Below are 57,671 nucleotides of genomic sequence, written 5' to 3'. Positions count from 1 at the left end.
TTTTTACGTCGTTTTCTCGAATCCGGACGAGCGGGTTTATACCACCGCTCCGTTCGGCCGGACAAGCCTCAAGCCGGTATTTTGACCGGCCGCACCTGCGATGCCGCCAACACCGCCCGCCTTCGCGCCTCTTCCACCGTATCCGCCGCCGCCAGCGCCACACCCATACGCCGCCGTGGATGGGCCTCCGGCTTGCCAAACAGGCGGACCTCGGATTCCGGCACGGCCAGCGCCCGCTCCAATCCCTCGAACGCGATGCCTTCCGCCGCCACCCCTCCGTAAATGACGGCGCTGGCGCCGGGACGCCGCAGGGAGGAATCGACCGGCAATCCCAGGATCGCACGCACATGCAGTTCGAACTCGTTCTGTGCCTGGCTGACCATGGTCACCATGCCCGTATCGTGCGGCCGGGGGCTCACTTCGCTGAACCACACCTCATCCCCCCGGACGAACAGCTCGACACCAAACAGCCCGCGCCCTCCCAGCGCATCAACCACGGTGCGGGCGATCGCCTCGGCCCGTTCCCTGGCCTTCGGATTCAGGGACTGCGGCTGCCAGCTTTCCACGTAATCCCCGGCTTGCTGCCGGTGCCCCACAGGCTCACAGAACGCGATCCCGGCGTCACCTCCGGAAACGGGGGTGCGCACCGTCAGCAGGGTAATCTCGAAATCGAAGTCGATCCGGCCTTCGACGATGACACGGCTTGCCCCGACCCGGCCACCCTCCCGCGCGTGATCCCAGGCTGCCTGGACATCCGACGGGCTCTCGAGCAGAGATTGGCCCTTGCCGGAGGACGACATGACGGGCTTGACGAAACACGGAAAGCCGATCTTCGCCGCGGCCTCGGCCAAGGCGGCACAGGAATCGGCAAAGGCATAGGGTGAGGTGGGCAGGCCCAGCTTTTCCGCCGCCAGCCGCCGGATGCCTTCGCGGTTCATGGTGAGTTGCACAGCGCGGGCATTGGGAACGACCTCCGCCAACCCCGCCCGCTCGATCTCGACCAAGGCATCGGTGGCGATCGCTTCGATCTCGGGCACGACGAAATGTGGGCGCTCGAACTCGACCAACCGATGGATCGCCCCCGGGTCGGTCATGTCGACGACGTGGGAGCGGTGGGCGACCTGCTGCGCCGGCGCGCCGGCATAGCGGTCGACGGCGATCACCTCGACGCCGTAACGCTGGAGGGAAATCGCCACCTCCTTGCCAAGTTCGCCGCCGCCCAGGAGTATCACCCGGACGGCGGAGGGGGAATTGGGGGTTCCGATACGCATAGGGACGATGGCCGAAGCAATGGGAGGAAGAACCGGCGACGAAAGGAGGCCGAAGGGCGGTGATTTTAATCCCCCCCGGCCCTCCGTTGCCAAGCCTCCGTCCTTCCCGACGGGATCAATCGTCGTCGGCGATGGCGACCGTGGCCTCCGTCGCCGGCAAGCGGGTGTACTCCCGCCTTCCGGCGATGGCCATGGTGACCGTTTCCCGCCCTTCGACCAGGCGGTCGTCGCGGAGCTTCACCGACACATCCACGCTGGCGACGCCTTTTGGCAGAGTGACCCGGAGCTTGGGCTTGATATAGTCCTTGCCCGGCCGGGCAGTGCCGCCCAGCGTCAGATTAACGGTCAAGGACCTGTCCATCGGCGTCTCGCGAGACACGGTGAAAACCAGCCGCTCTCCGCTTCCTTCGGCAATTTCGGTCCGGGCAGCCGACACCCAGACGCGCGGAAGCGAGCCCAGCAGCACCTCGCCGGCGATCTGGGACACGGTCGTCAGATCGGGTTTGAAGCGCAGGGTGCTGCGGAGCCTGCGGATCGCGGCAGGATTCGCCGCAGCGATCTCTTTGGCCGCGCCGATGGCCGCACTCACTTGGCCCGGCGCCGGCAGGGTGCCAGTGGCCGTGTTTTCGTTGTGCGTCAGTGTCCGCCTGAGCTCGCCCGCACCCGCAGCTTCCCTGGAATTCCCTATCGCCGTGGTCAACAGACTCTTGTCCTCCTCCCGGCTGGCCTGATAGGTCAACGTGAAGCGGGCATGATCGGCGGCGAACGCGGAATAACGTTCCTGGAAGGATTCGAGCATCCGGACGGCGGTACCGCGCATGGAGCCGGCCAGCCGCTGGAACTGCAGTTGCGTCGAGGGCTGGGTCCGGCTGCCTTCTTCGTTGCGCTGCAGGACGATCGTAGCGGCGTTCACCCCGTCATTGGCCACCGCGGGGATTTCCCAGGTGACGGTGCGGCGCAGGCCGGTCGCGGCCTCGCCGGTCGTGGCGTCGGTCTTGAGCACAGCGGCAGGAAAGTCTTCCGCCAGCCGGGACGACATGAAATCGGCGGCTTCGGCCGGCAGGGTCGCCAGATAACGCAGCGCGATCTGCGAATTCGTCAGCAGAGGCTGTATGGACATATCCTGATCCGCGAGCGCCAGATGCTTGTGCAAATCGGCCGCCCTGGCCATCCTGGCTTCCACCGTCGCCTCCAGCCGGGTCGGGACGCTCATGTCCTGCTCAACCAGGGACAGCACCTCGTTCGACAGGGCGGCGGCATACTGGGGCAGCAGATCGGCGTTTTTCTTCACGTCGAAGGCGTTTTTCGGCTCGAAGAACACCAGCGGCACGTCGTGCGTCAGATTGTTGATGTTCTTGTCCTGGGCACGGACGTCGATCGAAAACGATCCGATCTGAGGCAGCCCGCTGAGGCGTGCAGCCGTGTTTCCCTTGAACGACCCGGCATATCGCAACAGGGTCCGGGCCGCGGCCAAACGCTGCTTCGCCAGTCCAGCGTTCCTGGTTTCATCCAGCGGCGCAAACGGTTTGACGTAGAACGGCATCTCCCCCGCCACCGTCAGGCTATGGCAGCCGGCCTTTTCGCAGCTCTTGGCCGGGTTCGCTTCATTGATCATCAGGCCGTAATGGTCCACGGAGATGAAATCCTTGACGTGACACTGATCGCAGGTGGCGTCCTTGGCCGGATGATGTTCGGCCACGCCAGCCGTTTCACCATCGATGGCGTCCATGAGCTGGAGGACGGCCCGGAATTGGTCCTCCGTGTCCGTGACGGGCCGGTTGACGTTGAACTTTACGGTCAATACATGCCGAGCCCCCTCGAAAGGGTCCGGCGGCGCAGCATTCGCCGGATTAAGGCACAGCGGAATCAAAACACCCAGCCAATTCAAGGAGAATCGGGAAAGAAGAAGATGAAATCTCATGTCGGGCTCGCGTGGTTTCGTTATTCGGAAAAAGTACGGCTACCCAAACGGCGAATCGGAGTAGATACGAATTCAAATGATAACGATTCGTATTTAATATCTCAACTGTAATTCCACCAGCGCGAACCGAATCTCCAGAGGAATTCAGTGACGGAAACCGGGAGCTACCCCTCCCGTCCCTCAGGGACGCAGGAAAAGACGAGTGCCTCGCAAGTTCGGGCAGGACAGTCCTTGCCCTGCCCGAACTTCGTTCATTCGATGGAAAATTCGCGCATCATGCCCATGTCCTCGTGCTCCAGGTTGTGGCAGTGGTACATGAACAGGCCCTTGAAGTCCTGGAACGGCTTGATCAGACGGATACGTTCGCCGGGCATCGCCAGTACGGTGTCCTTCCAGCCGCTGTCGACGAAGCCATCGCGCACGCTGGCATAGTCGTCCATCGTCGCATTGCTCACGGTGCGGCTGACGATCTGGAAGGACTGGCCGTGCAGATGGATGGGATGCGCCATCGACATCATCATGCCCATGCCTCCGCCATGTCCTCCCATCATCCCCATGCCGCCGCGATGCCCCATCATGCCCATCCCCATTCCGCCGTGCATGCCCATGCCAGGCCCGCCTCCATGCGCCATGCCCTCCCCTCCGTCGCCATGCCCCGAACCCCCATGGCCGTGGAATATCTCCAGCAGTTGGACGCTGCCCAGCGGAATCCGCTCGAACGGCTGCAGGTCGTCGTGGGCATATGGCCGCCGGTTGATCAGCATGGACATCGGTCCTTCGGAAATCTCCAAGGGCACCGGTTTGTCCGGGTTGGCGGTATCGGCGAGAGTGTAGCGAGAAATCTTCGCGAGCCGCCTCGGCAGGCTGGGGCTTTCGCTCACCCCCCGGCTGACCCGGACCGTGAACAGCGGATAATCGCTGCCCGGCGGCAAGGCGCTGTGCATCATCTCACCCATCATCCGCCGCGCCATCACCGGCAGAGCCCCCGAAAACGGCAGGCTCCGCATCACCAGCTGCGAACCAACGGCGCGTCCGCTGAAATCCGCCCACACGTCCAGGCGCTCGCCCGGCGCGAGCATCACATAGGGCTTGACCTCCGGCGTCTCCAGCAGGCCGCCGTCGGTACCGAGGACCGTCAAGGGCGTGCCGTCGTCCCAGCCCAGCTTGTAGATACGTGCGTTCGAGCCGTTCATGATCCGCAGCCGGTACGCCCGGCTCGCCACTTCCAGTGTGAAGTCCGGGCGACCGTTGACCAGGATGCGGTCACCGTGGAACCCCATCATCTTTTCGTGCATGTGGCGGACATAGACGAGCTGGTTGTCGGCATCGAAGCGCCGGTCCTGCAGCACGATCGGAATTTCGTACTCCCCGACGGGCAGACCCAGAGCCGCCTCCTCGTCGTCGTTCACCAGGATGCCGCCTGCCAGACCGTAATAGACCTGCCGCCCCGTCAGCTCGTGCGGATGGGGATGGTATATATTGAGGCTCGCCCGGTTGAGCACCTCGAATTCGTAGACGAACGTTTCTCCCGGATCCATCGCGTACATCGGATGGCCATCCATCAGCGCCGGGACATGCATGCCGTGCCAGTGGGCGATGGTCGGCTCGGCCAGCTCGTTGCGGAAATGGATGCGCACCTTCTGCCCCTTTTGGAGACGGATCAGCGGGCCGAGGTAAGACCCCGGCAGGTTCGTCAGCGTACCTTCCGGGCCTTTCACCAGCCGCGCGGCATACTGCAGAACCCGGGTCGGCGGACCAGGCAGGATGGACACCGAGGACTGGCGAGCCGCCAGCTCGATTTCCACGTCCGGGGCGAACGCGGGCGATGCCTTGTTCGGGCTGAGCTTCGGACCACCCGCCATGGTCATGGCCCGCACCCAGGCCGGCACCCCGGCAAGAGCGAACATACCCAGACCGGTCTGGCGGAGAAAACGGCGGCGCGACAGATGAATGCTGGACGGCATAACCTCCTCCTTATCGACCTCGAGGTCGCTGTAGTTATGGCGAACCCCCTGCTGCGGGCGCCCCGGCGGGGAGTTTCATGCGGGAAGGCTTCCGGCCGCATGGCGAACGGATGCCCTGGAGGCATTGTATATAAGTTTCCGATGATATGGACATTCCCGACGCCCGGTGGAGCGAACGCCCTCGCCATGAATCGGGTCTGGCCTTCCCCGCATATGCAAGTTGCGAACCCCTTCTTCCCCAAACCGCGGGCCGGATGTGCCCCGAAGGCAATGAGTATGTGAAAATGAGTGACAGGCGTGCGGAACGTCGAGCCTTGCGCGGACTTTGCTTCCGCAGGAACCGCCGCCGGGCAAACCGATCCTCAGTAACCCCAATGCAGACATTGAACGGAAAAATGATCAAGAAGGCATCCTTCCTCGTTTTTATCGCGCTGCTGGGCGCGATCCCTCCGGCTGGGGCAGAAAGCGACAAAGAGATCCAGGAAAGAGCCCTCAAGGCACGCGAACTGGGTCAACATGGCGGCATGGACCATTCGGCGCATGCCGGCGACGAAACGACAGGCAGATTCCGCGGCGTCTTCTACGGTTACCTTCCGTGCCAGGAAGAAAACTGCGACGGACTGAAAATGACGCTGTCCTTGAACGACAAGGACCGCTACCTGCTGGTGATCCAACCCGCCAAGCCGCAAAATCGGGAGTCCTTCGAAAAAGGCAAATACCAGTGGGACGACAAGAACGGGATCGTCGTGCTGACACCCAACAAAGAAGCACCACCACGCCGGCTCGCCATCAAGGATGAAGGCACACTGATCTATCTGGCCAGCGACGGCAAGCCGCTACCCGGCGACCCGGACCGGTACCGGCTGGAGCGGAGCGACAAGGCCGGCAACCGGGAAATGCACATTCATTGACAAGGCCGCGAGCGCCGACCTGCAAAATCTGCTGACTTGCGCCGCCACATCCCGATAAAATGAAGAATTTTGTAACCGCCCGAAAACCTCCTCCATGCGCACCTCCCGGTTCCCCTTGAACACCCTGAAGGAAATTCCCTCCGACGCCGAGATCGTCAGTCATCAGCTGATGCTGCGCGCCGGACTGATCCGGAAACTGGCGGCGGGGCTCTACACCTGGCTGCCCCTGGGACTGAAGGTACTGCGCAGAGTCGAGCGGGTGGTGCGCGAGGAAATGGACCGGGCCGGAGCTTTGGAAGTCCTGATGCCGGTGGTCCAGCCGGCCGAACTGTGGCAGGAATCCGGCCGCTGGGAGCAGTACGGACCAGAGCTGGCGCGTTTGCACGACCGCCACGACCGGGCATTCTGTCTGGGGCCAACCCATGAGGAAATCATCACCGATCTGGCCCGCAACGAACTGAAGAGCTACCGGCAGCTCCCAGTCAACTTCTATCAGATCCAGACCAAGTTCCGCGACGAGATCCGGCCGCGTTTCGGCGTAATGCGGGCGCGCGAGTTCGTCATGAAAGACGCCTATTCCTTCCACCTCGATCAGGAATCGCTGGCCCAGACTTACGATGCCATGTACGTGGCTTACAGCAACATCTTCAGCCGACTGGGACTGAGGTTCCGCCCGGTGCTGGCGGATACCGGCGCCATCGGCGGCAGCCATTCGCACGAATTCCACGTGCTGGCCGATTCCGGCGAGGACGCCATCGCCTTCTCCACGGTCAGCGACTATGCCGCCAACGTCGAGCAGGCCGAGGCGCTCGCCCCGACGGCGCCGCGCCCGGCGCCCACCGCCGCACTGCTCAAAGTCGAAACGCCGGGCAAGAAATCCATCGCCGAGGTGAGCGAATTCCTCGGTGTTCCTCCCCACCAGATCCTCAAGACCGTCGCAGTCATGCAGACCATCGTCGACGACGACGGGCTGGACCGCGACATGTTCGTGACGGTCTTGCTGCGGGGCGACCACGAGCTGAACGAAGTCAAGCTGGGCAAGGTGCTGGGACGGTTCCGCTTTGCCAGCGAGGACGAGATCGAACGCCACATGGGCTGCCGTCCCGGCTACATCGGCCCGTTGAACCTGCCGGCCGGCACGGCTGTCGGCCCGGTCTACGCCGACCGCGCCGTGGCGGTGATGAGTGATTTCGTCTGCGGCGCCAACGAGGCCGGCTACCACTTCAGCGGCGTCAACTGGGAGCGCGATCTGCCGCTGCCGCAGGACGAGTATCTGTGTGATCTCCGCAACGTGGTCGAGGGCGACCCGAGTCCGGATGGCCTGGGCACCCTGCGGATCGCGCGCGGCATCGAGGTCGGCCACATCTTCCAGCTCGGCACGAAGTACAGCGCAGCGCTGAACGCCACCGTACTCAACGAGGAAGGCCGCAGCCAGGTCATGCTGATGGGCTGCTATGGCATCGGCGTTTCCCGGGTCGTCGCGGCGGCGATCGAACAGAACCACGACGAGCGCGGCATCGTCTGGCCCGAAGCCCTGGCGCCCTTCCAGGTGGCCCTCTGCCCGATCAACATGCAGACCTCGGAGCGGGTGCGGACTACCGCCGAGCGGCTCTATGCCGAGCTGTCGGCCGCCGGCTTCGAGGTGCTGTATGACGACCGCAAGGTACGCCCCGGCGTGATGTTCGCCGACATGGAGCTGATCGGCATTCCGCACCGCATCGTCATCAGCGAACGTGGGCTGGACTCCGGTGCCCTGGAATACAAGGGCCGCCGGGATGCCGACAACCAGTCGATCGGCATCGACGGGGTCATCGAATTCCTCCGCGACCGTTCGGAAAGCCGGTAAGTATCGGCTGCATTCGTATAGAATGCGCAAGCTTCAGCCACCACTTCAGGAATCCTGTGGAAAATTTTCACGGCACGACCATCGTTTCCGTCCGCCGGGGCGACCAGGTGGTGATCGGCGGCGACGGCCAGGTCACCCTCGGCAACACGGTCATGAAAGGCAATGCCAGGAAGGTGAGACGCCTCTACAACGGACGGGTATTGGCCGGTTTCGCCGGCGCCACGGCGGACGCCTTCACCCTGTTCGAACGCTTCGAGAGCCAGTTGGAAAAGCACCGCGGCAACCTCACCAAAGCCGCCGTGGAACTGGTCAAGGACTGGCGCACCGACCGCATGCTGCGCCGTCTGGAGGCCCTGCTGGCGATCGCTGACGACAAGGCTTCGCTGATCATTTCGGGCAACGGCGACGTGATCGAGCCGGAAAACGGACTGATCGCGATCGGTTCCGGCGGTCCCTTCGCCCAGTCGGCCGCACGCGCGCTGCTGGAAAACACCGAACTCGGCGCCCGCGACATCGTCGAGAAGTCCTTGATCATCGCCGCCGACATCTGTATCTACACCAACCGCAATCTGACCATCGAAGAACTCGAGACCGGCCGGAATTTCCCTAATCCAGCATGAGCCAGATGACTCCCCGCGAAATCGTCCACGAGCTGGACAAACACATCGTCGGCCAGGCGGAGGCCAAGCGCGCCGTCGCGATCGCGCTACGCAACCGTTGGCGCCGCGCCCAGGTCGGCGCGCCGCTGCGCGACGAAATCACCCCCAAGAACATCCTGATGATCGGCCCCACCGGCGTGGGTAAGACCGAAATCGCCCGCCGCTTGGCGCGGCTGGCCAATGCGCCGTTCATCAAGGTCGAGGCGACCAAGTTCACCGAAGTCGGTTATGTCGGACGCGACGTCGAATCCATCATCCGCGACCTGACCGATGCGGCGATCAAGATGATCCGCCAGACAGAAACGGCCAAGGTGCAGAGCCGGGCGGAAGCCGCCGCCGAAGAGCGCGTGCTCGACGCCCTGGTGCCTCACGCCAGCACCTGGAACGCCGGGGAAGAAGGAGACTCGCCGGCCCGGCAGAAGTTCCGTCAAAAGCTGCGTGCCGGGGAACTGAACGACAAAGAGATCGAAATCGACGTCTCCGCCGCGCCGATCGGCGTGGAGATCATGGCCCCGCCCGGCCTGGAGGAGATGAGCAGCCAGCTGCAAAACCTGTTCCAGAACTTCCAGGCCGGACGGACCCGGACCCGCAAACTGCGCGTCCGGGATGCCCTCAAGCTGCTCAAGGAAGAGGAGGCCGGCAAGATGATCAACGAGGAAGAGATCAAGCTGCGGGCCGTTCATGCGGTGGAACAGAACGGCATCGTCTTTCTCGACGAGCTGGACAAGATCTGCAAGCGCGCGGACTACGGTGGACCGGATGTTTCCCGGGAAGGGGTGCAGCGTGACTTGCTGCCCCTGGTCGAGGGCTGCACCGTCAGCACCAAATACGGCACCATCCGCACCGACCACATCCTGTTCATCGCCTCGGGGGCGTTCCATCTGGCCAAGCCATCCGATCTGATACCGGAACTGCAGGGGCGGTTCCCGATCCGGGTGGAGCTGAATCCGCTGTCGGCCGACGACTTCGTGCGGATCCTCACCGAGCCGGATGCGTCGCTGACGGCGCAGTACGCCGCACTGTTGGCAACCGAAGGCGTCAACCTGGAATTCGCCGACAGCGCCATCCGGCGCATCGCCCAGATCAGCTGGGAGGTGAACGAACGCACCGAGAACATCGGCGCCCGGCGGCTGCACACGGTGCTGGAACGGCTGCTGGAGGAAATCTCGTTCGACGCCGCCGACCGCTCCGGCACCAGCATTACCATCGACGCCGGTTACGTCGACGCCCACCTGGGCTCTCTGGCCCTGGACGAAGATCTCAGCCGCTACATCCTGTGATCATGAGCGATCCCACACCCATCGCCATCACCCTGCACCGGGAAAGCCGTGTGCTCGAGATCTCCTTCGACGACGGTAGCCGCTTCGAGCTGCCCTGCGAGTACCTGCGGGTGTATTCGCCCTCGGCGGAAGTCCGCGGTCACGGCCCCGGGCAAGAGACCTTGCCACTGAACAAGGAAGACGTGACCATCACGGCGGTCGATCCGGTCGGCCATTACGGCATCAAACCGACCTTCAGCGACGGTCATGACACCGGCATCTATACCTGGAAGCTGCTGTACGATCTCGGCCGCCATTACAACACCCTCTGGCAGGAATACCTCGGCAAAGTGGCGGCGGCGGACCGCAGTCGCAAAGCCTGACATTGCCCCCTTCGAGAACACATCCCCATGAGTGAAAACACCACCCACTTCGGCTTCCGTACCGTGCCCGAGCACGAAAAGGCGAACATGGTCCGCGCCGTGTTCGATTCCGTCGCCGGCAAGTATGATGTCATGAACGACCTGATGTCGATTGGCATCCACCGACTCTGGAAGCGAATCGCAGTGGACCTGGCACATGTCCGCTCTGGCGAGAAGGTGCTGGACCTGGCCGGCGGCACCGGCGACCTGACCGCCTTGTTCCGCAAGCGGGTCGGCGCCCGAGGTTTCGTGGTACTGTCCGACATCAATGCGGAAATGCTCAGGCGCGGCCGCGACCGGATCATCGACGATGGTCTTGCCGAATCGGTGGCCTACGCCCAGATCGACGCGGAAAAACTGCCCTTTCCCGACGACAGCTTCGACTGCATCAGCATCGGCTTCGGCCTGCGCAACGTCACCCACAAGGACAAGGCCTTGAACTCCATGTACCGAGCCCTCAAGCCGGGGGGACGACTCATCGTGCTGGAATTCTCGGAGGTCCACAACGAGCTGCTCAGGAAGGCCTATGACCTGTACTCGTTCAAGGTCCTGCCGTTCCTGGGCAAGCTCGTCGCCAACGACGCCGAAAGTTACCGTTATCTCGCCGAGTCGATCCGTATGCACCCGAACCAGGAGAAGCTCAAGGCCATGATGGAGAAGGCCGGCTTCGAGCGCTGCGAATACTTCGACCTGATGCAGGGCATCGTCGCCGTGCACCGGGGCTACAAGTTCTGAAGATGGCGGGAATGCCCAAACTCCTGCTGGCGGCCGCCCTGCGCGGTGCCATGGAGCAAGCGCTGTCGCGCTATGTCACGTCGAGCCCCTCCAGCCGAGCACGCCTGGAAGCCCTGGCCGGCAAGACCATCGCCCTGGTGCTGACGCCGCCCGGCATCGGCATCCTGTTGTGCCCCACTCCCGAGGGTATCCAGGTGTTGGGGGAAAGCACCGGCACGCCCGATGCCGTGATTGCGGGTTCTCCCCTCACGCTGGCGCGGGCGGCATTGAGCCGCGCCCGCATCGGTCCGGGCACGACCGGACCGCTGGTGCTGGAAGGTGACACGGAAACCGCGCGGAAATTTTCCGCATTACTGAAAGACCTGGACATCCCTTGGGAGGCGATGTTGGCACGCTATCTGGGACCAACGATGGCCCGGAACATCACCGGGGCCGGGCGGACGCTCCGTCACTGGAGCACCGACCTCGGCACCACCCTCCGGTTGAATACCCGCGAACTGCTGCAGGAGGAAACCCGGATCGTCCCCGCCGATCCTGAAGCCGAGGCGCTGTACACGGCAATCGACCATCTGCGCGATGGCATCGCAAGGCTGGAAGCCCGTCTCGTCCGCATCGAGAACAAGCAGCTCACCGCTCCCGGCCAGCCTCAAGCGAAAACGCCGTGATCCCGATCCGACTCGTCAGCCGCTTACTGCACATCCAGCGCGTGCTGGTCCTCCATGGACTCGACGAACTGGTCGAAGCCACGCATCTGTACCGGCCGTTGCGCCATGCCGTCCGCTTCTCCACCGCGCTGGGCGCCCGCGACGTCGAAGCGCCGCGTGCCGTGCGCCTCCGTCGGGCGCTGGAGGAACTCGGACCGATCTTCGTCAAGTTCGGCCAAACGCTTTCCACGCGCCGCGACCTGCTGCCCGACGACATCGGCGAAGAACTGGTGAAGCTGCAGGACCGCGTGCCCCCGTTTCCCGGCGTCGAGGCCCGCCGGACGGTCGAGTCCGCACTGGGCCAGCCGGTCGGCACGCTGTTCCGGTCTTTCGACGAAGAGCCGTTGGCTTCGGCTTCGGTCGCGCAGGTCCATGCCGCCCGCCTGCACAGCGGCGAAGAAGTCGTAGTCAAGGTATTACGGCCCGGCGTCCGGCAACGCATCGAGGCGGACATCGAACTACTCTACGCACTGGCCGGCATGGCGCAGCGGTTCTGGCCGGATGCCCGCAGACTGCGCCCGACCGAAGTCGTCGCCGAATTCGAAAAGACCATCCTGGACGAACTGGACCTGGTGCGGGAAGCGGCCAACGCCGCCGAGATCCGGCGCCGCTTCGAAACATCCGGGATTCTCTACGTCCCCAAGGTGTACTGGGACTATACGCGCCGGGACGTCATGGTGATGGAACGCATCGCCGGCATCCCCATCGGCGACGTTCCGCAGCTCCGGCGCGCGGGCGTCGACCTCAAGCTGCTGGCGGAGCGCGGGGTGGAAATCTTCTTCACCCAGGTATTCCGCGACAGTTTCTTCCACGCCGACATGCACCCCGGCAACATCTTCGCCACGACGGATGCACGCTACATCGCCGTCGATTTCGGCATCGTCGGCAGCATCTCCAAGGCCGACCAGTATTACGTGGCCGAAAATTTCCTGGCGTTCTTCAACCGGGATTACCGCCGGGTCGCCGAAATGCACGTGGAATCCGGCTGGGTACCCCCCACGACGCGGATCGAGGAATTCGAATCGGCCATCCGCAGCGTCAGCGAACCGATCTTCGAAAAGCCGCTGAAAGAAATCTCCTATGGACAGGTGTTGCTGCGGCTGTTCCAGGTCGCCCGGCGTTTCGACATGGAAGTGCAGCCGCAACTGGTCTTATTGCAGAAGACCCTGCTCAATATCGAAGGCTTGGGAAGGGAGCTCTACCCCGACCTCGATCTCTGGCAGACCGCCAAGCCTTTTCTCGAAAACTGGTTCCAGGATGAGCGCGGCCCGAAATCCGCGGTCCGGAGACTCGGGGCCAAACTGCCCGAATGGGCCCAGCAATGGCCGGAAATGCCCGGCCTCGGCTATCAGGCGCTCCATCGCGCGGTCAACGGCCGGCTCGAACTCAGCATCCGCTCGGACGAATTGCGTATCCTGACCCGGGAAATCCGCCTGGGACAACGCCGTGTCCTGGGGGGCATCGGCGGCGGATCGCTGATTCTGAGCGCCACCCTTCTGAGCACGGCGTTCGCTTCTCCGACGCTGATCTGGGCGGTGGCGGCGCTGGGTCTGGGCCTGTTCGCCTACGCCTGGACACTGCGCTAAAACGGTGCGAGCGCCTCGCTTGATGTCTGTTATGATGCGGCACTCCCCCGTTTGGAGCGTACAAGCATGGTAAGTACAGAAACCCCTGAGTGCGAATTCGGCCGGAAGGCCCCTGACTTCGCCCTGCCCGGCGTCGACGGCAAGATCTGGACGCTGGAACGATGCCGGGGTCCCAAAGGGCTCCTGGTCATGTTCATCTGCAATCACTGTCCTTATGTGAAGGCGGTGCAGGACCGCCTCGTGCGCGATGCCAAAGACATCCAGGCGTTGGACATCGGCGTGGTGGCCATCATGCCCAACGATCCGACCGATTATCCAGAGGATTCGTTCGAAAACATGCAGAAAGTCGCCGCGGTTCTATCCTACCCTTTCCCCTACCTGCTGGACGAAACCCAGGCGGTCGCCCGGGCCTACGGCGCCGTGTGCACGCCGGATTTCTTCGGTTACAACGCCGATCTGGAACTGCAATACCGCGGCCGGCTCGACGCCAGCCGGCGGGAGGCGTCCCCGCCCGGCTGCCGCCGCGAGCTGTACGAGGCCATGAAGCAGATTGCCGAGACCGGCAAGGGCCCGGCCGAGCAGATTCCCAGCATGGGTTGTTCAATCAAGTGGCGCAACGCCTGAGGGCACCATTTCAAGATTCCAAAGAACCAAGGAGCATCCCATGGCTTTCAAACGCATGACCGACATCGATCTCGCCGGCAAGCGCGTCCTGATCCGGGAAGACTTCAACGTCCCCGTCAAAGATGGCCGGGTCACCAGCGACGCCCGCATCCGCGCCGCCCTCCCGACCATCCGCCACGCGCTGGACGCCGGCGCCGCGGTGATGCTGATGTCGCATCTCGGCCGCCCCACCGAAGGGGAATATGCCGAGGAGTTTTCCATGAAACCCGTTGCCGACCGGCTGTCCGAACTATTGGGGCAGCCGGTGACACTGGTGAAGGACTACCTGGGTGGCGCCGACCCGGCGGTCGGGTCGGTCGTGCTATTCGAGAACGTGCGTTTCAACAAGGGCGAGAAGAAGGACGACGAGGCCTTGGCGCGCCAGCTCGCCGCGCTGTGCGACGTCTACGTGATGGATGCCTTCGGTACGGCGCACCGCGCCGAGGCTTCGACGCACGGCGTGGGCAAATACGCTCCCACCGCCTGTGCCGGCCTGCTGCTGGCGACGGAATTGGACGCACTGGGCAGAGCGCTCCACGACCCGGCGCGCCCCTTGGTCGCCATCGTCGGCGGCTCGAAAGTATCGACCAAACTGACGGTTCTGGATTCCCTTTCGCAGGTGGTCGATCAGCTCATCGTCGGTGGCGGTATCGCCAACACCTTCATCAAAGCCGCCGGCTTCAACGTCGGGAAATCACTGTACGAGGAGGACCTGGTGGCCGAAGCCAGGCGCCTGATGGAAGCCGCCAAGGCCAAGGGCGGGGAGATCCCCGTACCGGTCGACGTGGTGGTCGGCAAACGCTTCGATGCCGCGGAACCCGCCATGGTCAAGAGCGTCGCGGACATCGCCGAGGACGACATGATCCTCGACATCGGTCCGGAGACCAGCCGCCGCTACGCCGAGTTCATCGGCCGCGCCGGCACGGTGGTCTGGAATGGCCCCGTAGGTGTCTTCGAATTCGACCAGTTCGGGGAAGGCACCCGCCGATTGGGTCTGGCCATCGCCGAAAGCCATGCATTTTCCATCGCCGGAGGGGGAGACACACTGGCAGCCATCGACAAATATGGCATCGCCGACCGCATCTCCTACATCTCGACGGGGGGCGGCGCCTTCCTGGAATTTCTCGAAGGCAAGCAACTGCCGGCGGTTGCCATGCTGGAGAGCCGCGCGGACTGAATCCCCGGCGGACAAGACGACTGTATCCCGTCCGCGACAAATCGCCGCTTCCGCAGTCAAACGCACTGTACAGAGCGCGGAACTGCGATACATACTACCCATTTTCTCAAAGCCACCGATCGAGGACTTGAATGGCTCGCATCACCGTCGAAGATTGCCTGGACAAAGTCGAAAACCGTTTTCAGCTCGTGCTGCTCGCCAGCAAGCGGGCCCGTGTGCTGGCACGCCATCCCGAAGAAGCCAAGGTGACCTGGGACAACGACAAGCCGACCGTGGTAGCCTTGCGCGAAATCGCCGAAGGGCACATTACACCTGCCTACATGAAGGAGAAGGTGAAGACGGACCGTTATCCAATCGAACGCCCGATGCCGGCACCCCGCGACGATCTCGCCGACCTTGACGACGACATCTAGGTCGACCGGAAAACCTTCAACCGCCGCAATGAGCTCGTACGCCGTCGCCGATGCCCCGCCGCCGCAAGAGCCGGCGGAAACGCCTCAGGAAAAACTGGCGCGCCGGCTCGGCCATCTGACTTCGAGCTACCTCGAACCGGCCCAGGTCGCGGAAATCCAGAAGGCTTACGAAGTCGCCGCCAAGGCGCATGAGGGGCAGTTTCGCCTCAGCGGCGAGCCCTACGTCTGTCACCCCCTTTCGGTCGCCATCATCCTTGCCGAAATGCGGATGGATGCCAAGGGCATCATGGCGGCCCTCCTCCACGACGTCATCGAAGACACGCCCTTGACCAAGGAGGATCTGAGCGCCCGCTTCGGAGCCGAAGTGGCGGAACTGGTCGATGGCGTCAGCAAGCTCACCCAGCTCGACTGCAAATCGCGCGCCGAGGCTCAGGCGGAGAATGTGCGCAAAATGGTCCTGGCGATGGTCAAGGACCTGCGCGTGATCATGGTCAAGCTGGCGGACCGGCTCCACAACATGCGCACGCTGGACGTGATGAACCCGGGACGGCGCTGTCGCATCGCCCGGGAAACCCTGGACATTTATGCCCCCATCGCCCATCGGCTGGGAATGAACGAGGTCCGGCTGGAACTGGAGAATCTCGGCTTCTCCGCCATGTACCCGATGCGGCACCGGGTACTCGAGCAGTGCGTCAAGAAAGCTCGAGGCAACCGCAAGGAGGTCCTCGCCACCATCGAATCAACGCTCAAAGCGCGCCTCAAGGATTGCGGCATGCCGGACGCCCGGATCATCGGCCGGGAGAAGCATCTCTACAGTCTCTACCAGAAGATGCGCAGCAAGCATCTACCCTTCGCCCAGGTCTACGACGTCTATGCGTTCCGCATCGTGGTCGACTCGCCCGACGAGTGTTACCGGGCGCTGGGCGCCGTCCACAACCTGTACAAACCGATTCCGGGCCGCTTCAAAGACTACATCGCCCTGCCCAAGGCCAACGGCTACCAGTCGCTCCACACCGTCCTGATCGGCCCCTTCGGCCTGCCGCTGGAAATCCAGATCCGCACCCATGCGATGCACCACATGGCGGAGTCGGGCATCGCTGCCCATTGGCTGTACAAATCGGAAACCGATCCCGCCGCCGGCAGCCAGGCGCGAGCCCGGGAATGGCTGCGAGACCTGCTGGAAATCCAGAAGAGTGCCGGCGATTCCCTGGAATTCCTCGACAACCTCAAGGTCGACCTGTTCCAGCACGAGTGCTACGTGTTCACCCCCAAGGGCCGCATCATCAAGCTGCCGCGTGGCGCCACTATCGTCGATTTCGCCTACGCGGTACATACCGACATCGGCAATTCCTGTGTCTCAGCCCGCGTCAACCGCATTCTGGCGCCGCTGCACAGCGTGCTCGAGAATGGCCAGACCATCGAGATCATCACCGCGCCTTGGGCCAGACCGAATCCCCTGTGGCTGAACTATGTGGTAACGGCCAAAGCTCGGGCCGCAATCCGCAGCCATTTGAGAAACTTCAAGAAACAGGAAGCGGTCAACCTCGGACGGCGCCTGTTGGAAAAAGAACTGGCCAATCACGGGCTGAATCTGGAGGCGATTCCGCCGCAGCAACTGGAAAACTTTACCCGCTCCCTGGAGTTGACCTCGTTCGAATCCCTGCTGGAAGATCTCGGGCTCGGCAATCGGCTCCCCTTCCTCGTCGTGCAGCAAATGCTGCATGGTGAACGCGAAAGCGGCAAAGGCGCGCCGTCGCCAGCTGCCGAAAAAAGCGCCAGGATGCCGCTCGTCATCAAGGGAACCGAGGGCGTCGTGGTCAACCTGGCAAAGTGCTGCCGGCCGATTCCAGGCGACCCCATCGTCGGTTTCTTCAACCCAGGCAAGGGCATCGTGGTGCATCTCACCGACTGCAAAAATGCTGCCGAGCTGCGGCGCAAGCAGATCAACAGCCTGGACGTCGAGTGGGATCGCGCGGCGAGCGGGATGTTCCCGGCGATGATTCGGCTGGAACTGATGAACCGGGTTGGCACCCTCGCCCAGGTGGCATCGGCGATCTCCCGGATGGAAGCCGACATCGAAAACGTCCAGATCACCAACCAGGACGACCAGATATCCACGGACGTCATCACGATCGGCGTCAAGGACAGGGTCCACCTCGCGCGGGTCATGCGCGAATTGCGCCGACTGAGCATCGTCCTGAAAATATCCAGAGTCAAATCGGAACTGAGAAAGTAGAGAACCATGCCGCGCCAAGTCATTCATACCGAACATGCCCCCAAAGCCATCGGCACCTATTCCCAGGCCGTGCGGGTCGGAAACACCGTTTACCTGTCGGGCCAGATCCCACTCGATCCGGCCACCATGACGCTAGTCGACGACAACATGGAGATGCAGATCCGGCGGGTCTTCGACAACCTCAGCGCGGTCGCCGAGGCTGCCGGAGGCACGCTCGGAGACGTCGTCAAGCTCAATGTGTTCCTGACCGACCTCGGGCACTTTCCGCTGGTCAACGAAATCATGGCGAACTACTTCTCGGAACCTTACCCCGCGCGCGCCGCCATAGGCGTCGCCGCCCTCCCCCGCGGAGCCGGGGTGGAAATGGACGCGATCCTCGTGCTGCCGGACTAGCCCCAGCGAGCGATGGCGACATCGAGGAGACCGGATCGGGTCTCCCTCGACAACTTGCAGGGGGCGGGAACAAAAACCCAAGGCCGCCTCAACAAACTTGGCATCTTCAACCTGCAGGATCTCCTGCTCCACCTGCCGATCCGCTACGAAGACCGGACCCGGCTTACGCCTCTGGGTGCACTGCAGCCCGGTCAACCCGCACTGGTGGAAGGCGGCGTGGCGTTCACCGACGTCGCCGGCGCCAGCCGCCGGTCACTGATCTGCCGCATCAGTGACGGTACCGGATTCCTCGATCTGCGTTTCTTCCATTTCCGGCCGGAGCAGCTCCGGGCACTGAGCAGCCTACGGCGGATCCGGTGTTTCGGCGAGGTACGCGTCGGCGCGCATGGGTTGGAAATGGTCCACCCGCAGTACGAGGCACTGTCTGAAACCGCCCCCGCTCCCCTGGAAACGGGCTTGACGCCGGTCTACCCCACCACAGACGGACTGAGTCAGCAGAGCCTGCGACGGTTCGTAGCTCAAGCCCTGCGCCTGGCCGAACCGGAACACGAAAAATCTTTCAGACTTCCTCCGCGGCTGGCCCCCGAGCTCGACGCCCTGTCATGGTGGGATGCGGTGCGCACCCTCCACCGGCCCATGGACGACTGTCCGAAGGCGCTGGAGCGAGCCCGTCGCCGCCTGGCTTACGAGGAACTGCTGGCCCATCATTTGAGCCTGGCCCGCTTCCGGCAGGAGATCCGTCGCCGGTCGGCACCGGTGCTGAACACCGACGAAGCCATCAAAACGACTTTCCAGAGCGGACTGCCTTTTTCTCTGACCGGCGCCCAGCGGCGGGTGATCGGTGAAATCGAATCGGATTTGCGCAGCGGCCGCCCCATGCTACGGCTGCTGCAAGGCGATGTCGGCTCGGGAAAAACCATCGTCGCCGCCCATGCGGCACTGGCTGCGGCCTCCAGTGGCTGGCAGACCGCCCTCATGGCGCCCACCGAATTGCTTGCCGAACAGCATTTCCACACGTTCAGCGGCTGGCTGGAATCCTCCGGCGTCACGACGACGCTGCTGACCGGCAAGATCAAGGGCCAGGGTCGGAGGGACGCCTTGGCGGCGATAGCGAGCGGAGCCACGGCGCTAGTCATCGGCACTCACGCGTTGTTCCAGGATGCCGTCGAGTTCCACCGGCTCGGCCTTACCATCATCGACGAACAACACCGCTTCGGCGTCCATCAGCGCCTGGCTTTGCGCGATAAGGCCCACCCGCTCGCCGCGCTGCCCCACCAGCTGGTCATGACGGCGACGCCCATCCCGCGCACCCTGGCGATTCTCGGCTATGCCGATCTGGACTGCTCGGTCCTCGACGAACTCCCGCCGGGACGGACACCCGTTGTCACCCGTCTGATTCCCTCGACCCGCCGCGGTGAAATCATCGACAGGATCGCCAGCTGGATCGCCAGAGGCAGACAAGCCTATTGGGTCTGCACGCTGATCGACGAATCGGAGGCGCTGCAATGCGAAGCCGCCGCAAATACGGCTGCCAGCCTGGCCCAGGCCCTGCCCGGCCTGCGCATCCGACTGCTGCACGGACGCATGTCAGCGGCGGAAAAAGACGGCGTCATGCGGGAGTTCAAAGCCGGCGAGTCCGACATCCTGGTCGCGACGACGGTGATCGAAGTCGGCGTGGATGTGCCGAATGCCGGCCTGATGATCATCGAGAACCCCGAGCGCCTCGGACTCGCCCAGCTCCATCAGCTTCGGGGACGGGTCGGTCGAGGACCGGGCGACGCCTACTGCATCCTCCTGTACCAGCCGCCGCTGTCCGCCATCGGCCGGGAGCGGCTGAAAATCCTGAAAGACTCCTCGGACGGCTTCGCCATCGCCGAAAGAGACCTACGACTGCGGGGACCCGGCGAGTTTCTGGGCGTCCGTCAGACTGGCCTGGCCCGATTCCGGATCGCGGACCTGACCCGGGACGCCGATCTGATCGAAACGGTGAGCGCAAGCGCCGAGCGCGTGCTCGAACACCATCCCGAACTGGTCGCGCCGCTGATCGACCGTTGGGTCGGACGAGGCGTTCATTACGCCGGCGCATGACGCCATGGCTACGGACGCCTCGAGTTGATAGACTGTCGCCCGTTTATCCGTCCGACCTGGTAACGAGAGGTTCGCCATGACCAGCCCCCCCGCCGTACAACCATGCCCGGATCCCCCCCGTTTCGGCCACCTCGTCTGCGCGTCGATCGTTGCGCTCGGATTGGCCAGCTGCGCCGGAATGACCCCGACCCAACAGCGCATGACGTCCGGTACACTCATCGGTGCCGGCAGCGGAGCGGTCATAGGAGCGCTGGCGGGCAATGCCGCCATGGGGGCCGGTATCGGCGCCGCCGCGGGACTCGCCGGTGGCTATCTTTATCAGAAATACAAGGAAAACCAAGCCGCGACCTATGCCGAAGGCTATCGGCAGGGTCAGGCCAGCACTCAATCGAAGAAAAAACAGAAAAAGCCGCAGCCGCAATAAAATACCGGGCGGGCGATGCCCCACCCCGTCAGGCGGCAACGGGGAAAGTCTCAGCCCAGAGTTTCTCGAGCTGATAAAACTCCCGCACTGGCGGCTTCATCACATGCACAACCACGTCACCGAGATCCACCACCACCCACTCGCCGGCATCTTCGCCTTCCAACCCGAAAGGCTGAAGCGCGTGCGCTTTGGCACTGGCTTCGACATTCCCCGCGAGGGACCTGACATGACGATCGGAGGTTCCACTCGCGATCACGAAAAACTCGGCGATCGTCGTCTTTCCGCGCAGATCAATGATCTTCACGTCGCGCCCTTTACCTTCATCCAGCGCGGCCACGACGATTCCAAGCAACGACTCGACAGATATAGTCATCTTAAATGGGTGACTCCAGATAATTTGTGAACGGAGACAAGGGACGAAGCGCATGCCGGCAGGCCCTGTTCGGGCGAGGATGCGGATGAAACCAAGGAAATCAAGGACTGGCGAACCGAGTAGCCCGGTATGAAACGATACTGAGGACCGGAAGCGGCATGTCGCTCGACATGAGGCCGCTCGGGCGAAATTGCAAGAAACGTTGGTGAAATCAAAGGCTATTGTCGCTCCCCCGCCGCCAAGACCGGCACGCTCGAGTCAATCTTTCCCGGCCGAAACTCTGATATTCCTGCCTGCTTCGAGCTTGTTTTCCTTCACACCGTTCCATTTCCGGAGATCCGCGACACTGACGCCGAACCGCTGGGAAATGGCAAACAGGGTTTCGCCTGGTTTCACGGTATGGCGGATGGATTGGGAAGCCTTGATCCCGCCGCCATGTCGCTCGTCGAATGGTATCGATATGGCGTGCTTTTCCTTGCCACGGTCGCCCCGTTCCTCGCGAAGCGCCTCCTCCCGGGAAAGTGCAGACCCTCCCGCCACTTTCCGCCCCCCCTCCTTCCGGTTGGGATTCGCCTTGCTGGAAAGACCAAGGCGTTCATCGGGACGCCGGTTTCCTTTCAGTGACTTGTCCTCCTGCCCATGGTCCCGCCCCCAAACGTCCCGGAGACGGGAGCCATCCCGCAGATGGGCAACCACGGCCGAACCTCCCCTGCTTGGCGTCTCCACACTCTGCCAGCGTTCGCTCCGGCTCGAATCCTTCGCCGGACCGCCCCGTTCGGCAGAGCGGGATGGGACGGCATACTCCGCCCCGTAACCCGAAACCACCGGCTTTCGCACGGACCGTTCGCGCCCCGGAGCGGCGTCATCTTCTGTAGCGGTCTCGAGCGAGCCACGATGCCCGAAGCCGGTACTTCCGTCCCCCTCATCAGCGGGGGGACGGGAATCGAATTGTCCGCTCATCGCCAACCTGGCCAGCTCCTTCTTGAATTTACGCGATTTGTCCGCTGGTACAAAAAGACGGTAGGAACCTTCTATGTCGGCATGCGGATGTTTGAAGCCGGGATTCAATTCGAGCATCCGTTCCAGACTCATGTCGGCAGCATCGGCCGCCAGCGCGAGATCCAGCTGAGAACTCACTTTCACCGGCTTGAAAATGGCTTCGTTCGGAATGTAATGGAGATCGATTGCGTATTTATCGGCGTTCGCGAAAACTTTCGACACGGCCAGCAACCGCGGCACATAGGCCTTCGTCTCGTCCGGGAGATCCAACGACCAGAAGTCGGTGGGCAGATTCCGTGCCTCATTGCGCTGAATCGCCTTGGCGACCGCGCCTTCGCCGCAATTGTAAGCGGCTATCGCCAGAAGCCAGTCGCCATTGAAGTCGTTGTGGAGCTTTTTGAGGTACTTGATCGCCGCGCGCGTCGACGCATAAACATCGCGGCGCCCATCGTACGAGCGGCTCCGTTTCAGACCGTAGCGACGCCCCGTTTCGGGGATGAACTGCCATATCCCGGCAGCCCGGGCGGGAGAAACCGCGTGAGGCTGGAATGCACTTTCGACGATGGGCAACAGCGCCAGCTCACCCGGCATCTTCTGTTTCTCGAGTTGCCGAACGATGGTATATAAGAAGGGCTCAGCGCGCTTTTGCGCGCGCTTCAAATAATCGGGGTGGTTGATGAACCACGAGACCTCACGCTCCACCGAGCGGTGTTCAACCTGGGGCAAGGCATACAGCGAGAACATCCGCTCCCACAACGTGTCGTACTGGGAACCCGACGATGCCTGTTTCCCCTTTTTGGGTTTGCCGGGATTCTCGGAAGCGACCCCCAGCCGGGGCTCTGGCATCGATGGTTTGAGGTTGTTCGGCTTGCTGGCACAGCCGGGAAGAAGCAGCGCCACCAGCGACACGGTGACGAGCAATCGCGGACGGAACGGGAATCGCTTCATAAAATACTCCCTCAGTTAGGCAGCTGGCTGAGGCTAGCTACAACAGGCCGCTCAACTCTATGAGTATGAACAAAGGCTTTGCTCAACACCCTCACGAGATATTCTCAGAATGGTATCGAGACACGACGCCGGGGCAGGCACTCAAGCGATTGGAATTCCATTATTTGTCGAGTGGGCTAAAGCTTACTTTCAATCAGATTACATTACAAGTTGGCTGCCCCGGCGACAGCTCACCACTGAACGGTTTCCCGCGCGGCACGTCATGCCTCATGACCAGCGGACCGAAGGAACCCCAGCGGCCACCCGCCCGGCTCATCGCCGCACCCGACGACATCCCCTTCGACTCCCAGAGCGTCGACCTCGTCTACCTCGTCCATGTCCTGGAGTTTTCACCCGAGCCGTGTCGGATTTTGAAAGAGTGCGAGCGCATTCTCAAACCTCAAGGGGAACTTCACGTCCTCGCACTGAATCCGTGGAATCCAAAAAATCTGCCGCGTTGTGTCCCGCTCCTTCTGAAGCATGCTGAGACCAGCCTCATCACTCCATCCCGCCTGATGGCCTGGCTGAAAAACCTCAATCTGGACACTTGCCTGGTCGCCGGCTTCAGCCTCACTCCCGAATGCTGTCTGCCCAACCGTGGTTCTCTCTTGAACCGTTCGCGGGTCCGTTTGGCGACGGCCTATGCGGTTCGGGCGATCAAGCGGCGCCAGCGGCTGATTCCACTGGGATCGCCGTGGTCGTCGATTCCTGAACTGATCGGAGGCTGCGGTTCGATCGAAACCGCTTTCCACAGACTGTAAGACCAGACCTCCGGCGCAGGACACCCCGCCAGCGGCTAGTCGCAGGGAAGAATTTTCGTGATACGGGAGGAGGAGGAAGCTGTTGTGCGGGTTTTGATGCGCAGAAAAAATGAGCCTCTTGGACCGGCTGTCAAGAACTCACTCTTTCTACGCACCAAAACGAGCAGTGAGCATGCGCTCTTGCCTGACTGTCCTGTCATCGCTTCGGCAAATACACCTCGGCCTCCCATTCGCAGGGCGAATGGCTCCCTCTTTGTAAGGATATATTTAGCTAAGGAAGCTACGAATCGCCTGCTTTATTTCGTCTTCTGTTTGGCGATCTGAGCGTCGACTTCCTTGGCGGCTTCTTGTGCGGCACCGCTCTGCCAGCCGCTCACTTCGTTCTCCCGGGCCTTGAACAAGACGACCAGGACGACGGTTCCAACGATCAATGCGCCAATCCACAACCAGAAGTTGTCTTTTTCTTGATTTTCCATTCTATCCTCCTATCGTTGTCGATGTTGCAGGGATTGTGCTTTCAGCCCGAGGACTGTCCGCCTCCCCATCGTATAATTGATTGTTGCACTCTGAAGCAGGACCAAACTCGGCGCACCGCTTCATTGACAGCAAGTTTACCCCTACAAAACAATGAAAAACAATAGTTGACCTGGATCAAACTTTAAAAAAATTTCCGGGCCGCCACAGCCCTTCTCCCATTGCAAACGCCCGAACCTCGGTGGCAGGGCGCCGGCTCCCTCGAAGCGATCATCCCCGACCTCGCCTCCCATGCAAGCGGTCAGACATTGAAGCGGAAATGCACGATGTCTCCGTCGCGCATGACATAATCCTTGCCTTCCAAACGCCATTTCCCGGCGTCTTTGGCCCCCTGCTCGCCATGGCAGGCGACGAAGTCCTCGTAGGCGATCACTTCCGCGCGGATGAAACCTTTTTCGAAATCGCTATGGATGACACCCGCCGCCTGGGGCGCGGTGGCGCCCGCGGGAATGGTCCAAGCCCGGACTTCCTTGACACCCGCGGTGAAATAAGTGAACAGGTTCAGCAGACGGTATGCCGCCCGCACCACCCGGTTGAGCCCCGGCTCTTCAAAACCGATCTCCGCCAGGAAATCCGCCTTGTCTTCGTCTTCGAGCTGGGACAGTTCGGCCTCGAAAGCGGCACAGACCGGCACAACCACCGCACCCTCGTTGCGTGCGAAGGCTTCGACCTGCTCCAAGAGGGGGTTGTTGTCGAAGCCGCCTTCCTGGACGTTGGCGATGTACATCGTCGGCTTGGCGGTGAGCAGATGCAGCTCGCGCAACAGGGCCGCGTCCTCCGGAGGCAGCGGTATGGCCCGCACCGGCGTTCCCGAATTCAAACCCTTGCCGACGAGTTCCAGCACGCGTACCCGCTCGATCTCTTCCTTGTTCCCGGACTTGGCGGCCTTCTGGGCACGCTGGAGGGCTTTCTCTACCGTCGCCATGTCGGCGAGGATGAGTTCCACCCCGATCACTTCGATGTCGGACAAGGGGTCAACCTTTCCGGCAACATGCACGATGTCGTCATTCTCGAAGCAGCGGACGACATGCGCGATCGCATCGGTTTCGCGGATGTGGGCGAGAAACTGGTTGCCCAGACCCTCCCCTTTTGATGCGCCGGCCACCAGTCCTGCGATGTCGACGAACTCGATGGCCGTCGGAACCACGCGCTCGGGTTTCACGATTCCCGCCAGGACCTCGAGTCTCGGGTCGGGAACGGGCACGACACCCACGTTGGGATCGATGGTGCAGAAAGGATAATTTTCGGCCGCGATGGCGGCCTTGGTGAGCGCGTTGAAAAGCGTGGACTTGCCGACGTTGGGCAGACCGACGATGCCGACGTGTAATGCCATGTGGGAATGTTCCTAGCCTTCTTTGGTACGATGATAGTGGTCCTGGAAGCGGACGATGTCGTCTTCCCCGAGGTAACTGCCTGATTGCACCTCGATGATTTCCAACGGAATGGTTCCTGGATTTTCCAGGCGATGATGGACCCCGATGGGAATGTAAGTGGACTGGTTTTCCGTCAGCAGGAATGATTCTTCGCCGCGGACGACCCGGGCGGTACCCCGCACGACGATCCAGTGCTCGGCTCGATGGTGATGCATCTGCAGCGAAAGGGCGGCGCCTGGCGTCACCGTGATCCGCTTGACCTGGTAACGCTGGCCGGTGTCGATCGACTCGTAGGTTCCCCACGGCCGGTGCACCCGGCGATGGACCTTGTGCTCGGTACGGTTCGCCGCTTCGAGATGTTCGGCGATCTGCTTGATGTCCTGAGCCTTCGACTTGTGCGCGACCAGCACCGCGTCCGCCGTGTCCACCACCAGCAAATCGTCCACGCCGATGGCCGCGAGGAACCGGCTGTCCGCATACAGCAGCGAATTCCTGGTATCGCGCGCATAGACGTCACCTTCCACGACGTTGCCGTGCTCGTCCCGCGGCTTGACTTCAGACAGCGATGCCCAGGAACCCAGATCACACCAGCCCACGTCGAGCGGTATGACGACCGCCTGGCCCGTGCCATTGAGCTTTTCCATCACGGCGTAGTCGATGGAATCGGACGGGCAACGCAGGAAATCGGTCCGGTCAACCCGGATGAAATTGCCGTCTGCGGTGGCTTTTTCATAGGCTGCGGAACAGGACTCCAGGATGTCGGGCCGATGCGAACCGATCCGCTCCAACCAGACATTGGCCCGTAGCACGAACAGCCCGCTGTTCCAGAGGTAGTCGCCGGAACTCAGATACTGCGCGGCAGTTTCGGCATCCGGTTTTTCCACGAAGGCTTCCAGCTCGAAAACCGTGCCATCCTCCAGCGATCTTCCTTTGCGAATGTAGCCGTAACCCGTCTCCGGCCGGTCCGGCACGATACCGAAGGTCCCGATCAGCCCGCGCCCAGCAACCCCCAGCGCCCGCGCCAGACCGGCACGGAAACCTTCCACGTCGGCGATGTGATGATCCGCCGGCATGACCGCCAGAATGCAGTCGCCCCCGATCCGCTCACTTACATGCAGCGCCGCGATCGTCAACGCGGGAGCCGTGTTGCGGCCGCTCGGTTCGAGGAGGATGTCGGCATCGTCGTACCCCATCTGCCGAAGCTGCTCGGCCACCAGGAAACGATGCTGTTCATTGCACACGATCAGGGGCGAGTGGATGTCGAAGCGCGACTCTGCCATCCCCCCGATACGCCCGGTGGTTTCCTGAAACAAGGTGCGTTCGCCCAACAGCGGAAGGAACTGCTTGGGATAGGCCTCGCGCGAATGCGGCCAGAGACGGGAGCCCACTCCCCCCGAGAGAATGAGCGGCTTGACCGTTACGCTACTCATGGTGCGTACCTCCGAAAAAATCAATGCGCCTGGAAAGAGTCTCCCAAATGACGGACGAGAAGTCGCCAATGCCGCTCCGCAGCCCCCCGGTTGCGCCTTACGAAGGCAAGGGCCTGCTGCACCATGTCACCGCGCCTGCCCTCATCCGCCACCAGCCGGTCGACCGCGGCTGCCAGTTCTCCGGTATCGCGGACCCGAACGGCAGCCCCCTTCCTTTCGAGATCATCACATATCTGCTGGAAATTCCGCGTGAATGGCCCGAACACGATGGCGGTCTCCGCCAAAGCGGGCTCGACCACGTTGTGGCCGCCGATGTCGACCAGGCTCCCTCCGACGAATGCGATATCACTGGCGACATAGAAGCGCATGAGGTCCCCCAGCGTGTCGAGCAGGAAAACGTCGAACGTCCCGGCCACGCCCCCCTCCGCTTGCGTCTGCCGGGCGACACGGTGACCGGCCTCTACGGCCAGCCGCGCGACTTCTTCGAAACGCTCGGGATGACGGGGCGCGATCACCAGCAGCAGCTCGGGATGCCGGGAACGGAGGCGGGCGAAAGCCTCCAGCACCGCCTTTTCCTCCCCCCTATGCGTACTCGCTGCCAGCCAAACCGGCCGCTCCTGGAACAAGGACCGCCTGAGAGCCGCGCCGACCGCGGTGACCGAAGCGTCCGGTTCGGTATCGAATTTGAGATTGCCAGTGACGGTGACGGTCGCAGGATCCGCGCCGATGGTGACGAAACGCCGCGCGTCGGCCTCGGTCTGCGCGGCAATGTCGACGCCGGCCAGAAGGCGCCTCAGAGTACCGCGGATCCAAGCATAGCGCCGGGCCGAGCGATCCGATAAACGGGCGTTGGCGATGAGAAGCGGGACTCCGCGCTTCCGGCAGGCGGTGAACAAATTGGGCCAGATTTCCGTCTCCATGATGACGGCCGCACGGGGAGAGAAATGCCCCAGAAAACGACCGACGCCATCGGGCAAATCATACGGCAGAAAAACGTGCTCGACCGTGTCGCCAAGCACCTTGCGCACCCGCGCCGACCCGGTCGGTGTGGTGGTCGTGACGAGAATGGAAGCCCGCGCGTGCCGCCTGAGGGCGGCGATCAATGAAAATGCGGCTTCCGCTTCGCCCACGGAAACCGCATGAATCCAGATATCCACCGGCTTGGGCGGGCCGGAATAGAATCCAAACCGCTCGGCAATCCGGTGCCGGTAAGCCGGATTCGCCCGGCTGCGCCATAACAGGCGCGCTAGCACCCAAGGGAGGGACGCGTAAAACAGGCTCGTATAAACGGACCTCACGCTCCGCCCTCTGGCGCCAGGGTTCGGATCACTCGCCGATGACTTTCAGGTTCAGCGTCGCATTGACGTCGCTATGCAAGTGCAACGTGATTTCATAGTCCCCGGCGAGCCGGATCGGGCCATGAGGCAGCCGCACTTCGTGCCGTTCCACTGGCACCCCGGCCGCAGTCACGGCTTCGGCAATATCTTTGGTGCCGACCGAGCCATACAGCTTGCCTTCCTCGCCGGCCTTTTGGGCGATCGATACGTTCAGCCGTGCCACGGCTTCGGCGCGGGCCTGTGCCGCGGCCAACTCTTCGGACGCCTTTTTCTCCAGCTCTGCCCGCCGCTGCTCGAACTCCGCCAGCTTGGCCGCCGTCGCGGCAACGGCCTTTCCTTTTGGAATGAGGAAATTACGGCCATATCCCGGACGCACCGAGACTTTGTCACCCAGGCTGCCGAGATTCGGCACCTTTTCGAGAAGAATCACATCCATCTTCCAAGACCTCGAACAAACCGATTTAAGAAATAAACTGTTTCTGCCCAGGCGTTTCAGACGCCCGCTGCACGCCTGTGGCGCCAGTCCATCCAGACATCCGTGAACCCCATGAGCGCCACGGGAAGGGCGACCTGAGGAATCACGAACAACAATAGATAGAAGCCGGCCAACCAGAACTTACCCGCAGAACGACGGGACAACAGCACATGGATCACGGCGACTCCCACCATGAGGTACAGCACGAAAAACACGAGACCGAGATTCCACAGCAATTCGGCCACGGCCGGCAACGACATGGCGCCACCAATACAGGCCAACGCGGCATACGCAAACGCCGGTGCGGGCCGCAGCTCGACAAACTCGGCGCGGAACCCGCCGGGGTTGTAGAGCAGAGATTGCCACCACCGCGCCAACATCAGCGTCAAGAAAACGCTCAGGGCGGAACCGGCACTCACGAATCCCGTTGCATAATGGGCCGCCACACGCAGACCGAACCGCGCGCCGTCCGCGTCGAGACCGTCGGGCGCCTGATCCAGCAGCGGCTGAACCAGCCGGATGAGCTTTTCGTTCCAGAACTCCGATGGATCACCGATCAAACCGTAAACCGCCAGCACCGCCATCAACGCGGGCACGACGACGGATGCCAGGGCCCACTCGATCCGGCGGGAAATCCGCAGCACCCATGCCGCCACGGCCGTCGGAAACCAGAGCAGCAGCGCATAGATCAAGGGGGCCGCCACACTGCCCAGAACCACACCGCCAAACACGGCGACCGCCGCCGCGGACAGAGCCAGCACCGTGGCGGCGGCCGGCAAGCCCTGCCGCAGCACCACGAGCCCCAAAGCCGCGGAACTCAGCAAACCGACCAGCGGTATCATGAACGAGAGACAAACGAAGCCTGCGATGACCAACACCGCCTGCCATCGTTCCTTCATGACGAAGGCCGCGAGCCCCTTCACGAATCTTCAAGCCCTTCCGCGCAAACGGGCCCGCGCTTATTGCTCGTGCGCGTCGCAGAACGGCAGCAGCGCGAGGAAGCGCGCGCGCTTGATGGCCGTGGCCAGCTGACGCTGATACTTCGCACTGGTCCCGGTGATGCGGCTGGGAACGATCTTTCCCGTCTCCGACACATATTCCCGCAGGGTGTCCAAGTCCTTGTAATCGATTTCCTTGACGTCTTCCGCGGTGAAGCGACAGTACCTTCTACGTTTGAATTGACGAACCATCGGTGAACTCCAGAATCTGATCGGCGATAATGTTTCTTGGATCGGCCAGCAAGGCTTCAAGCCTCCGCTTCCGCCTCGCTACCCGGCTCGGCGCCGGCGGCTTCCACACTTCCCTCGTCCGCCGGCGCGCGGTCGGTCTCGGCGTCGCTGCCGGACCTCGCCAGTGCGGACGGCTCGGTCACCGCCTCGTCGCGCCTGATCGTCAGGCTGCGCAGGACCGCATCGTTGAACCGGAAACCGCTTTCCAGCTCCTCCAGGGTCGCCTGATCACACTCGATGTTCATCAACACGTAATGCGCCTTGTGCAGCTTGGCGATGGGATAGGCCAACTGACGACGGCCCCAGTCTTCCAGGCGATGGATTCGGCCTGCCGCACCCTCGATGATGGAACGATACCGTTCGATCATCGCCGGCACCTGCCCGCTCTGGTCCGGATGGACCATGAACACTATCTCGTAATGTCGCACGTTGATGCTCCTTTCGGATTGAGTCAGCTTCCCGCCACACGCGGTAAAGCAAGGAGAAGGGGTCTATGCCCCACCAAAAAATGGTGCACTATACCCCTTTCACAGCCCCTGAACAACTGTCCCTACCGCGTGGCAAACCGGGCGTGTTGCAAATACATGTTCGATTCCCTATAGTGTCCAGCCATTTTTTTGCGGGCCGACCCACGCCCCCGAATGCCATGAACCCGTCCGGCTCCATCGATCACCGAGTCCGAGCAGACCGCGGCCGTGCCGTAGCGGACGAAGTCACGTATCGGAACGGGCGGGGCGCCAATCCAGACGCGTTCGCTCGTTGACCCGGCGCGATCCTCAAGAGGTAACCCCAATGAGCCACCATACTTTGCCCCACAAGCAGGGTCTGTACGATCCACGTCACGAACACGACGCTTGCGGCGTCGGCTTCATCGCCCACATCAAGGGCAAAAAGAGCCATGACATCATTCTGCAGGGGCTGGAAATACTGAAGAATCTGACGCATCGCGGCGCGGTGGGGGCCGATCCTCTGGCAGGCGACGGCGCCGGCATCCTGCTCCAACTGCCCGATGCATTTCTGCGCAAGGAGTGCGCGAAACTCGGCATCACGCTTCCCGAAGCCGGCCACTACGGGGTCGGCATGCTGTTTCTGCCGCGTGACGCACAGAAGCGGCGCAGCTGCGAGGAAATTCTGACTCAGTATGTGATCGCCGAAGGGCAGACAGTGCTCGGCTGGCGCGATGTCCCCGTGGACAACACCGGCATCGGCGAAACGGTCAAAGCCGTGGAACCTTTCATACGCCAGGTATTCATCGGCCGCGGCACCGGCTGCGCCGACCAGAATGCCTTCGAGCGCAAGCTGTTCGTCATCCGCAAGCAGGCCGAAAATGCCATCCGCGATGGTCAACTCGCCGGCGACGGGATGTTCTATCTGCCGTCGCTGTCGTCGCGCACCATCGTCTATAAAGGGATGCTGCTGGCGGACCAGGTGGGGTCCTACTACCTCGACCTCCGCGACGAGAGCCTTGTCTCCGCCCTGGCGCTGGTCCATCAGCGCTTCTCGACCAACACCTTCCCGACCTGGGATCTGGCCCACCCGTTCCGGATGATCGCCCACAACGGCGAAATCAACACCATCCGCGGCAACATCAACTGGATGGCGGCGCGCCGCCAGTCGATGAAGTCCGAACTCCTGGGGGAGGACCTGGACAAGATCTGGCCCCTGATCGCGGAAGGTCAGTCCGATTCGGCCTGCTTCGACAACGCCCTCGAGCTGCTGGTCGCCAGCGGCTATTCGTTGGTCCATGCCATGATGCTGCTGATTCCGGAGGCCTGGGCCGGCAATCCCCTGATGGATGCCAAGCGGCGGGCATTCTACGAGTATTACTCGGCGCTGATGGAACCCTGGGACGGCCCCGCCGCCGTGGCTTTCACCGACGGCCGCCAGATCGGCGCCACCCTCGACCGCAACGGCCTGCGGCCCGCCCGCTATCTGATCACCGATGACGACTATGTCATCATGGGTTCGGAAATGGGCGTCCTGAACGTCCCGCAGCACAAAATCGTCAAGAAGTGGCGACTGCAGCCGGGAAAGATGTTCCTGATCGACCTGGAGCAGGGACGCATCATCGAGGATCAGGAGATCAAGGATGAATTGGCCGGTCGCCACCCTTATCAGGAGTGGCTGGACAAGACTCAAATCAACGTCCAGAACCTGCCGACCGAAGTGGCCGCCATGGCACCGGATCATGCCACCCTGCTCGACCGTCAGCAGGCCTTCGGCTACACCCAGGAGGACATCAAGGTCTTTTTCAAGCCGATCGCCCTGAGCGGCCAGGAACCGGTCGGATCCATGGGCACAGATGCCGCCCTCGCGGTTCTGTCGGACCGGCCGCGGATGCTGTACGACTACTTCAAGCAAGGTTTCGCTCAGGTCACCAATCCGGCGATCGATCCCATCCGCGAGGAACTGGTGATGTCGCTGGTGTCCCACATCGGTCCACGTCCCAACCTGCTGGCGCTGGACAACGGCGGCAACAACAAACGGCTCGAGGTGCACCAGCCGATCCTCAGCAACGGCGACCTGGAAAAGATCCGCCGCATCGAGGCACGCACCCAGGGAGCTTTCAAGACCAAGACCCTGAGCATCTGCTTCCCGGCCGATGCCGGAGCCCCGGGCATGGAGCCGGCGCTCGAGGCGCTGTGCAAACGCGCGGAACAGGCCGTGCTGGAGGGCAACAACATCCTGATCCTGTCGGACCGGAGCATGGACGCCGGTCACATCGCCATTCCGGCACTCCTCGCCACCTCGGCGGTGCATCATCATCTGATCCGGGCCGGCCTTCGGACGCATTCGGGTTTGGTGGTGGAAACCGGGGAAGCCCGCGAAGTGCATCATTTCGCTCTCCTGGCTGGTTACGGCGCCGAGGCCGTCAACCCGTACCTAGCCTTCGATACCCTATCCGACCTGCTCGGCTCGCTGCCGGAAAAGATCAGCGAAGACGAGGCCCACAAGCGTTACATCAAGGCGATCGGCAAAGCGCTGCTCAAAATCATGTCGAAAATGGGCATCTCCACCTACCAGTCTTATTGCGGGGCGCAGATCTTCAACGCCGTCGGACTGGGCGAGAACTTGCTCGACCGTTATTTCCATGGAACCGAATGCACGACGGGCGGTATCGAGCTCAGGGAGGTTGCGGAGGAAACCGTGCGCCGTCATCGCCTGGCTTTCGGTAATGCGCCGCTCTACCGCAATGCGCTGGACGTCGGCGGCGAATACGCCTACCGGCTGCGCGGCGAGGGCCACATGTGGACCCCGGAAACCATCGCCAAGCTGCAACACGCCACCCGCGCCAACGACCCGGCGACCTACGCCGAGTATGCCCGGCTGATCAACGAGCAGAACGAGCAGCTGTTGACCCTGCGCGGCCTGATGGATTTCCGCTTCGCGGTCGAACCCGTGCCACTGGACGAAGTCGAGCCGGCCCGGGAAATCGTCAAACGCTTCGCCACCGGCGCCATGTCGTTCGGATCGATCTCGTACGAGGCCCACACCACCCTGGCGATCGCCATGAACCGGATCGGCGGCAAGTCGAATACCGGCGAAGGCGGGGAGCTGCCGGAGCGTTTCGTGCCTTTGGCGAACGGCGATTCCCTGCGATCGGCGATCAAGCAGGTCGCATCCGGCCGTTTCGGGGTCACGGCGGAGTACCTGGTCAACGCCGACGACATCCAGATCAAGATATCCCAGGGCGCCAAGCCGGGCGAAGGTGGCCAGCTGCCCGGCCACAAGGTCGATGCGGTCATCGCCAAGGTGCGTCATTCGACTCCCGGCGTTGGTCTGATCTCGCCGCCGCCACATCACGACATCTATTCGATCGAAGACCTGGCACAACTGATTCACGACCTGAAGAATGTCAATCCCGCGGCCCGCATCAGCGTCAAATTGGTGTCGGAAGTGGGTGTCGGCACGGTAGCGGCAGGCGTCGCCAAGGCCCATGCCGACCATGTCACCATTTCCGGCTACGACGGCGGCACGGGCGCCAGCCCGATCACCTCGATCAAGCACGCGGGGCTGCCTTGGGAAATCGGCCTGGCCGAGACCCACCAGACCCTGGTGCTGAACCGTCTGCGCGGACGCATCTGCGTCCAGGCCGACGGCGGCATGCGGACCGGTCGAGACGTGGTGATCGCGGCCCTGCTCGGCGCGGACGAGGTCGGTTTCGCTACCGCCCCCCTTATCGTCGAGGGCTGCATCATGATGCGCAAATGCCATCTGAACACCTGCCCGGTAGGCGTGGCGACACAGGATCCGGAGCTGCGCAAGCGTTTCACCGGCCAGCCCGAACACGTAGTGAACTATTTCTTCTTCGTCGCCGAGGAAGTACGCCAACTCATGGCCCGGCTCGGTTTCCGGCGCTACGAGGAGATGGTCGGCCGCTCCGACCTACTCGACATGCGCAAGGCCATCGACCATTGGAAAGCGTCCCGCATCGACCTCTCGAAGATTCTGTACAAACCCGAAGCCGGGCCGGGTGTCGCCATCTTCAATTGCGAAACGCAGGACCACGGGCTGGACAAGGCGCTCGACCGCAAGCTGATCGAGTTCGCCCGACATGCACTGGAAGACAAGAAGCCGGTCCACATCGACATCGACATCCGCAACTACAACCGGACCGTGGGCGCCATGCTCTCGGGCGAGATCGCCAAGCGCTATGGACACGCCGGACTGCCGGATGACACCATCCACATCAAGGCCCATGGCACCGCCGGCCAGAGCTTCGGCGCCTTCCTGGCGGCCGGCGTGACGCTGGAACTGGAAGGCGAGGCCAACGACTATGTCGGCAAGGGACTCTCCGGCGGCCGCCTGGCGATCTATCCGCCAGCCGATTGTCCGATCACGCCGGAGCAGAACATCATCGTCGGCAACACCGTCCTCTACGGCGCCATCAGCGGCGAATGTTATTTCCGCGGCGTCGCCGGTGAGCGCTTCGCAGTCCGCAATTCCGGCGCAATCGCCGTGGTGGAGGGTGTGGGCGATCACGGCTGTGAATACATGACCGGGGGCGTAGTGGTGGTACTGGGCGCGACCGGGCGCAACTTCGCGGCCGGCATGTCCGGCGGTGTCGCCTATGTCCTGGACGAATCCGGTGATTTCGAACGGCGCTGCAACCTGTCCATGGTCGAGCTCGAGCCGGTACCTGCGGAGGACGACGCGCTGGAACACTTCGAGCACCAGGGCGGGGATCTCGAGACCCACGGCATGGTCGACATCATGCGCGACATGACCCGCAACGACATGCGACGCCTGCGTTTTCTGATCGAAAAACACCTGCGCTATACCGGCAGCGGCCGTGCCCGCCTGATTCTGGACGACTGGGGTTGCTATGCTGCCAAGTTCGTCAAAGTCATGCCAGTGGACTACCGCAAAGCGCTGGAGAAGATGCAGCAAACCCGAACCGGTGCAGCCGCGCCTCACTGAGCCCGGCCCACAAAATCAAGAACGAGGTATCGAGAAAAATGGGAAAACCCACCGGTTTCATGGAAATCGCGCGGCAGGATCGGCGTTATACCCTGGTCGCCGACCGGATTCAGCACTACCGCGAATTCATCGTGCCGCTGAGCGACGAGGAAGTCAGCCGTCAGGGCGCGCGTTGTATGGACTGCGGCATCCCCTATTGCCACCAGGGCTGCCCGATCAACAACATCATTCCCGATTGGAACGACCTGGTATACCAGGGTGACTGGGAGGAAGCCCTCGAGGTACTGCACAGCACCAACAATTTCCCGGAGTTCACCGGTCGCATCTGCCCGGCTCCCTGCGAAGCGGCTTGCACGTTGAACCTCAATGACGAACCGGTCACCATCAAGACCATCGAATGCGCCATTGCGGACAAGGCCTGGGAAGAGAATCGGATCCGGCCGCAGATTCCCAGCAGGCGCACGGACAAGCGGGTCGCGGTGGTAGGCTCCGGGCCGGCCGGTCTCGCCTGCGCCCAGCAACTGGCACGCGCAGGTCACGGCGTGGTGGTCTATGAAAAGGCCGACCGCATCGGCGGCCTGCTGCGCTACGGCATTCCCGACTTCAAGATGGAAAAGCATCTCATCGACCGCCGCATCGCCCAGATGCAGGCGGAAGGCGTGATCTTCCGTCCCAACAGCCATATCGGCGCCAACATTCCGCTGAGCCGGCTGATGGCCGAATTCGACGCCATCGTGCTGGCGGGTGGCTCGGAAAAACCGCGCGACCTTCCCGTTCCCGGACGCGAATTGGCCGGCATCCATTTCGCGATGGAGTTCCTCAAGCAGCAGAACCGGCGTGTTGCCGGTGATACGATAGACGAAGCAGAAGGCATTCTGGCGACCGACAAACACGTCATCGTCATCGGCGGCGGCGATACCGGTTCCGACTGCATTGGCACCTCGGTGCGCCAGGGAGCCGCCTCGGTGGTGCAGTTGGAAATCCTGCCCCAACCGCCGGCCAAGGAAGACAAGAGTCTCACCTGGCCGAACTGGCCGAACCGGCTACGCACTTCTTCCTCCCAGGAGGAGGGCTGTGAACGGCATTGGAGCATCGCAACCAAGCGTTTCAGCGGTGAAAACGGCAAGGTGACCGCGATCCATTGCATCAAGGTCAACTGGAAACAGGAAGGCGGGCGCTGGGTCATGGAGGAAATTCCCGGCACCGAGTTCACACTCCAGGCCGACCTGGTTCTACTCGCCATGGGCTTCGTCCATCCGGTACAGGAGGGACTGCTGCAGGAAACCGGCGTCCGGCTGGACGAACGCGGCAATGTCCAGGCGGATACTCGAAACTATCGGACTTCGGTGGACAAGATCTTCGCGGCCGGCGACATGAGGCGAGGACAGTCGCTGGTAGTCTGGGCCATACGCGAGGGACGCCAGGCAGCCCGCGCGGTGGACGAGTTCCTCATGGGCCGATCCGACTTGCCGCGGTAAATCCGACGCCCCCATGAACCGCCCAAGGTCGTCGGGCGCGCCGGGATCATGGCCCCGATCCCGCAGAGCGGCCCGCGCCGGCAATCTGAGCGCGGCATGGTGCCCATGCCTATCCCAACAATGCCGTTGACGATGTCCTGGCCTGCCTCCCGTAGCACCGTGAAGCGCCTGCTGTCTTTGGCCCGCGTCTTCGGACTGATGCTGATCGTCTTCAGTCTGACCTATCTGCTCCCGATCATGGCATCCCTGCTGACGGGTGACGGTACTGCCCTTCTCTTCATCGAAGACGCGCTCTTCACCATCGGCGCCGGCGCTTTACTTTGGATCGCCACCCGGCAGTACCGCTACGATCTGAAGTCCAAAGACGGCTTCATCCTCGTCGTGCTGGCCTGGACCGGAATGGCGGCCTTCGCCACGTTCCCGCTGATATCGTACATCGAAGGGCTGTCGTTCACGGACGCCTATTTCGAAGCCATGTCTGGATTGACCACCACCGGGGCGACGGTGCTGGCCGGCCTGGATCAGCTGCCACCCGCCATCAATCTCTGGCGGCACGAACTGAACTGGCTCGGGGGGATGGGAATCATCGTGTTGGCGGTTGCGATCCTCCCCGTCCTCGGCATCGGCGGACGCCAGTTATTCATGGCGGAAACGCCCGGCCCCATGAAAGAAAACAAGCTGACACCCCGGATCACGGAGACCGCCAAAAAACTTTGGCTGGTTTACGCATCTATTACCGCGGCTTGCATCCTGTGCCTCAAGATGGCCGGCATGAGCTGGCTGGACGCCGTCTGCCATGCCTTCGCCGCCATGAGCCTGGGCGGCTTCTCGACTCATGACGCCAGCGTCGGTTATTTCGACTCCCCCCTGATCGAAGGGGTCCTGATGGTCTTCATGTTGGTCGCGGGCATGAACTTCGCGACCCACTTCCTGGCGATCCACGCCCGGAGTCTGAAGGTGTATCGGCATGACATCGAGGCCATTCCCTACCTGGTTCTGGCGCTGGGTAGCTGCGTGGCCATCGCGCTGTTCCTGGTCGCACACCAAAGTTATTCTGATTTCTGGACCGCTCTGCGGCATGCGAGCTTCAACGTCGTGTCCATCGCCACCGACTGCGGGTTCGCCTCGGTGGACTACAACCAGTGGCCTTTGTTCGCACCGCTATGGATGTTATTCCTGAGCAGCGTTCTGGCTTGTACCGGCTCGACGGGGGGCGGCATCAAAATGATGCGCACACTGATCCTGATCAAACAAAGTCAATTGCAGATGCTGCTGCTCACCCATCCGACGGCGGTCAATCCGCTCAAGATCGGACACATGGTGATTCCCTCCAATATCATCCTGTCGGTGCTCGGTTTCATCTTCGTCTATTTCATGAGCATCGTCATTCTGACGTTGCTGCTGGTGGTCAGCGGGCTGGACATGGTGTCATCCTTCTCCGCCATCATCGCCAGTATCAACAACGCGGGCCCCGGACTCAACGTGGTGGGGCCGGCCAGCAATTACGCCGCGCTTTCCGACTTCCAGACTTGGACATGCACCATCGCGATGTTTCTGGGCCGCATCGAGGTTTTCACGGCACTGATCATTTTCACGCCGGCGTTCTGGCGCAAATAGGCTCCCAAAGAACGCACTGAAAGGGCGCCTCGGGTTGATCGATCAACGGGGCGGGCGACCGCCGTTCACGGCCACCACAATCCAGGCCCCCACATGCCCCAATTCATGGTGGCGTCGAGGTTGGTTTCCGCCGCCTGCCTCTGTTCGTCGGCGATTTCCTTTTCCACAGCGAGCTTCTGGAAGCGGGCGTAGGCATCCGCATCGCCGACATAGATGCACTGACAAATGTTGGCATCCGCGTAAATGTACATCACTTTGTCACCTTTCGGATGCGCAACCAGTTTGTACTGAGTCATCCCCTTGACATTGGCCTGCTGCTCCGCCGTTTGTGCATAGTTGATCTTGAATCCCGCCGCCGCCAACAATTGTTCCGTATCCTGGACCTTCTCCTCCAGAGAAGCGCATGCCGCCAAGCCGGCGGCAAGTCCCAGGCTTCCGAGTTTACGAAGCATCATGGTTGTCTCTCGAAGCCGTTGCATTCCAGCTAAATTTAGCGCAGATCGAACGCAGGGTCGACGGGCCTGCTCAACTCTGCAAGACCGCATCCGCCGTATAGCCTTCCGCCTCCAGGATCGAACGGAGCTTGAGCTGAGCCTCCCGCTGAATCTGACGCACCCGTTCGCGTGTCACTCCCAAGTCCGCGGCCACTGCCTCGAGCGTCGATACCTCATGCCCGCCGAGGCCGAAACGGCGCTGGAGGACTTCCCGCTGGCGCGGGTTCAGCCGTCCCAGCCATTCGTCGATTTTCTGTTCAATCCGCTCGGCGAGCAGCGTGTCGGTAACCGGACTCTGGCTGTCATCCGGCGCCATGTCCAGCAAGGATTTGGAAGAATCGGCCGTGATCGGCGCATCGGCCGACAAATCTTTTTCACTCAGCCTGAGAAGCTGTTCGACGCGCTCGGACGGTTTGTCGAGTTGCCGGGCCACGTCCTGGGCCGTTGGCGTGCCCTGCATCTTGGCGGAAAGGCTCCGATAGGCCTTCAGGACGGCGTTCATTTCCTTAGCCACGTGGATTGGAAGCCGGATCGCCCGGACCTGACTCATCAGAGCGCGCTCGATCGTCTGCCGTATCCACCACGTGGCATAGGTGGAAAAACGGAAACCACGTTCCGGCTCGAACTTTTCGACGGCGCGGATCAGGCCGAGATTGCCCTCCTCGATCAGATCGAGCAAAGGCAATCCGCGGTTCAGATAGCGGCGCGCAATCTTGACGACCAGGCGCAGATTGCTTTCGATCATGAGGCGGCGGGCATCCTCGTCACCCTCGAGGGCGAGCCGCCCGAAGTGTTTTTCCTCCTCCGCCGTCAAAAGCCTCCATTTCCCCAACTGGTTCATGTAGATGCGTGTTGCATCAAGCTCCGAACCCGTCTCGACCGTATCTCCGCCGTCATCGACGATATCCTCGCACCAGATCTCGGCGCCGCAGCCATCCTCGGCGTCCCTTTCGCTCTCCCCCCCGGCATCCATTTCGATTTCGATCTCGACCACCTCTTCGGCATATCCCAAACCTTCGACGAGGCTCCCGTCCAACCCCAAAACGACTTCAGACGACATCATTTTCATCCTCAACAGACACGCCGGCCGCGGCCCATGAGCCGAAGCGGCATTCGCACCACCCGTTATCGCGAACGTCCGCGACAACGCCCCTTCCATTTAACCTCGCCCCGCATTGTATACCTTTCCGGGCAAGAAAAACCCTATTTGCATGAAGGAAACGAACACCTGTTGTCCAGGTAACCGCCACCGGCGAATGTCTGCGAGACCGTGGGCTGGTTTTCGATTTCATTGTCACCGATGCCGCCCTAAAATTCACCCGATTTGACCGGTGCTTCCTGAGTATAATTCCCGGTCCGCAGCCGACCGGACGAGCGACAATCGAATGAAAACAGAACATGTCTACCCCGTGCCCTCCGATATTGCGACGTCCGCCAGAATAACCGACGAAATCTATCGGGAAATGTATGACCGGTCCATCAGGGACCCGGAAGGATTCTGGGCCGAGCTGGCTCAGGAGTTCATCAGCTGGAACACCCCGTGGCAGCGGGTGGCGCGCTGGAATTTCCATACCCCATCCATCGAATGGTTCTCCGGTGCCCGCCTTAACGTTTCTTACAATTGTCTGGACCGCCATCTGGCTGACCGGCGCGACCAAACGGCCATTCTGTGGGAGGGCGACGAGCCCGGCGACCAGCGCGCCCTGACCTACGGCGAGCTGCACGACCGGGTCTGCCGGTTTGCCAATGTGCTCAAATCCCACGGCGTAGGCAAGGGTGACCGGGTGTGCATCTATTTGCCGATGATCCCGGAAGCCGCCGTAGCCATGCTGGCCTGTGCCCGTATAGGCGCCATCCACTCAATCGTGTTCGGCGGGTTTTCGTCCGAGGCATTGAAAGACCGGATTCTGGATGCCGATTGCCGCGTCCTGATCTGCGCCGACGAAGGCCGACGGGGCGGCAAATTCGTCCCGCTCAAACGTAACGTCGACGCCGCGCTGAGCCAGTGCCCGCATGTCGAAACCGTGCTGGTGGTCCGCCATACGGGCCGTCCGGTGGACTGGACCGCGGGGCGCGACCACTGGTTTCACGAGGCCGTGCAATCCGCATCGGCCGACTGCCCCCCCGAGGACATGGATGCGGAAGACCCGCTGTTCATCCTCTACACTTCCGGCTCGACCGGCAAGCCGAAAGGGGTGGTCCATACGACCGGCGGCTACCTGCTGTTTGCCGCCGTTACGCACAAATACGTGTTCGATTACCGCGACGGCGAAGTGTACTGGTGCACCGCGGACATCGGCTGGATCACCGGCCACAGCTACGTGGTCTTCGGCCCCTTGTGCAACGGGGCGACCACACTGATGTTCGAGGGCGTGCCGACCTACCCCACACCGGCACGGCTATGGCAGATCATCGACAAATATCAGGTCAGCATTTTCTACACGGCGCCGACGGTCATCCGGGCGCTGATGGGACTGGGCGCGGACTGGGTGAAGCAGGCCGACCGCCACAGCCTGCGAATACTGGGCTCGGTCGGCGAACCCATCAATCCGGAAGCCTGGGAATGGTATTACCAGGAAGTCGGCGAGAAACGCTGCCCCGTGCTCGACACCTGGTGGCAGACCGAAACCGGCGGCATCATGATCACCCCACTGCCCGGCGCCACACCGCTCAAACCCGGCTCCGCCACCCGCCCCTTCTTCGGCGTCGTCCCCGTCATCCTGGATCCCCAGGGCAACGAGCTGACGGGCCCGGCAGAGGGCGTCCTGGCGATCGCCGCATCCTGGCCAGGCCAGGCGCGTACCGTATTCCGCAATCACGATCGTTTCCGTGAAACGTATTTCGCCCTCTATCCGGGGAAGTACTTCACCGGCGATAGCGCGCGCCGGGATGCCGACGGTTATTACTGGATCACCGGACGGGTGGACGACGTGATCAACGTCTCGGGGCACCGCATGGGAACCGCCGAAATCGAGAGCGCCCTGGTACTGCACGACAGCGTCGCCGAAGCCGCGGTGGTCGGTTACCCGCACAACATCAAGGGCCAGGGCATCTACGCCTATGTCACCCTGGTCGCCGATGCCGTCCCGAGCGAGGACCTGAAACGGCAACTGATCGAACTGGTCCGGGAGGAAATCGGCGCGATCGCGACCCCTGACATCATCCAGTGGACGCCGGCCCTGCCGAAGACGAGATCGGGTAAAATCATGCGGCGCATCCTGCGAAAGATCGCAGCCAACGAGCTGGATCAACTGGGAGATACGTCGACACTGGCCGACCCGGCGGTCGTCGAAGACATCATCCGGAACAAACCGGCCTAGCGGCTGCTGCCACGATTCGCTCACCTGAAAGAACAACGATCCGCGGAGACGATCATGAAACTCATCACTGCAATCATCAAACCCTTCAAGCTCGACGACGTGCGCGAAGCGCTTTCCGATATCGGCGTGAGTGGACTGACGGTCACCGAAGTCAAGGGGTTCGGCCGGCAAAAAGGCCACACCGAACTTTACCGCGGGGCCGAATACGTCGTGGATTTCCTCCCGAAGGTGAAACTGGAAATCGCAGTGGCCGACACGCTGGTCGATGCGGCAGTCGATGCCATCGTCAAGGCGGCCAACACGGGAAAGATCGGCGATGGCAAAATCTTCATCACTTCCATCGACCAGGCGATCCGCATCCGCACCGGCGAGACGGGCGACCAAGCGCTGTAACGGCGCAGCCCCGGCGACACAACAAGGACCACACGGACAGCTTCCCCGGCTGTCCGCCCCCTCTCAATCCCCGGCGGGCAGTTGATGCTCGCGGCAGATCATCTCGGCATCCTCCTCGAACAGCCGTTCGCCGGTGAGGCCGCATCGGCGGCTGGCGTCTTCCAGAACGATGTGATGACGGCAGCTCTTGCAGGCCCCGAAAGTCTTGAGCCGGTTGGCGACCTGCATCGCCTGGAGCACGCCGGCGAGGGCGGATTCGAGCAACGGACGCTGATCCTGCGGAATCGCGCGCAGTGCCGCGCGCAGCACGCGGGGCGGAATCGACTCGTCCAGCAGCCGCCGGCCGGTCTCGGTCAACAGCACGTGCACCACGCGCCGGTCGCGGGCATCGCTTTCCTTGACGATCAGGCCGTTGTTTTCCAGGACGGCCAAGGTTTGCGAGACCGTCCCCTTGGTCAGTCCGAGATATTCGGCGACGGCCAGCGGCGTATTGCTGTAGCGGTTGCAGCTGGCCAGATAATGGAGGGCTTCGAGCTGCACGGGCTGCAGCCCTTTGAAGCTTTCGGACCGGCGCGCATCCATGCGGATGAGGTTCGAAATCCGCTCCAGATAATCGTATATGCGATCAGCTTCCATGGCGACAAATGGTATCGGACCGATCGCATCTTGACAAATGGCCGGCTGTCATGCGCTCAGACCAACTCGCGCAGGGCATCGCCGAAAAATTCCGGAACGGCGAACGCGGCCCGGTGGATGTCCGCGTTGTAATACCGGGTCGGAAACAGCTTCGCCTCCGCCGCATCCGCGCGGAACCGGTTCAGGTCCCCCTTACCCGCCATGGTCGCGCTCCACCAGCCCGAGGGATAGATGAATTGCGGGAAGAACAGCGTGCGCGTCTGGGCAAAACCCGCCTGCCGCATGATGCGATGCATCGAGGCAATGAGAGGCAGGTGGAACAGGGGCGATTCGCTCTGCTGCACCAGGATACCGTCGGTGCGCAGACAGCGGTGGCATTGGCGAAAAAACGCCTCGTTGAACAGCCCTTCCGCCGGACCGACGGGATCGGTGCTGTCGACGATGATGACGTCGACGCACCCATCCGGCGCATCCTTCACCCACTGGATGCCGTCGATGAACAACAGCTCCGCGCGGGGGTCGCCGTTGGCTTCGCACAGTTCGGGGAAATACCGTTCCGCCAGCCGCGTCACCCGCTCGTCGATGTCGATCTGCACCGCCTTCTCGACTTCAGAGTGCTTCAACACCTCTCGCAGGCTGCCGCAGTCTCCGCCGCCGATGATCCACACGGTCTTCGGGGCGGGATGGGTGTACAGCACGGGATGCGTCATCATTTCGTGATAGAGGAAATTGTCGCGGTCGCTCACCATGGTGCAGCCGTCGATCACCATGAGCTTGCCGAACGATTCGGTATCGTAGATCTCGATGCGCTGGAAGGGCGTCTGCTCCTCGTGCAGCTTAGCCCTGATTTTCAGCGACAGCGCACTGCCATTATCGGGATAGGATTCGGTAAACCAGTCCTGTGCGTCGCACATGGAACTCCTCCTGCGTGGAAAAAATGTCGCATTCTCCCCATAATTGGAGGTTTTTGAAAGACGGTCCCCATGACAAAAGCGAACTGGACGCTGAGCGACGCCCGCGACACTTACGCCATCGAGCACTGGAGCGATGGGTATTTCAACATCGCGCCGGAGGGCGAAGTCGTGGTCTGTCCGCAGCGGGGAAGCGTCGAGGGAGGCGTAAGCATCGCCGCCATTGCCCGCGGCGTCCGTGCCGAGGGATTGTCCTTGCCCGTGCTGATGCGCTTTCCCCACATCCTGCACGACCGGGTCCGCCTTCTGACGTCGGCGTTCGGCAAGGCGCGGGCCGCCTACCACTACGGAGCCGGCTATACGCCGGTGTACCCGATCAAAGTCAACCAGCAGCGCAACGTCATCGAGAACATTCTCCGCGCCGGCGGCGTCGGCCTCGAGGCCGGCAGCAAATCGGAACTGCTCGCCATCCTTGCCCTGGCGGAGTCCGGCACCATCATCTGCAATGGCTACAAGGATCGCGCCTACATCCGGCTGGCCCTGATCGGCAGCCGGTTGGGGCTGCGGGTCTTCATCGTGGTCGAAAAACTGTCTGAACTCGAACTGGTGGTGAGCGAATCCGAAGCGCTCGGCATCGCCCCGCAGCTCGGTGTACGGATCAGGCTCTCCAGCATCAGCGCCGGCAAATGGCAGAATAGCGGCGGCGAAAAATCGAAATTCGGCCTGCATGCGGGTGAAATCCTGAAGTTCCTCAAACGGCTGGAGCGCGCCGGAGGACTCGGCTGGGTACGGCTGATGCATTTCCACATGGGATCCCAGGTGGCCAACATCAATGACGTCAAGACCGCCCTGCGCGAAGCCGGCCGCTACTATGCGGAACTACGGCGGCTGGGGGCGCCGGTCGATCATGTCGACGTCGGCGGCGGCCTCGGCATCGACTACGAAGGCACGCATTCGGTCAGCGACTGCTCGATCAACTACAGCGTGGATGAATACGCCCACAGCATCGTGCGGGCTTTCTCCGAACTCTGTGCCGAACAGGGACTGCCCCAGCCGGACCTGATCACCGAAGCCGGTCGGGCGATGAGCGCGCACCATGCCGTGCTGGTAACCAACGTCGTCGACATCGAGGCGGCCACCTATGACGCCAGCCCGGTCTCCGCCTCGGTGGCCCAGCCATTGAAGGACCTGGAGGACCTGCTCCGCCGGGTGGACAGCGAATCGGTACTGGGCATCTACCACGATGCCGAGTTCGACCTCGCCGAAACCCGGACCATGTACGTTCAAGGCAAGATCGGCCTGGACCAGCTGGCAGAAGCCGAACGGCTCCACGCCACCCTCTGCCACGAAGTGCAGCAGCGTCTCGACATCCGGCTGAGGGCCCACCGGGCCGTGCTGGACGAGCTCAACGAGCGCCTGGCCGACAAGCTGTTCTGCAATTTCTCGGTCTTCCAGTCGATTCCCGATGCCTGGGCGATCGATCAGATCTTCCCGGTCATGCCGCTGCAACGGCTTGGCGAAGAACCCACCCGCCGCGCCGTGATCCAGGACATGACCTGCGATTCCGACGGACGGATCAACGCCTACATCGACCGGCAGAGCATCGAGAACACCCTGCGTATGCATGCGCCGGCCCCCGGCGAACCCTACCTGATAGGCTTCTTCCTGGTCGGCGCCTACCAGGAAATCCTGGGCGACATGCACAATCTGTTCGGGGACACCCACTCGGTGGATGTCGAACTGGACGGCGCGGGCGGTTATACCTTCACCCACACCCGGAGGGGTGACGGCGCCGACGATCTGCTGCGCTATGTCCACATCGATCCCGACGAACTGGAACGTTCCTACCGCAAGAAGCTGATCGAAGCCGACATCCCGATGCACCAGCGCAAGCAGTACGAAAGCGAGCTGATCGCGGGACTCAGCAACTACACCTACCTGGAGGAATGAGCATGAAGACCGGCTTCGTCGGGCTCGGCGCCATGGGACTGGGCATGGCCCGCAACCTCCGGCGGGCGGGCCTGCTGGCCGGCGTCTGGAACCGTACGCCGGAAAAAGCCCGGGCATTCGCCGCCGAGACCGGCACCCCTGCCTGGGCAACGCTCACGGAAATGGCTCCGGCCTGCGATGTGATCGTGACCTGCGTTTCGGCGGATGCCGATGTGCTGGAGGTGATCGCAGCCCTCACACCCGGACTCCGGCCGGGCGCGGTCATCGTCGACTGCTCGACGGTCGGCGTGGCCACCACCCGCCGCGCCGCCGAGGCCGTCCGCCAGGCGGGCGGCGATTTTCTCGATGCCCCGGTGAGCGGCGGCGTCGAGGGCGCCCGCGACGGCACCCTGGCCCTGATGATCGGCGGCCGGGCCGAAACCGTGGAAAAAGTCCGGCCGGTGCTCGCAGCAATGGGCAACCGCCTCATGCACATGGGCGACACCGGCGCCGGCCAGGCCACGAAAGCGGTGAACCAGGTGATGTGCGCCGGCATCAACCAGGCCGTCACCGAGGCACTGGCATTCGGGCAAGCCTTGGATCTGGACCTGGACAAGGTCATCGACGTGATCTCCGGCGGCGCCGCCGGCAACTGGTTCCTGGACAAACGCGGCAAGACCATGATCCGCGGCAGCTTCCAGCCCGGCTTCAAGCTGTCCCTGCACCACAAGGACCTGAACATCTGCCTGGAGATGGCGGAAAGATTGGGAATCCCCCTGCCGCTGAGCACCCGGAGCCGGGACGACTACGCCGAACTCATGGCCCGGGGATACGGCGACGACGACATCTCCGGCCTGTTCCGGCTGAAGTCGGCCGCGCGCCCCAAGGGCTGACCCCATACTTTCGGATATAATTCCCGCCCGCACGAAAACCTGTCGGACCGCTTGTGCCTACGTCGAACGCCCCCGAAACCCCGAGCTTCCAGGATCTGATCCTGACCCTCCAACGCTATTGGGCCGAGCAAGGCTGCGTGATCCTCCAGCCGCTGGATCTGGAGGTCGGCGCCGGAACTTTCCATCCCGCGACCTTCCTCCGCGCCATCGGCCCGGAACCCTGGAACACCGCCTACGTGCAGCCCTCGCGCCGCCCCACCGACGGCCGCTATGGCGACAACCCCAACCGGCTGCAGCATTACTACCAGTTCCAGGTGGTGCTGAAGCCCTCGCCGCCCGACATCCAGGAACTCTATCTCGGCTCGCTGCGCCTGCTCGGCTTCGACCTCCTCGAACACGACGTCCGCTTCGTCGAGGACAACTGGGAATCGCCCACGCTCGGCGCCTGGGGCCTGGGCTGGGAAGTCTGGCTGAACGGCATGGAAGTGACCCAGTTCACCTATTTCCAGCAGGTCGGCGGCCTCGACTGCCGGCCGGTCAGCGGCGAGATCACCTACGGCCTGGAGCGCATCGCCATGTACGTGCAGGGCGTGGAGAACGTCTACGACCTGGTCTGGACGCGGGGACCTCAGGGCATCGTCCGTTACGGCGACGTGTTCCATCAGAACGAGGTCGAGATGTCGGCCTTCAACTTCGAGCACGCCAACACCGAATTCCTCTTCAGCGCCTTCGACACCTACGAGCGCGAATGCCGCCAGCTCATCGCGCTGGGGCTGCCCCTCCCAGCCTACGAGATGGTGCTGAAGGCCTCGCACACCTTCAACCTGCTCGATGCCCGCCGGGCCATCTCGGTCACCGAGCGCCAGCGCTTCATCCTGCGGGTGCGCGAACTCGCCAAGGCCGTGGCCGAAGCCTATTACCAGCGCCGCGAAGCCTTGGGATTCCCGATGCTCGACGCCAAGGAGGAGCACGCTCATGGCTGAGACCCGCGATCTTCTGTTCGAACTGGGCACCGAGGAGCTGCCGCCGAAATCCCTGCTCAAGCTGAGCGAAGCGCTCAAGGACCACGTGGCTGCCGGGCTGGAAAAAGCCGGCCTGTCGTATGCCGGCATCGAAGCCTACGCCACGCCGCGCCGGCTCGCCCTGCTGGTCCGCCGACTGGCGGCGGCCCAGCCGGACCAGACCATCGAGCGGCGCGGCCCGGCGCTGAACGCGGCTTACGATGCCCAGGGGGCGCCCACCAAGGCCACCGTGGGCTTCGCCAGAAGCTGCGGCGTCACCACCGATCAGCTCATCACCCTGAAGACCGAGAAAGGCGAGTGGGTGGGTGTGGTCCAGGAAATCCGAGGCCGATCCACCGAAGCGCTGATCCCCGATATCATCCGCCAGGCCCTGACCGCGCTGCCCATCGCCAAGCGCATGCGCTGGGGCTCGGGACTGGCCGAATTCGTCCGCCCGGTGCAGTGGGTGGTACTGCTCTACGGCGGTACGGTAGTCGAGTGCGAGATTCTCGGCGTCGCCTCAGGCCGGACCACCCGCGGCCACCGCTGCCATGCGCCGGACCCGATCGAGATCACGAATCCCACCGAATACGCCGGCCTGCTGACTACTCGAGGCCATGTGCTGCCGGACTTCGGCGAGCGCCGCGCTTGCATCGAGCGGCTCGCCGTGGAAACCGCCGCGACGGTGAACGGCAAGCCGCTGATCGACCCCAATCTCTTGGACGAGATCACCGCCCTGGTCGAATGGCCGGTGCCGGTGCTGGGTGGCTTCGAGGCGCGCTATCTGAGCCTGCCACCGGAAGTCCTGATCACCACCATGCAGGACAATCAGAAATACTTCCCGGTGGTCGACGCCGAAGGCGGACTGCTGCCCCATTTCATCACCTTCAGCAACATCGACAGCCGCCGGCCCGAGTTCGTGCGCGAGGGCAACGAACGCGTGGTCCGGCCGCGTCTGGCAGACGCCGAATTCTTCTGGAACCAGGACCGCAAGCGCACCCTGGAAGAGCGGGTCGAGGAACTGGGCCAGGTCACCTTCCAGAACAAGCTCGGCTCGGTGCTCGACAAGACCCGGCGGGTGCAGCAGCTGGCGGTGTTCATTGCCGAGTCCCTGAACGTGGATCCCAGCTTTGTCGAGCGCGCCGCCCTGCTGGCGAAAGCCGACCTCCTGACCCACATGGTCGGCGAGTTCACCGAACTGCAGGGTCTCATGGGCCGCTATTACGCCCTTGCGGAAGGAGAACCCTACGAAGTAGCGCTCGCCATCGAGGAACAGTATCTGCCCAAGGTGTCGGGCGGCGCGCTGCCGGCTTCGCGCACCGGCGAAATCCTGGCGCTGGCGGAAAAGATCGACACTCTGGCCGGCATCTTCAGCGTCGGCCTGGTCCCCAGCGGGGACCGCGACCCTTATGCCTTGCGCCGTGCCGCACTGGGCATCATCCGCATCCTGATTGAGAAACGGCTCGACCTGGATGTCGAAGTCCTGCTGGAAAAGGCGTTGAACCTGCTCCCCCATGGCTTCGATCCAGAGGCGACCCGCTCGGCGCTGCTGGACTTCATCTACGAGCGCCTGCGCGGCTACTGCCTGGAGCAGGGTTACCGCCACGACGAGTTCGAGGCCGTCCTGGCGATCCGGCCAACCAACCTGGCCGATTTCCTGGACAGGCTCGCTGCGGTACGCGAATTCCGCGGCCTCACTGCCGCCGAAAGCCTCGCCGCGGCCAACAAACGCATCCGCAACATCCTGCGCAAATCGGGCGAAACGGTGGTCGCGAATGCGGAGGAACGGATCCTGATCGAGCCTTCGGAAAAGGCACTGCTGGCAGCGGCCCGCCAGGCGCACGCCGACATCCTGCCGCTGCTGCACGCCCGCGACTACACCACAGCGCTGTGTCGCCTGGCACAACTGCGGGACTGCGTCGACGCATTCTTCGACACGGTGATGGTGATGTGCGAGGACGTGTCCCTGCGCAGCAACCGGCTCGGGCTGCTGGCCCTGGTCGAGGGGCTGTTCCTGAACGTCGCCGACATCTCCACCCTGCAGCCGGCTCAATGACATGCGCTATGTGATCCTGGACCGGGATGGCGTCATCAACGAAGACTCCGACCACTACATCAAGTCGCCGGAGGAATGGCGCCCGATTCCCGGCAGCCTCGACGCCATTGCCCTGCTGACCCGCCACGGCTTCCGGGTCGTGGTGCTGACCAATCAGTCCGGCATTGCCCGCCGATTGTTCAGTCCCGCCGCGCTGGAAGCGATCCACGACAAGATGCGCACCCTGGTCCGGGAGACCGGCGGCGAAATCTTCGACATTTTCCTGTGCCCGCATGGCCCCGAAGACGTCTGCGGCTGCCGCAAACCCCGGCCTGGGCTGTTCTACGCCTTCGCCGAAAAATACGATGCGGAACTCGCCGGCACGCCGGCCGTGGGCGATTCGCTGCGCGACATCGAGGCGGCGGCGGCGGCGGGCGCTGCGCCGATCCTGGTCGAAACCGGCAAGGGCATGCGCACGCTGGAGCGGAATCCCGAACTCGATGTCCCCACCTTCCCCGACCTCTATGCAGCCGCACAACACATCGTTTTCAGCCAGACTTGAGATCATTCTGCGTTCGGCGGTGTTTTTCGCAGGCATGGCCCTCTCGACGCTGGTCATCGCGCCATGCATGATCGCTGCGCGTCCCTTCTCTTTCGGCGTGCGCTGGGCTCTGGCCAACCGCTGGGTCCGATTCAATCTCTGGATGTTGAGGATCGTGTGCCGGCTGGACTTCCAGGTCCAGGGCCGGGAAAACATTCCGATCCAGCCCGGCGTCATCCTCTGCAAACACCAGTCGGCCTGGGAAACCCTCGCGCTGCAGGTGATCTTCCCGCCCCTGGTCTTCATCCTCAAGCAAGAACTGCTGAGGCTGCCGGTGTGGGGCTGGGCGATGGCGACGCTCAAGCCCATCGCCATCAACCGGGCGCACAAGACGGCGGCGCTCAGGCAGGTGCTGAACGAGGGCGTCAAACGGCTGAAAGAAGGGCTATGGGTGGTCGTGTTCCCGGAAGGCACCCGCGTCGCCCCCGGCAAGAAGGGACACTACGGCGCCAGCGGCGCCATGCTGGCCCACCGCGCCGGCTGTCCGGTGGTGCCGGTAGCGCACAATGCCGGCGAATACTGGAGCCGCCGCGCTTTCCTGAAGTACCCCGGTACCATCCAGGTCCGCGTCGGACCAGCGATCGATGCCGCCAGTCTCGACGCGGCGGAAATCACCGCTCGAGCCGAGCGCTGGATCGAAGCCCAGATGCAGGAAATCGGCCGGGGCCGTTGATACCGGCCTTTTAACCGGTCACGAAACGGCGAATCCGTCCGACCGCCTCCTGCAGCACCGGAATGTCGGCCGTATAGGCGAAACGCAGATAACGCTCCGGCGACTGGGCGCCGAAGTCCTTGCCCGGTGTCACCGCGACGCCGGCCGTCTCCAGGAGGCGCGCGGCAAACTCCGCGCTGTCTTCGGCAAACGCCGAGCAGTCGGCATAGATGTAGAACGCTCCGGACGGCGCGACCGGCACTCCGAATCCCAGCCTCACCAGTTCCTCCCAAAGAAAATCACGGCGCGCCTCGAAGGCCTGTCGGCGGCGTTCGAGTTCGGCGCGACTTTCTTCCGAGAATGCCGCCAGCGCCGCGTACTGGGACAGGGTGGGCGCGGAAATGAAGATGTTCTGAGCCACCCGTTCCACGGCGGCCGCGTAAGCCTCCGGCACGACCACCCAGCCCAGACGCCAGCCGGTCATGCCGAAATACTTCGAAAAGCTGTTGACGACGAATGTGTGCTGACCGAACTCCAGGGCACTGACCGCGCGTCCGCCGTATTCCAGCCCGTGGTAAATCTCGTCCGAAATCAGGATGCCCCCCTCGGCTTCGAACCATTCCACCAGCTCCCGCAACACCCCTGTACGCATGACCGTGCCGGTCGGATTGGAAGGCGAGGCACTGATCGCCACCGGAACGTCTCCCCCGCAGTGCGTTCGGCACAAGGCGGCGTTCAACTGGAAATCCTGCTCGGCCCCCACAGGCACGGCATGCGGATCGCCCGAATACAGACGCACGAAATTGGAATAACAAGGGTAGCCGGGATCGGCCAGCATCACACGCCGTCCAGGTGACAGGGCGACGGCCAGCGCCAGAGACAACGCACCCGACGCGCCCGGGGTGAGAAATATCCGCTGCGGCGCGACCGCCACCCCATAGCGTTCGGCATAGTAGGCCGCGATACGCTCTCGCAGTTCCGGCAGCCCGGCAGCGGGGGTATAGCGCACCTGTCCGCCGGCCAGAAATCGGGTCGCCGCCGCGGCCACCGGTTCGGGTGTCGGAAAATCCGGCTCGCCGATCTCGAGGTGGACGATCGAACGCCCGGAGGACTCCAGCTCCCTCGCGCGCGCCAAGATTGCCATGACGTGGAACGGCCGGATGGCGTCGGCCAGACAACCGCCCTGCTCCGCTGCCGGTATCGCCTGACCAGCCTCGTGCTGTCGCCGGTTCATCGCATCCCCCGTAAACCTGACGGAAAAAGCTCCATTTTACGGTTAAAATCCGAGCGCAATGGATCCGACCGTAGCGGCACGGAGCGGTCGGTGATCTTTCGACTCCTCCACCAACCATGACGGCATAAGTTCGGACTCATGCGCACGGGCAAATTCTATCTCTTCGTCACTTTCGTAATCTTGCTCGTCATCGCCATCGAAGGCGAACTCGTCGTGGAAATCCTGTCGCATACCGCGGAGCTCCTTCTCGAAGCCATGGAGATGCTGCTGGACACGGTGTTCGAAGCCGTGCTCGGCCTCACGCCGCGCGGCGCCCAGGTCCTGACGGCCTGGCTGGCGGTCGGCGTCCTGACTTGGCTGGGCAGCATGCTGGTCGGCAAGATTGCCCGTGGCTGGGACGAGCGCCAGCGGCGAATCGAGGACTACTGGCGGGACACGGTCGGCAAGGCCAAAACCTGGTATATGCGTAACCGCCTGAAAATCATTCTGATCGGCGCCTGTGTCGGACTGCTGACCCTATTGGCTCTGTTCTGAACCGATCGATCCGCCATCTTCCCACTCGAACCGCGGCAACAGGGTGAAAGCATTGCGGATACCCTCGGCCCATTGTTTCTGGATCGATGCATAAAGCGGGCTGGAATAATCGAGATGCAGATAGTGGCCGACGACAAAGGAATTCCGCCGGTAGATGGCGACCTCCACCGGTGGCCCCACCGAGATGTTGCTGCGCATGGTCGAATCGATGGAGACCAAGGCGCAACGCGCCGCATCTTCGAGCGTCGTCGCAGGGGCGATCATCCGGTCGAGGATGGGCTTGCCGTACTTGGTTTCGCCGATCTGAAGATAAGGATTGTCGGGCGAAACCGTGATGTAATTGCCCTGCGGATAGATGAGGTAGATTTCGGGCGGCTGCCCCTGAATCTGGCCACCCAGGATGAAACTGGCCTCACCGGAGATACCACAGCGTTGCATGGCGCTGGCGTGCTGCTCCTGAACCCGCACGCTGGTTTCCCCTATGTAGGATGCGGCATCGTACAGATAGGCCACCGTATTCAGGTTGTAGGGCACTCCGGGATTCTCCAGATCGCGTCGTATCAGGTTGATCACAGCCTGTGTCGTCGCCAGGTTGCCGGCGGCCAGGACGATCATCAAGCGGTCGCTGTGCAGATCGAAGCGGTACATCTTGCTGTAGACGCTGGCGTAATCGACGCCGGCATGGGTGCGGGAATCGGAGGCAAACACCAACCCCTGGTCGACCTTGATGGCAAGGCAATAAGTCATCCGGTTTCCTTAACATAGGATTGCGCGCTGGAACCGCAGGACTCTAGCTCGAAACGGCCCCCGATCTCAAGCCGCCGCACGATCACCGGGAATTCCGGCACTTGCACCGAATCGGCGCAAGGCGTTTCCTGCGCGCCCCAACCCCGCCCAGCCTCGGGCGGGACCGCCCCACGCCCCAAGGGGCACCGGTCATGACACAGGGGAAGAGAGACGGAAGACGGCGCGGCATGGCCCGGAAATCGCTTGTGTTTCGGCAGGAAGGCCCGCTCTCGGCGTCACCGTGGGCCGTCCGCATTCTGAAACGATTTCAGCCCCCAAGGATCGAAACACGATCATGAGTCTGGCACTGCAAGACTATCCCAATCCGGAATGTTTCGATGAGCTGATCGACGAGCATGGCATGCCCCGTCGAATCGCCCGTGCGCTGTTCGACCATCTCGACGGCTTCTCCGAAACCGACCTCCAGGAACGCAAAGCCGCCGCCGAAGCCGAAATCCTGAGCATGGGCATCACTTTCACAGTCTACTGTGAGAACGAGGGCTCCATCGACCGCGCCTGGCCGTTCGACATCATTCCACGGCTGATCCGAACCGAGGAATGGAGGAGCGTCGAACGTGGGCTGAAACAGCGCACCCGGGCACTGAACCTGTTCATCGACGACATCTACCACGCTCAGCACATCGTCCGGGACGGTGTCTTCCCCCGCGACCTGCTGGCCGATTCCAGGAATTTCCGGCCCGAGTGTATGGGAATCGACCCACCGCTCGGCGTCTGGGCCCATATCTGCGGCACCGACCTCGTCAAGGACAAGGACGGCCGGTTCTACGTGCTGGAGGACAATTTGCGGGTCCCCTCCGGCGTGTCCTACATGCTGGAGAACCGTCTGGTGATGAAACGGGTGTTGCCGGAGCTCTTCGAATCCTACGCTATCGCCCCGGTCGACGACTATCCGGCCCAGCTCCGCCAGTGCCTGGCATCGCTCGCGCCCGTCTCCAATCCTCAGATCGTGGTGCTGACGCCCGGTATCTACAATGCCGCCTATTTCGAACACGCCTACCTGGCCCAGCAGATGGGCGCCGAACTGGTGGAAGGCAACGATCTGGTCGTGGGCCGCGACGATTGCGTCTACATGCGCACCATCGAAGGTCTGCACAAGGTCGACGTGGTTTACCGGCGTATCGACGATCTGTTTCTCGACCCGGAAGCCTTCAACCCGGCGTCGGTGCTCGGGGTGCCGGGACTCATGCGCGCCTGGAAGAAAGGCAAGGTGGCGCTGGCCAATGCTCCCGGCGCCGGAGTGGCGGACGACAAAGTGGTATACACCTACGTTCCCGACATCATCCGCTATTACTTGAACGAGGACCCCATCCTGCCCAACGTGCCTTCCTACCGCTGCGTCGATCCGGAGGCATGCCGCTACGTGCTGGACCACCTCGACCGTCTGGTCGTCAAACCGGCCAACGAATCGGGTGGCTACGGCATGCTGATCGGCCCCACGGCCAGCCCGGAGGAGCGCGCGGAATTCGCCGAACGTATCCGCCGCGATCCTCGCAACTACATGGCCCAACCCATGCTCACCCTGTCCACGGCGCCCACCCTGGTCGATCATCGGGCCGAGCCGCGCCATCTCGACCTGCGCCCCTTCGTGCTGAGCGGCCGGGATACCTACGTGACCAACGGCGGCTTGACGCGCGTCGCCCTCAAGAAAGGCTCGACCGTGGTGAACTCGTCCCAGGGAGGGGGCAGCAAGGACACATGGATCATCGACGGAAAAGGAGCCTGACATGGCGATGTTGTCGCGCGTCGCGGAAAGCCTCTACTGGATGTCGCGCTATCTGGAGCGGGCGGAAAACACCGCCCGCATGATCAACGCCAACGCCAACGTGATGTTGGACCTGCCCCGGGAAATCCGTCCCAGCTGGGATTCTCTGCTGACCATCACGGGGAGCGAGGAAACGTTCGCCACGCTTTATTCCACTCCCGGCGAAAGCCAGGTCAGCCGTTTCCTGATCACGGAGGCACGCAATCCCGGCTCTATCGTCAGCTCGCTGCGGGCCGCCCGCGAGAATGCCCGCAGCATCCGGGACATCCTCCAGCGGGAAGGATGGGAGCATATCAACGCTCTGTACCTCGAGGCGATGGCGCGCATACCGGACAGCGAGTCGCCGAAACGCCGCTTTGCCTACCTCGACGACATCATCGTCGGCGTACAGACCATCGCCGGCCTGATCGCCGGCACCATGAGCCATGACGAAGCCTACGAATTCGTGCGGCTCGGCTGCAATCTGGAACGGGCCGACATGACCACCCGCATACTGGATGTCCGCTGGGTCGACCTGTCACCGGAAGGCAAGGATGTGACGCCTTTCGAAAACCTGCTATGGATGAGCGTGCTGAAGTCGATGACCGCCTACCACATGTACCGGCGCCACTGCCAGACCGCCGTCGGACGCGACTCGGTGGTGAAGTTCCTCCTGGAGGACACCCTGTTTCCCCGTTCCTGCCATTTCTGCCTCCGTGACATGCTGGATGCGCTCGACCGTCTGCCGCAAGGCAGCTGTGTCCGCGAAAAGCTGGTGGAGGCCATCGACCGGGTCCAAGACGAGGAAAGCCGCCGCCGTACCGAACTGCATCGTTTCATCGACGATCTGCAGATCAAACTGGGCGAAATCCACGATGCCCTGTCCGGTTGCTACTTCGACGTCGAAAAATCGTCGCCCCGGCAGAATCGACCGCATTGCGGCAACGGATAGGGAACGCCGGATGCGAAAAGGCCCGCGGGTTCGGCCGCGGGCCTGTTGCCGTCGCCCTGCGGACAGGGGCGATCAGCCGTTGATGAAATAGTGCGTCGCGATGCTGGCGATATAGCCGGCAGCCACCGCGGGCGTCCATTTCAGATGGCTGAAGAAGGTATACATGCCGCGCGAGGTGCCCATCAGCGCCACACCGGCCGCCGAGCCCACCGACAGCATGGAACCGCCCACACCCGCGGTCAGGGTGACCAGCATCCACTGGTAGATGTCCATGTCCGGGTTCATGTTCAGCACCGCGAACATCACCGGGATGTTGTCGACCACCGCCGACAGCAAACCGACGATGATGTTGGCCGTGGTCGCGCCGAGGCCGTCATACATGGCGACGGAAGCCAGCTCCAGATAGCCGATGTAGCCCAGGCCGCCCACCGCGAACACCACGCCGAAGAAGAACAGCAGCGTGTCCCATTCGGCGTCCCGGACGTTGGCGAACACGTCGAAGCGGTCGCCGTTGGAGCCCGGAAAATACAGCTTGAGACGGTAGCCGTAGAACATCAGGATGGACAAGCCCACCATCATGCCCAGGAACGGCGGCAGATGGAGGAACTGCTTGAAGCTGACGGCGATCGATATGGTGAGCACGAACAGGCCGCAGATCAGCAGAGCGCCCGGTTTCATGACGACGACTTCCTCCTCGGGGAAATCCGGCAATTCATTCGGGATGGCGAAATGCATGAAGGCAGCCGGCACCACGAAGTTCATCACCGAAGGAATGAACAGCTCGAAGAAGTCGAAGAATTCCGCCTTTCCCGCCTGCCAGACCATCAGGGTGGTGATGTCGCCGAAGGGGCT

General features: G+C 62.7%; 50 protein-coding genes (1 of these 50 only partly in view). 30 read left to right on the top strand and 20 right to left on the bottom strand.

Going from position 1 to position 57,671, the window contains the following annotated elements:
- Positions 1-68 precede the first annotated feature (68 nt).
- From purT to H156_RS0103960, 3 genes are all read right to left on the bottom strand, one after another.
- Entirely contained in the window at positions 69-1,271 is a 1,203-nt protein-coding gene (purT, locus tag H156_RS0103970) for a formate-dependent phosphoribosylglycinamide formyltransferase (protein WP_017366315.1), read from the bottom strand.
- Between the two features lie 115 nt (positions 1,272-1,386).
- On the bottom strand, positions 1,387-3,072 hold the full coding sequence (locus tag H156_RS0103965; protein ID WP_017366316.1) for a Calx-beta domain-containing protein: 1,686 nt from the start codon (positions 3,070-3,072) through the stop codon (positions 1,387-1,389).
- Between the two features lie 371 nt (positions 3,073-3,443).
- Positions 3,444-5,156: a multicopper oxidase family protein gene (locus H156_RS0103960; protein ID WP_017366317.1), complete on the bottom strand. Its 1,713-nt coding sequence runs from the start codon at positions 5,154-5,156 to the stop codon at positions 3,444-3,446.
- Between the two features lie 146 nt (positions 5,157-5,302).
- On the opposite strand from H156_RS0103960, the gene H156_RS0103955 reads away from it, so the two are divergent.
- From H156_RS0103955 to H156_RS16940, 15 genes are all read left to right on the top strand, one after another.
- On the top strand, positions 5,303-6,067 hold the full coding sequence (locus tag H156_RS0103955) for a copper resistance protein NlpE (protein WP_154656645.1): 765 nt from the start codon (positions 5,303-5,305) through the stop codon (positions 6,065-6,067).
- 94 nt (positions 6,068-6,161) lie between these two features.
- A complete protein-coding gene (locus H156_RS0103950) occupies positions 6,162-7,913 on the top strand; it encodes a proline--tRNA ligase (protein ID WP_017366319.1) in 1,752 nt (583 codons plus the stop codon).
- Positions 7,914-7,969: 56 nt separating this feature from the next.
- Positions 7,970-8,533, top strand: a complete 564-nt coding sequence (hslV, locus tag H156_RS0103945; RefSeq protein ID WP_017366320.1) for an ATP-dependent protease subunit HslV — start codon at positions 7,970-7,972, stop codon at positions 8,531-8,533.
- Positions 8,530-9,852: an ATP-dependent protease ATPase subunit HslU gene (hslU, locus tag H156_RS0103940; protein WP_010961260.1), complete on the top strand. Its 1,323-nt coding sequence runs from the start codon at positions 8,530-8,532 to the stop codon at positions 9,850-9,852. Before hslV ends, hslU begins: the two co-directional genes overlap by 4 nt.
- Complete coding sequence (locus tag H156_RS0103935) at positions 9,849-10,214, top strand: gamma-butyrobetaine hydroxylase family protein (RefSeq protein WP_010961261.1); 366 nt, start codon at positions 9,849-9,851, stop codon at positions 10,212-10,214. Before hslU ends, H156_RS0103935 begins: the two co-directional genes overlap by 4 nt.
- A 27-nt stretch (positions 10,215-10,241) precedes the next feature.
- A complete protein-coding gene (ubiE, locus tag H156_RS0103930; RefSeq protein WP_017366321.1) occupies positions 10,242-10,988 on the top strand; it encodes a bifunctional demethylmenaquinone methyltransferase/2-methoxy-6-polyprenyl-1,4-benzoquinol methylase UbiE in 747 nt (248 codons plus the stop codon).
- 11 nt (positions 10,989-10,999) lie between these two features.
- Entirely contained in the window at positions 11,000-11,653 is a 654-nt protein-coding gene (locus tag H156_RS0103925) for a ubiquinone biosynthesis accessory factor UbiJ (RefSeq protein ID WP_017366322.1), read from the top strand.
- Complete coding sequence (gene ubiB, locus H156_RS0103920; RefSeq protein WP_017366323.1) at positions 11,650-13,278, top strand: ubiquinone biosynthesis regulatory protein kinase UbiB; 1,629 nt, start codon at positions 11,650-11,652, stop codon at positions 13,276-13,278. The genes H156_RS0103925 and ubiB overlap by 4 nt, the downstream gene beginning before the upstream one ends.
- A 66-nt stretch (positions 13,279-13,344) precedes the next feature.
- The gene (locus H156_RS0103915) at positions 13,345-13,902 is read left to right on the top strand and encodes a thioredoxin family protein (RefSeq protein ID WP_017366324.1); all 558 of its coding nucleotides are present in this window, start codon (positions 13,345-13,347) and stop codon (positions 13,900-13,902) included.
- A gap of 40 nt (positions 13,903-13,942) precedes the next feature.
- Positions 13,943-15,118, top strand: coding sequence for a phosphoglycerate kinase (locus H156_RS0103910; protein WP_017366325.1), 1,176 nt, complete (start codon positions 13,943-13,945; stop codon positions 15,116-15,118).
- 131 nt (positions 15,119-15,249) lie between these two features.
- Entirely contained in the window at positions 15,250-15,531 is a 282-nt protein-coding gene (gene rpoZ, locus H156_RS0103905) for a DNA-directed RNA polymerase subunit omega (protein WP_010961267.1), read from the top strand.
- A 28-nt stretch (positions 15,532-15,559) separates the two neighbouring features.
- Positions 15,560-17,767: a RelA/SpoT family protein gene (locus H156_RS0103900; protein ID WP_017366326.1), complete on the top strand. Its 2,208-nt coding sequence runs from the start codon at positions 15,560-15,562 to the stop codon at positions 17,765-17,767.
- Positions 17,768-17,773: 6 nt separating this feature from the next.
- The gene (locus H156_RS0103895) at positions 17,774-18,160 is read left to right on the top strand and encodes a RidA family protein (protein ID WP_010961269.1); all 387 of its coding nucleotides are present in this window, start codon (positions 17,774-17,776) and stop codon (positions 18,158-18,160) included.
- 12 nt (positions 18,161-18,172) lie between these two features.
- Positions 18,173-20,248 (top strand): ATP-dependent DNA helicase RecG, encoded by a 2,076-nt coding sequence (gene recG / locus H156_RS0103890; protein WP_017366327.1) that lies wholly within the window; start codon positions 18,173-18,175, stop codon positions 20,246-20,248.
- A 76-nt stretch (positions 20,249-20,324) separates the two neighbouring features.
- Positions 20,325-20,672, top strand: a complete 348-nt coding sequence (locus H156_RS16940; RefSeq protein ID WP_010961271.1) for a YMGG-like glycine zipper-containing protein — start codon at positions 20,325-20,327, stop codon at positions 20,670-20,672.
- A 28-nt stretch (positions 20,673-20,700) separates the two neighbouring features.
- Here H156_RS16940 and rsfS read toward each other — a convergent pair whose 3' ends face one another.
- Positions 20,701-21,009, bottom strand: a complete 309-nt coding sequence (gene rsfS, locus H156_RS0103880; RefSeq protein WP_238536911.1) for a ribosome silencing factor — start codon at positions 21,007-21,009, stop codon at positions 20,701-20,703.
- Between the two features lie 294 nt (positions 21,010-21,303).
- On the bottom strand, positions 21,304-22,992 hold the full coding sequence (locus H156_RS0103875) for a lytic transglycosylase (RefSeq protein ID WP_017366329.1): 1,689 nt from the start codon (positions 22,990-22,992) through the stop codon (positions 21,304-21,306).
- Between the two features lie 269 nt (positions 22,993-23,261).
- On the opposite strand from H156_RS0103875, the gene H156_RS15760 reads away from it, so the two are divergent.
- On the top strand, positions 23,262-23,792 hold the full coding sequence (locus H156_RS15760; protein WP_017366330.1) for a class I SAM-dependent methyltransferase: 531 nt from the start codon (positions 23,262-23,264) through the stop codon (positions 23,790-23,792).
- A gap of 296 nt (positions 23,793-24,088) precedes the next feature.
- On the opposite strand, the gene H156_RS0103865 is transcribed toward H156_RS15760, so the two are convergent.
- The 8 genes from H156_RS0103865 to rpsF all read right to left on the bottom strand — a co-directional run bounded on the left by H156_RS0103865 (position 24,089) and on the right by rpsF (position 30,598).
- On the bottom strand, positions 24,089-24,268 hold the full coding sequence (locus H156_RS0103865; protein ID WP_010961275.1) for a hypothetical protein: 180 nt from the start codon (positions 24,266-24,268) through the stop codon (positions 24,089-24,091).
- A 299-nt stretch (positions 24,269-24,567) separates the two neighbouring features.
- Positions 24,568-25,659, bottom strand: coding sequence for a redox-regulated ATPase YchF (gene ychF, locus H156_RS0103860; RefSeq protein ID WP_017366331.1), 1,092 nt, complete (start codon positions 25,657-25,659; stop codon positions 24,568-24,570).
- A 12-nt stretch (positions 25,660-25,671) separates the two neighbouring features.
- Positions 25,672-27,129, bottom strand: coding sequence for a mannose-1-phosphate guanylyltransferase/mannose-6-phosphate isomerase (locus H156_RS0103855; RefSeq protein ID WP_036246042.1), 1,458 nt, complete (start codon positions 27,127-27,129; stop codon positions 25,672-25,674).
- Between the two features lie 20 nt (positions 27,130-27,149).
- Entirely contained in the window at positions 27,150-28,427 is a 1,278-nt protein-coding gene (gene waaA, locus H156_RS0103850; protein ID WP_026046075.1) for a lipid IV(A) 3-deoxy-D-manno-octulosonic acid transferase, read from the bottom strand.
- Between the two features lie 28 nt (positions 28,428-28,455).
- Entirely contained in the window at positions 28,456-28,902 is a 447-nt protein-coding gene (gene rplI / locus H156_RS0103845) for a 50S ribosomal protein L9 (protein WP_010961280.1), read from the bottom strand.
- Positions 28,903-28,958: 56 nt separating this feature from the next.
- Positions 28,959-29,864 (bottom strand): YybS family protein, encoded by a 906-nt coding sequence (locus H156_RS0103840; protein ID WP_017366334.1) that lies wholly within the window; start codon positions 29,862-29,864, stop codon positions 28,959-28,961.
- Positions 29,865-29,900: 36 nt separating this feature from the next.
- The gene (rpsR, locus tag H156_RS0103835) at positions 29,901-30,131 is read right to left on the bottom strand and encodes a 30S ribosomal protein S18 (protein WP_010961282.1); all 231 of its coding nucleotides are present in this window, start codon (positions 30,129-30,131) and stop codon (positions 29,901-29,903) included.
- A 56-nt stretch (positions 30,132-30,187) separates the two neighbouring features.
- Positions 30,188-30,598, bottom strand: a complete 411-nt coding sequence (gene rpsF / locus H156_RS0103830) for a 30S ribosomal protein S6 (protein ID WP_017366335.1) — start codon at positions 30,596-30,598, stop codon at positions 30,188-30,190.
- Positions 30,599-30,962: 364 nt separating this feature from the next.
- On the opposite strand from rpsF, the gene gltB reads away from it, so the two are divergent.
- The 3 genes from gltB to H156_RS0103815 all read left to right on the top strand — a co-directional run bounded on the left by gltB (position 30,963) and on the right by H156_RS0103815 (position 38,686).
- Positions 30,963-35,591, top strand: a complete 4,629-nt coding sequence (gltB, locus tag H156_RS0103825; RefSeq protein ID WP_017366336.1) for a glutamate synthase large subunit — start codon at positions 30,963-30,965, stop codon at positions 35,589-35,591.
- A 38-nt stretch (positions 35,592-35,629) separates the two neighbouring features.
- On the top strand, positions 35,630-37,069 hold the full coding sequence (locus tag H156_RS0103820) for a glutamate synthase subunit beta (protein WP_017366337.1): 1,440 nt from the start codon (positions 35,630-35,632) through the stop codon (positions 37,067-37,069).
- A gap of 159 nt (positions 37,070-37,228) precedes the next feature.
- Complete coding sequence (locus tag H156_RS0103815; RefSeq protein WP_017366338.1) at positions 37,229-38,686, top strand: TrkH family potassium uptake protein; 1,458 nt, start codon at positions 37,229-37,231, stop codon at positions 38,684-38,686.
- A gap of 65 nt (positions 38,687-38,751) precedes the next feature.
- On the opposite strand, the gene H156_RS0103810 is transcribed toward H156_RS0103815, so the two are convergent.
- Both H156_RS0103810 and rpoS read right to left on the bottom strand, forming a co-directional pair.
- Complete coding sequence (locus H156_RS0103810; RefSeq protein WP_017366339.1) at positions 38,752-39,141, bottom strand: hypothetical protein; 390 nt, start codon at positions 39,139-39,141, stop codon at positions 38,752-38,754.
- Positions 39,142-39,211: 70 nt separating this feature from the next.
- Positions 39,212-40,243, bottom strand: coding sequence for an RNA polymerase sigma factor RpoS (gene rpoS, locus H156_RS0103805; RefSeq protein ID WP_238536912.1), 1,032 nt, complete (start codon positions 40,241-40,243; stop codon positions 39,212-39,214).
- Between the two features lie 322 nt (positions 40,244-40,565).
- Between rpoS and acs the strand changes: the two genes are divergently transcribed.
- Together acs and glnK are read left to right on the top strand one after the other, a co-directional pair.
- A complete protein-coding gene (acs, locus tag H156_RS0103800) occupies positions 40,566-42,500 on the top strand; it encodes an acetate--CoA ligase (RefSeq protein ID WP_026046077.1) in 1,935 nt (644 codons plus the stop codon).
- 54 nt (positions 42,501-42,554) lie between these two features.
- On the top strand, positions 42,555-42,893 hold the full coding sequence (gene glnK, locus H156_RS0103795) for a P-II family nitrogen regulator (protein WP_010961288.1): 339 nt from the start codon (positions 42,555-42,557) through the stop codon (positions 42,891-42,893).
- A gap of 63 nt (positions 42,894-42,956) precedes the next feature.
- On the opposite strand, the gene H156_RS0103790 is transcribed toward glnK, so the two are convergent.
- Together H156_RS0103790 and speE are read right to left on the bottom strand one after the other, a co-directional pair.
- Positions 42,957-43,529: a MarR family winged helix-turn-helix transcriptional regulator gene (locus tag H156_RS0103790; RefSeq protein ID WP_017366342.1), complete on the bottom strand. Its 573-nt coding sequence runs from the start codon at positions 43,527-43,529 to the stop codon at positions 42,957-42,959.
- 56 nt (positions 43,530-43,585) lie between these two features.
- Entirely contained in the window at positions 43,586-44,443 is an 858-nt protein-coding gene (gene speE / locus H156_RS0103785) for a polyamine aminopropyltransferase (protein WP_017366343.1), read from the bottom strand.
- Positions 44,444-44,512: 69 nt separating this feature from the next.
- Between speE and speA the strand changes: the two genes are divergently transcribed.
- Genes speA through H156_RS0103755 form a run of 6 tightly spaced genes read left to right on the top strand, consistent with a single transcriptional unit; the run spans position 44,513 to position 51,572 of the window.
- The gene (gene speA, locus H156_RS0103780; protein WP_017366344.1) at positions 44,513-46,390 is read left to right on the top strand and encodes a biosynthetic arginine decarboxylase; all 1,878 of its coding nucleotides are present in this window, start codon (positions 44,513-44,515) and stop codon (positions 46,388-46,390) included.
- A 2-nt stretch (positions 46,391-46,392) separates the two neighbouring features.
- Positions 46,393-47,262: an NAD(P)-dependent oxidoreductase gene (locus tag H156_RS0103775; RefSeq protein WP_026046078.1), complete on the top strand. Its 870-nt coding sequence runs from the start codon at positions 46,393-46,395 to the stop codon at positions 47,260-47,262.
- A 53-nt stretch (positions 47,263-47,315) separates the two neighbouring features.
- Positions 47,316-48,245: a glycine--tRNA ligase subunit alpha gene (gene glyQ, locus H156_RS0103770; protein ID WP_010961293.1), complete on the top strand. Its 930-nt coding sequence runs from the start codon at positions 47,316-47,318 to the stop codon at positions 48,243-48,245.
- A complete protein-coding gene (gene glyS, locus H156_RS0103765) occupies positions 48,238-50,319 on the top strand; it encodes a glycine--tRNA ligase subunit beta (protein ID WP_017366346.1) in 2,082 nt (693 codons plus the stop codon). Before glyQ ends, glyS begins: the two co-directional genes overlap by 8 nt.
- A gap of 1 nt (position 50,320) precedes the next feature.
- Complete coding sequence (gene gmhB / locus H156_RS0103760; protein WP_017366347.1) at positions 50,321-50,860, top strand: D-glycero-beta-D-manno-heptose 1,7-bisphosphate 7-phosphatase; 540 nt, start codon at positions 50,321-50,323, stop codon at positions 50,858-50,860.
- Positions 50,861-50,894: 34 nt separating this feature from the next.
- Positions 50,895-51,572: a lysophospholipid acyltransferase family protein gene (locus H156_RS0103755; RefSeq protein WP_420795065.1), complete on the top strand. Its 678-nt coding sequence runs from the start codon at positions 50,895-50,897 to the stop codon at positions 51,570-51,572.
- Between the two features lie 10 nt (positions 51,573-51,582).
- On the opposite strand, the gene H156_RS0103750 is transcribed toward H156_RS0103755, so the two are convergent.
- Positions 51,583-52,785 (bottom strand): aminotransferase class I/II-fold pyridoxal phosphate-dependent enzyme, encoded by a 1,203-nt coding sequence (locus tag H156_RS0103750; RefSeq protein WP_017366349.1) that lies wholly within the window; start codon positions 52,783-52,785, stop codon positions 51,583-51,585.
- 138 nt (positions 52,786-52,923) lie between these two features.
- On the opposite strand from H156_RS0103750, the gene H156_RS0103745 reads away from it, so the two are divergent.
- Positions 52,924-53,319 carry a hypothetical protein gene (locus tag H156_RS0103745; RefSeq protein WP_017366350.1) on the top strand — a complete coding sequence of 132 codons (396 nt, stop codon included), beginning with the start codon at positions 52,924-52,926 and terminating at the stop codon, positions 53,317-53,319.
- On the opposite strand, the gene H156_RS0103740 is transcribed toward H156_RS0103745, so the two are convergent.
- Positions 53,302-54,066 carry a proteasome-type protease gene (locus H156_RS0103740; RefSeq protein WP_017366351.1) on the bottom strand — a complete coding sequence of 255 codons (765 nt, stop codon included), beginning with the start codon at positions 54,064-54,066 and terminating at the stop codon, positions 53,302-53,304. The two genes, H156_RS0103745 and H156_RS0103740, sit on opposite strands and share 18 nt — an antisense overlap.
- Positions 54,067-54,400: 334 nt before the next feature.
- Here H156_RS0103740 and H156_RS0103735 point away from each other — a divergent pair, with 334 nt between their 5' ends.
- Positions 54,401-55,849 carry a circularly permuted type 2 ATP-grasp protein gene (locus tag H156_RS0103735; protein WP_017366352.1) on the top strand — a complete coding sequence of 483 codons (1,449 nt, stop codon included), beginning with the start codon at positions 54,401-54,403 and terminating at the stop codon, positions 55,847-55,849.
- 1 nt (position 55,850) lies between these two features.
- Positions 55,851-56,819, top strand: a complete 969-nt coding sequence (locus H156_RS0103730) for an alpha-E domain-containing protein (RefSeq protein WP_017366353.1) — start codon at positions 55,851-55,853, stop codon at positions 56,817-56,819.
- A gap of 72 nt (positions 56,820-56,891) precedes the next feature.
- Here H156_RS0103730 and nhaD read toward each other — a convergent pair whose 3' ends face one another.
- A protein-coding gene (nhaD, locus tag H156_RS0103725) for a sodium:proton antiporter NhaD (protein ID WP_017366354.1) crosses the window boundary here: on the bottom strand, positions 56,892-57,671 show its 3' portion. 633 nt of this gene lie beyond the right edge of the window; only the last 780 of its 1,413 coding nucleotides appear in the window; the start codon falls outside the window, past its right edge; the stop codon is at positions 56,892-56,894.

This window comes from Methylococcus capsulatus str. Texas = ATCC 19069 (assembly GCF_000424685.1).
In the GTDB taxonomy this organism is placed as follows: Bacteria; Pseudomonadota; Gammaproteobacteria; order Methylococcales; family Methylococcaceae; genus Methylococcus; species Methylococcus capsulatus.
The sequence above is the reverse complement of the archived record's forward strand: the minus strand, read 5'-3'. Positions and strand labels throughout refer to the sequence as shown.

What these genes read in the sequence shown, in the direction of transcription:
- H156_RS0103755 (WP_420795065.1), top strand. Translation starts at nt 50,895, where the DNA reads ATGGCCCTCTCGACGCTGGTCATCGCGCCATGCATGATCGCTGCGCGT.
- H156_RS0103790 (WP_017366342.1), bottom strand. Translation starts at nt 43,529, where the DNA reads ATGGAAGCTGATCGCATATACGATTATCTGGAGCGGATTTCGAACCTC.
- H156_RS0103775 (WP_026046078.1), top strand. Translation starts at nt 46,393, where the DNA reads ATGAAGACCGGCTTCGTCGGGCTCGGCGCCATGGGACTGGGCATGGCC.
- H156_RS0103810 (WP_017366339.1), bottom strand. Translation starts at nt 39,141, where the DNA reads ATGATGCTTCGTAAACTCGGAAGCCTGGGACTTGCCGCCGGCTTGGCG.
- ubiE (WP_017366321.1), top strand. Translation starts at nt 10,242, where the DNA reads ATGAGTGAAAACACCACCCACTTCGGCTTCCGTACCGTGCCCGAGCAC.
- recG (WP_017366327.1), top strand. Translation starts at nt 18,173, where the DNA reads ATGGCGACATCGAGGAGACCGGATCGGGTCTCCCTCGACAACTTGCAG.
- rpsR (WP_010961282.1), bottom strand. Translation starts at nt 30,131, where the DNA reads ATGGTTCGTCAATTCAAACGTAGAAGGTACTGTCGCTTCACCGCGGAA.
- H156_RS0103960 (WP_017366317.1), bottom strand. Translation starts at nt 5,156, where the DNA reads ATGCCGTCCAGCATTCATCTGTCGCGCCGCCGTTTTCTCCGCCAGACC.
- H156_RS0103900 (WP_017366326.1), top strand. Translation starts at nt 15,560, where the DNA reads ATGAGCTCGTACGCCGTCGCCGATGCCCCGCCGCCGCAAGAGCCGGCG.
- rpoS (WP_238536912.1), bottom strand. Translation starts at nt 40,243, where the DNA reads ATGATGTCGTCTGAAGTCGTTTTGGGGTTGGACGGGAGCCTCGTCGAA.
- H156_RS0103730 (WP_017366353.1), top strand. Translation starts at nt 55,851, where the DNA reads ATGGCGATGTTGTCGCGCGTCGCGGAAAGCCTCTACTGGATGTCGCGC.
- H156_RS15760 (WP_017366330.1), top strand. Translation starts at nt 23,262, where the DNA reads ATGACCAGCGGACCGAAGGAACCCCAGCGGCCACCCGCCCGGCTCATC.
- rpoZ (WP_010961267.1), top strand. Translation starts at nt 15,250, where the DNA reads ATGGCTCGCATCACCGTCGAAGATTGCCTGGACAAAGTCGAAAACCGT.
- H156_RS0103735 (WP_017366352.1), top strand. Translation starts at nt 54,401, where the DNA reads ATGAGTCTGGCACTGCAAGACTATCCCAATCCGGAATGTTTCGATGAG.
- speA (WP_017366344.1), top strand. Translation starts at nt 44,513, where the DNA reads ATGACAAAAGCGAACTGGACGCTGAGCGACGCCCGCGACACTTACGCC.
- H156_RS0103875 (WP_017366329.1), bottom strand. Translation starts at nt 22,992, where the DNA reads ATGAAGCGATTCCCGTTCCGTCCGCGATTGCTCGTCACCGTGTCGCTG.
- purT (WP_017366315.1), bottom strand. Translation starts at nt 1,271, where the DNA reads ATGCGTATCGGAACCCCCAATTCCCCCTCCGCCGTCCGGGTGATACTC.
- H156_RS0103855 (WP_036246042.1), bottom strand. Translation starts at nt 27,129, where the DNA reads ATGAGTAGCGTAACGGTCAAGCCGCTCATTCTCTCGGGGGGAGTGGGC.
- glnK (WP_010961288.1), top strand. Translation starts at nt 42,555, where the DNA reads ATGAAACTCATCACTGCAATCATCAAACCCTTCAAGCTCGACGACGTG.
- glyS (WP_017366346.1), top strand. Translation starts at nt 48,238, where the DNA reads ATGGCTGAGACCCGCGATCTTCTGTTCGAACTGGGCACCGAGGAGCTG.
- H156_RS0103865 (WP_010961275.1), bottom strand. Translation starts at nt 24,268, where the DNA reads ATGGAAAATCAAGAAAAAGACAACTTCTGGTTGTGGATTGGCGCATTG.
- H156_RS0103895 (WP_010961269.1), top strand. Translation starts at nt 17,774, where the DNA reads ATGCCGCGCCAAGTCATTCATACCGAACATGCCCCCAAAGCCATCGGC.
- gmhB (WP_017366347.1), top strand. Translation starts at nt 50,321, where the DNA reads ATGCGCTATGTGATCCTGGACCGGGATGGCGTCATCAACGAAGACTCC.
- H156_RS0103910 (WP_017366325.1), top strand. Translation starts at nt 13,943, where the DNA reads ATGGCTTTCAAACGCATGACCGACATCGATCTCGCCGGCAAGCGCGTC.
- hslU (WP_010961260.1), top strand. Translation starts at nt 8,530, where the DNA reads ATGAGCCAGATGACTCCCCGCGAAATCGTCCACGAGCTGGACAAACAC.
- H156_RS0103955 (WP_154656645.1), top strand. Translation starts at nt 5,303, where the DNA reads ATGGACATTCCCGACGCCCGGTGGAGCGAACGCCCTCGCCATGAATCG.
- ychF (WP_017366331.1), bottom strand. Translation starts at nt 25,659, where the DNA reads ATGGCATTACACGTCGGCATCGTCGGTCTGCCCAACGTCGGCAAGTCC.
- H156_RS0103740 (WP_017366351.1), bottom strand. Translation starts at nt 54,066, where the DNA reads ATGACTTATTGCCTTGCCATCAAGGTCGACCAGGGGTTGGTGTTTGCC.
- H156_RS0103915 (WP_017366324.1), top strand. Translation starts at nt 13,345, where the DNA reads ATGGTAAGTACAGAAACCCCTGAGTGCGAATTCGGCCGGAAGGCCCCT.
- gltB (WP_017366336.1), top strand. Translation starts at nt 30,963, where the DNA reads ATGAGCCACCATACTTTGCCCCACAAGCAGGGTCTGTACGATCCACGT.
- rplI (WP_010961280.1), bottom strand. Translation starts at nt 28,902, where the DNA reads ATGGATGTGATTCTTCTCGAAAAGGTGCCGAATCTCGGCAGCCTGGGT.
- H156_RS0103750 (WP_017366349.1), bottom strand. Translation starts at nt 52,785, where the DNA reads ATGAACCGGCGACAGCACGAGGCTGGTCAGGCGATACCGGCAGCGGAG.
- H156_RS16940 (WP_010961271.1), top strand. Translation starts at nt 20,325, where the DNA reads ATGACCAGCCCCCCCGCCGTACAACCATGCCCGGATCCCCCCCGTTTC.
- H156_RS0103950 (WP_017366319.1), top strand. Translation starts at nt 6,162, where the DNA reads ATGCGCACCTCCCGGTTCCCCTTGAACACCCTGAAGGAAATTCCCTCC.
- H156_RS0103820 (WP_017366337.1), top strand. Translation starts at nt 35,630, where the DNA reads ATGGGAAAACCCACCGGTTTCATGGAAATCGCGCGGCAGGATCGGCGT.
- speE (WP_017366343.1), bottom strand. Translation starts at nt 44,443, where the DNA reads ATGTGCGACGCACAGGACTGGTTTACCGAATCCTATCCCGATAATGGC.
- H156_RS0103745 (WP_017366350.1), top strand. Translation starts at nt 52,924, where the DNA reads ATGCGCACGGGCAAATTCTATCTCTTCGTCACTTTCGTAATCTTGCTC.
- acs (WP_026046077.1), top strand. Translation starts at nt 40,566, where the DNA reads ATGAAAACAGAACATGTCTACCCCGTGCCCTCCGATATTGCGACGTCC.
- H156_RS0103925 (WP_017366322.1), top strand. Translation starts at nt 11,000, where the DNA reads ATGCCCAAACTCCTGCTGGCGGCCGCCCTGCGCGGTGCCATGGAGCAA.